This window comes from Agrobacterium sp. 22-3639C2, from assembly GCF_053522105.1.
The window spans coordinates 903611-958321 of record NZ_JBNWDB010000001.1 but is presented as its reverse complement, the minus strand read 5'-3'; the positions used below and the strand labels follow the sequence as shown (position 1 = coordinate 958321).

At 58.6% G+C, this 54711-nt stretch carries 58 protein-coding genes and 4 tRNA genes (2 of these 62 only partly in view); 34 read left to right on the top strand and 28 right to left on the bottom strand.

The features are described from left to right. Positions 1-167: the final stretch of an SDR family oxidoreductase gene (locus tag ACQZ6D_RS04805; protein ID WP_065702368.1), read on the top strand. It extends 583 nt beyond the left edge of the window; only the last 167 of its 750 coding nucleotides appear in the window; its start codon lies off the left edge, out of view; the stop codon is at positions 165-167. Between the two features lie 24 nt (positions 168-191). Here the strand turns inward: ACQZ6D_RS04805 and ACQZ6D_RS04800 are convergent, their stop codons facing one another. Next, positions 192-764 (bottom strand): GNAT family N-acetyltransferase, encoded by a 573-nt coding sequence (locus tag ACQZ6D_RS04800; protein ID WP_065702369.1) that lies wholly within the window; start codon positions 762-764, stop codon positions 192-194. Then, positions 761-1651, bottom strand: a complete 891-nt coding sequence (serB, locus tag ACQZ6D_RS04795; RefSeq protein ID WP_003513107.1) for a phosphoserine phosphatase SerB — start codon at positions 1649-1651, stop codon at positions 761-763. Before serB ends, ACQZ6D_RS04800 begins: the two co-directional genes overlap by 4 nt. Here serB and miaA point away from each other — a divergent pair. Continuing rightward, positions 1650-2546, top strand: coding sequence for a tRNA (adenosine(37)-N6)-dimethylallyltransferase MiaA (gene miaA, locus ACQZ6D_RS04790; protein WP_065702370.1), 897 nt, complete (start codon positions 1650-1652; stop codon positions 2544-2546). The genes serB and miaA overlap by 2 nt on opposite strands. Positions 2547-2555: 9 nt before the next feature. Here miaA and ACQZ6D_RS04785 read toward each other — a convergent pair whose 3' ends face one another. Next, complete coding sequence (locus ACQZ6D_RS04785; RefSeq protein ID WP_083211491.1) at positions 2556-4562, bottom strand: ATP-binding protein; 2007 nt, start codon at positions 4560-4562, stop codon at positions 2556-2558. A gap of 381 nt (positions 4563-4943) precedes the next feature. Between ACQZ6D_RS04785 and ACQZ6D_RS04780 the strand changes: the two genes are divergently transcribed. From ACQZ6D_RS04780 to ACQZ6D_RS04765, 4 genes are all read left to right on the top strand, one after another. Beyond that, the gene (locus ACQZ6D_RS04780) at positions 4944-6737 is read left to right on the top strand and encodes an acetolactate synthase 3 large subunit (RefSeq protein WP_013636474.1); all 1794 of its coding nucleotides are present in this window, start codon (positions 4944-4946) and stop codon (positions 6735-6737) included. Positions 6738-6756: 19 nt separating this feature from the next. Then, positions 6757-7329, top strand: a complete 573-nt coding sequence (gene ilvN / locus ACQZ6D_RS04775) for an acetolactate synthase small subunit (RefSeq protein ID WP_003513099.1) — start codon at positions 6757-6759, stop codon at positions 7327-7329. Positions 7330-7462: 133 nt separating this feature from the next. Then, positions 7463-7831: an ArsR/SmtB family transcription factor gene (locus ACQZ6D_RS04770; RefSeq protein WP_003513097.1), complete on the top strand. Its 369-nt coding sequence runs from the start codon at positions 7463-7465 to the stop codon at positions 7829-7831. Next, complete coding sequence (locus ACQZ6D_RS04765) at positions 7824-8354, top strand: SRPBCC family protein (protein ID WP_003513094.1); 531 nt, start codon at positions 7824-7826, stop codon at positions 8352-8354. The genes ACQZ6D_RS04770 and ACQZ6D_RS04765 overlap by 8 nt, the downstream gene beginning before the upstream one ends. 154 nt (positions 8355-8508) lie before the next feature. Here ACQZ6D_RS04765 and ACQZ6D_RS04760 read toward each other — a convergent pair whose 3' ends face one another. Continuing rightward, positions 8509-9354: an aldo/keto reductase gene (locus ACQZ6D_RS04760; RefSeq protein ID WP_065702372.1), complete on the bottom strand. Its 846-nt coding sequence runs from the start codon at positions 9352-9354 to the stop codon at positions 8509-8511. Between the two features lie 162 nt (positions 9355-9516). Here ACQZ6D_RS04760 and ACQZ6D_RS04755 point away from each other — a divergent pair, with 162 nt between their 5' ends. Then, positions 9517-10110 carry a LysE family translocator gene (locus ACQZ6D_RS04755; protein WP_065702373.1) on the top strand — a complete coding sequence of 198 codons (594 nt, stop codon included), beginning with the start codon at positions 9517-9519 and terminating at the stop codon, positions 10108-10110. 62 nt (positions 10111-10172) lie between these two features. Here the strand turns inward: ACQZ6D_RS04755 and ACQZ6D_RS04750 are convergent, their stop codons facing one another. The 3 genes from ACQZ6D_RS04750 to ACQZ6D_RS04740 are packed head-to-tail and all read right to left on the bottom strand — an operon-like array spanning position 10173 to position 11879. Next, complete coding sequence (locus ACQZ6D_RS04750; protein ID WP_065702374.1) at positions 10173-10961, bottom strand: anti-sigma factor family protein; 789 nt, start codon at positions 10959-10961, stop codon at positions 10173-10175. Further along, positions 10958-11515: an RNA polymerase sigma factor gene (locus tag ACQZ6D_RS04745; protein ID WP_003513086.1), complete on the bottom strand. Its 558-nt coding sequence runs from the start codon at positions 11513-11515 to the stop codon at positions 10958-10960. Before ACQZ6D_RS04745 ends, ACQZ6D_RS04750 begins: the two co-directional genes overlap by 4 nt. After that, positions 11499-11879 (bottom strand): COG4315 family predicted lipoprotein, encoded by a 381-nt coding sequence (locus tag ACQZ6D_RS04740; RefSeq protein ID WP_075807749.1) that lies wholly within the window; start codon positions 11877-11879, stop codon positions 11499-11501. Before ACQZ6D_RS04740 ends, ACQZ6D_RS04745 begins: the two co-directional genes overlap by 17 nt. A gap of 133 nt (positions 11880-12012) precedes the next feature. Here ACQZ6D_RS04740 and ACQZ6D_RS04735 point away from each other — a divergent pair, with 133 nt between their 5' ends. Continuing rightward, on the top strand, positions 12013-12372 hold the full coding sequence (locus ACQZ6D_RS04735; RefSeq protein WP_025593992.1) for an ArsR/SmtB family transcription factor: 360 nt from the start codon (positions 12013-12015) through the stop codon (positions 12370-12372). Then, entirely contained in the window at positions 12369-12851 is a 483-nt protein-coding gene (locus tag ACQZ6D_RS04730) for an SRPBCC family protein (protein WP_065702376.1), read from the top strand. The genes ACQZ6D_RS04735 and ACQZ6D_RS04730 overlap by 4 nt, the downstream gene beginning before the upstream one ends. Before the next feature lie 6 nt (positions 12852-12857). Here ACQZ6D_RS04730 and ACQZ6D_RS04725 read toward each other — a convergent pair whose 3' ends face one another. Beyond that, entirely contained in the window at positions 12858-13340 is a 483-nt protein-coding gene (locus tag ACQZ6D_RS04725; RefSeq protein WP_065702377.1) for a DUF2269 family protein, read from the bottom strand. Beyond that, the gene (locus ACQZ6D_RS04720) at positions 13340-14626 is read right to left on the bottom strand and encodes an SDR family oxidoreductase (RefSeq protein ID WP_065702535.1); all 1287 of its coding nucleotides are present in this window, start codon (positions 14624-14626) and stop codon (positions 13340-13342) included. Before ACQZ6D_RS04720 ends, ACQZ6D_RS04725 begins: the two co-directional genes overlap by 1 nt. Before the next feature lie 124 nt (positions 14627-14750). Between ACQZ6D_RS04720 and ACQZ6D_RS04715 the strand changes: the two genes are divergently transcribed. Continuing rightward, positions 14751-15878, top strand: a complete 1128-nt coding sequence (locus tag ACQZ6D_RS04715) for an ATP-dependent DNA helicase (RefSeq protein WP_003513075.1) — start codon at positions 14751-14753, stop codon at positions 15876-15878. 107 nt (positions 15879-15985) lie between these two features. On the opposite strand, the gene ACQZ6D_RS04710 is transcribed toward ACQZ6D_RS04715, so the two are convergent. Next, positions 15986-16681, bottom strand: coding sequence for a MerR family transcriptional regulator (locus ACQZ6D_RS04710; RefSeq protein WP_448729629.1), 696 nt, complete (start codon positions 16679-16681; stop codon positions 15986-15988). A 233-nt stretch (positions 16682-16914) separates the two neighbouring features. On the opposite strand from ACQZ6D_RS04710, the gene ACQZ6D_RS04705 reads away from it, so the two are divergent. Then, entirely contained in the window at positions 16915-17670 is a 756-nt protein-coding gene (locus ACQZ6D_RS04705) for a pyridoxine 5'-phosphate synthase (RefSeq protein ID WP_065702536.1), read from the top strand. A gap of 71 nt (positions 17671-17741) precedes the next feature. Next, positions 17742-19007, top strand: a complete 1266-nt coding sequence (locus ACQZ6D_RS04700; RefSeq protein ID WP_065702378.1) for an NAD(P)/FAD-dependent oxidoreductase — start codon at positions 17742-17744, stop codon at positions 19005-19007. A 144-nt stretch (positions 19008-19151) separates the two neighbouring features. Here the strand turns inward: ACQZ6D_RS04700 and ACQZ6D_RS04695 are convergent, their stop codons facing one another. After that, positions 19152-20198, bottom strand: coding sequence for an NAD(P)-dependent alcohol dehydrogenase (locus tag ACQZ6D_RS04695; RefSeq protein WP_003513067.1), 1047 nt, complete (start codon positions 20196-20198; stop codon positions 19152-19154). 187 nt (positions 20199-20385) lie between these two features. Here ACQZ6D_RS04695 and ACQZ6D_RS04690 point away from each other — a divergent pair, with 187 nt between their 5' ends. From ACQZ6D_RS04690 to ilvC, 3 genes are all read left to right on the top strand, one after another. After that, on the top strand, positions 20386-21294 hold the full coding sequence (locus tag ACQZ6D_RS04690; RefSeq protein WP_019565330.1) for an AraC family transcriptional regulator: 909 nt from the start codon (positions 20386-20388) through the stop codon (positions 21292-21294). 152 nt (positions 21295-21446) lie between these two features. Then, on the top strand, positions 21447-22100 hold the full coding sequence (locus tag ACQZ6D_RS04685; RefSeq protein ID WP_003513063.1) for a TetR/AcrR family transcriptional regulator: 654 nt from the start codon (positions 21447-21449) through the stop codon (positions 22098-22100). Between the two features lie 44 nt (positions 22101-22144). Then, on the top strand, positions 22145-23164 hold the full coding sequence (ilvC, locus tag ACQZ6D_RS04680) for a ketol-acid reductoisomerase (protein ID WP_003507583.1): 1020 nt from the start codon (positions 22145-22147) through the stop codon (positions 23162-23164). 73 nt (positions 23165-23237) lie between these two features. On the opposite strand, the gene ACQZ6D_RS04675 is transcribed toward ilvC, so the two are convergent. Together ACQZ6D_RS04675 and ACQZ6D_RS04670 are read right to left on the bottom strand one after the other, a co-directional pair. Next, on the bottom strand, positions 23238-24269 hold the full coding sequence (locus ACQZ6D_RS04675) for an endonuclease/exonuclease/phosphatase family protein (protein WP_019565331.1): 1032 nt from the start codon (positions 24267-24269) through the stop codon (positions 23238-23240). Between the two features lie 109 nt (positions 24270-24378). Further along, positions 24379-24831: an RbsD/FucU family protein gene (locus ACQZ6D_RS04670; RefSeq protein WP_065702379.1), complete on the bottom strand. Its 453-nt coding sequence runs from the start codon at positions 24829-24831 to the stop codon at positions 24379-24381. A gap of 265 nt (positions 24832-25096) precedes the next feature. Here ACQZ6D_RS04670 and ACQZ6D_RS04665 point away from each other — a divergent pair, with 265 nt between their 5' ends. The 5 genes from ACQZ6D_RS04665 (at position 25097) to ACQZ6D_RS04645 (ending at position 31629) form a co-directional block, all read left to right on the top strand. Beyond that, positions 25097-26341, top strand: coding sequence for an aminotransferase-like domain-containing protein (locus ACQZ6D_RS04665; RefSeq protein ID WP_025593984.1), 1245 nt, complete (start codon positions 25097-25099; stop codon positions 26339-26341). A 308-nt stretch (positions 26342-26649) separates the two neighbouring features. Next, on the top strand, positions 26650-27633 hold the full coding sequence (locus ACQZ6D_RS04660) for an ABC transporter substrate-binding protein (RefSeq protein WP_448729628.1): 984 nt from the start codon (positions 26650-26652) through the stop codon (positions 27631-27633). 9 nt (positions 27634-27642) lie between these two features. Then, on the top strand, positions 27643-29337 hold the full coding sequence (locus ACQZ6D_RS04655; protein ID WP_025593981.1) for an ABC transporter permease: 1695 nt from the start codon (positions 27643-27645) through the stop codon (positions 29335-29337). Then, a complete protein-coding gene (locus ACQZ6D_RS04650) occupies positions 29325-30353 on the top strand; it encodes an ABC transporter ATP-binding protein (protein ID WP_065702382.1) in 1029 nt (342 codons plus the stop codon). Before ACQZ6D_RS04655 ends, ACQZ6D_RS04650 begins: the two co-directional genes overlap by 13 nt. A 166-nt stretch (positions 30354-30519) precedes the next feature. Then, entirely contained in the window at positions 30520-31629 is a 1110-nt protein-coding gene (locus tag ACQZ6D_RS04645; RefSeq protein WP_003513055.1) for an endonuclease/exonuclease/phosphatase family protein, read from the top strand. A gap of 18 nt (positions 31630-31647) precedes the next feature. Here the strand turns inward: ACQZ6D_RS04645 and ACQZ6D_RS04640 are convergent, their stop codons facing one another. Further along, entirely contained in the window at positions 31648-33387 is a 1740-nt protein-coding gene (locus ACQZ6D_RS04640) for a GGDEF domain-containing protein (RefSeq protein WP_065702383.1), read from the bottom strand. Positions 33388-33594: 207 nt separating this feature from the next. On the opposite strand from ACQZ6D_RS04640, the gene ACQZ6D_RS04635 reads away from it, so the two are divergent. Further along, positions 33595-33670 (top strand) — tRNA-Thr (locus ACQZ6D_RS04635). A 55-nt stretch (positions 33671-33725) separates the two neighbouring features. On the opposite strand, the gene ACQZ6D_RS04630 is transcribed toward ACQZ6D_RS04635, so the two are convergent. Beyond that, positions 33726-34079, bottom strand: a complete 354-nt coding sequence (locus ACQZ6D_RS04630) for a nuclear transport factor 2 family protein (RefSeq protein ID WP_003513050.1) — start codon at positions 34077-34079, stop codon at positions 33726-33728. 317 nt (positions 34080-34396) lie between these two features. On the opposite strand from ACQZ6D_RS04630, the gene ACQZ6D_RS04625 reads away from it, so the two are divergent. Then, positions 34397-34999, top strand: a complete 603-nt coding sequence (locus tag ACQZ6D_RS04625; protein WP_013636453.1) for a J domain-containing protein — start codon at positions 34397-34399, stop codon at positions 34997-34999. Positions 35000-35018: 19 nt separating this feature from the next. On the opposite strand, the gene ACQZ6D_RS04620 is transcribed toward ACQZ6D_RS04625, so the two are convergent. Together ACQZ6D_RS04620 and ACQZ6D_RS04615 are read right to left on the bottom strand one after the other, a co-directional pair. Then, positions 35019-35630 carry a DUF922 domain-containing Zn-dependent protease gene (locus ACQZ6D_RS04620; RefSeq protein ID WP_065702384.1) on the bottom strand — a complete coding sequence of 204 codons (612 nt, stop codon included), beginning with the start codon at positions 35628-35630 and terminating at the stop codon, positions 35019-35021. A 157-nt stretch (positions 35631-35787) separates the two neighbouring features. Further along, positions 35788-36243, bottom strand: a complete 456-nt coding sequence (locus tag ACQZ6D_RS04615; protein ID WP_003513045.1) for a PRC-barrel domain-containing protein — start codon at positions 36241-36243, stop codon at positions 35788-35790. A 140-nt stretch (positions 36244-36383) separates the two neighbouring features. Here ACQZ6D_RS04615 and ACQZ6D_RS04610 point away from each other — a divergent pair, with 140 nt between their 5' ends. Next, the gene (locus tag ACQZ6D_RS04610; protein ID WP_065702385.1) at positions 36384-36818 is read left to right on the top strand and encodes a DUF1801 domain-containing protein; all 435 of its coding nucleotides are present in this window, start codon (positions 36384-36386) and stop codon (positions 36816-36818) included. Between the two features lie 12 nt (positions 36819-36830). Here the strand turns inward: ACQZ6D_RS04610 and ACQZ6D_RS04605 are convergent, their stop codons facing one another. After that, entirely contained in the window at positions 36831-37799 is a 969-nt protein-coding gene (locus ACQZ6D_RS04605) for an alpha/beta hydrolase (RefSeq protein ID WP_065660775.1), read from the bottom strand. A 31-nt stretch (positions 37800-37830) separates the two neighbouring features. Continuing rightward, complete coding sequence (gene uvrB / locus ACQZ6D_RS04600; protein ID WP_065661532.1) at positions 37831-40812, bottom strand: excinuclease ABC subunit UvrB; 2982 nt, start codon at positions 40810-40812, stop codon at positions 37831-37833. A 241-nt stretch (positions 40813-41053) separates the two neighbouring features. Here uvrB and ACQZ6D_RS04595 point away from each other — a divergent pair, with 241 nt between their 5' ends. Beyond that, on the top strand, positions 41054-41407 hold the full coding sequence (locus ACQZ6D_RS04595; RefSeq protein WP_003513041.1) for a DMT family protein: 354 nt from the start codon (positions 41054-41056) through the stop codon (positions 41405-41407). Positions 41408-41468: 61 nt separating this feature from the next. Here the strand turns inward: ACQZ6D_RS04595 and ACQZ6D_RS04590 are convergent, their stop codons facing one another. Then, positions 41469-41852 carry a winged helix-turn-helix transcriptional regulator gene (locus ACQZ6D_RS04590; RefSeq protein ID WP_003513040.1) on the bottom strand — a complete coding sequence of 128 codons (384 nt, stop codon included), beginning with the start codon at positions 41850-41852 and terminating at the stop codon, positions 41469-41471. Positions 41853-42006: 154 nt separating this feature from the next. Here ACQZ6D_RS04590 and ACQZ6D_RS04585 point away from each other — a divergent pair, with 154 nt between their 5' ends. Both ACQZ6D_RS04585 and ACQZ6D_RS04580 read left to right on the top strand, forming a co-directional pair. Beyond that, entirely contained in the window at positions 42007-42618 is a 612-nt protein-coding gene (locus ACQZ6D_RS04585; RefSeq protein ID WP_065702386.1) for an NAD(P)-dependent oxidoreductase, read from the top strand. A 12-nt stretch (positions 42619-42630) separates the two neighbouring features. Next, positions 42631-43107, top strand: a complete 477-nt coding sequence (locus ACQZ6D_RS04580) for a nuclear transport factor 2 family protein (RefSeq protein WP_065659230.1) — start codon at positions 42631-42633, stop codon at positions 43105-43107. Positions 43108-43283: 176 nt separating this feature from the next. On the opposite strand, the gene ACQZ6D_RS04575 is transcribed toward ACQZ6D_RS04580, so the two are convergent. The 5 genes from ACQZ6D_RS04575 to rlmB all read right to left on the bottom strand — a co-directional run bounded on the left by ACQZ6D_RS04575 (position 43284) and on the right by rlmB (position 47169). Continuing rightward, positions 43284-44648, bottom strand: a complete 1365-nt coding sequence (locus ACQZ6D_RS04575; RefSeq protein WP_065702387.1) for a PepSY-associated TM helix domain-containing protein — start codon at positions 44646-44648, stop codon at positions 43284-43286. Between the two features lie 48 nt (positions 44649-44696). After that, entirely contained in the window at positions 44697-45113 is a 417-nt protein-coding gene (locus tag ACQZ6D_RS04570; protein WP_448729627.1) for a DUF2946 family protein, read from the bottom strand. Positions 45114-45212: 99 nt separating this feature from the next. Further along, the gene (locus tag ACQZ6D_RS04565; RefSeq protein WP_448729626.1) at positions 45213-45806 is read right to left on the bottom strand and encodes a hypothetical protein; all 594 of its coding nucleotides are present in this window, start codon (positions 45804-45806) and stop codon (positions 45213-45215) included. A gap of 6 nt (positions 45807-45812) precedes the next feature. Next, the gene (locus ACQZ6D_RS04560; protein ID WP_003513034.1) at positions 45813-46205 is read right to left on the bottom strand and encodes an acyl-CoA thioesterase; all 393 of its coding nucleotides are present in this window, start codon (positions 46203-46205) and stop codon (positions 45813-45815) included. A 76-nt stretch (positions 46206-46281) separates the two neighbouring features. Further along, positions 46282-47169: a 23S rRNA (guanosine(2251)-2'-O)-methyltransferase RlmB gene (gene rlmB, locus ACQZ6D_RS04555; RefSeq protein ID WP_003513033.1), complete on the bottom strand. Its 888-nt coding sequence runs from the start codon at positions 47167-47169 to the stop codon at positions 46282-46284. 209 nt (positions 47170-47378) lie between these two features. Here rlmB and ACQZ6D_RS04550 point away from each other — a divergent pair. Both ACQZ6D_RS04550 and ACQZ6D_RS04545 read left to right on the top strand, forming a co-directional pair. Continuing rightward, positions 47379-47463 (top strand) — tRNA-Tyr (locus ACQZ6D_RS04550). A gap of 26 nt (positions 47464-47489) precedes the next feature. Then, a tRNA-Gly gene (locus ACQZ6D_RS04545) sits at positions 47490-47563 on the top strand. A gap of 69 nt (positions 47564-47632) precedes the next feature. Here the strand turns inward: ACQZ6D_RS04545 and ACQZ6D_RS04540 are convergent. Together ACQZ6D_RS04540 and ACQZ6D_RS04535 are read right to left on the bottom strand one after the other, a co-directional pair. After that, positions 47633-47827, bottom strand: coding sequence for a hypothetical protein (locus ACQZ6D_RS04540; protein WP_013636443.1), 195 nt, complete (start codon positions 47825-47827; stop codon positions 47633-47635). Between the two features lie 119 nt (positions 47828-47946). Continuing rightward, positions 47947-48273, bottom strand: a complete 327-nt coding sequence (locus ACQZ6D_RS04535; RefSeq protein ID WP_448729625.1) for a BA14K family protein — start codon at positions 48271-48273, stop codon at positions 47947-47949. A 323-nt stretch (positions 48274-48596) separates the two neighbouring features. Between ACQZ6D_RS04535 and ACQZ6D_RS04530 the strand changes: the two genes are divergently transcribed. Beyond that, complete coding sequence (locus tag ACQZ6D_RS04530; RefSeq protein WP_003513030.1) at positions 48597-49046, top strand: hypothetical protein; 450 nt, start codon at positions 48597-48599, stop codon at positions 49044-49046. A 1055-nt stretch (positions 49047-50101) separates the two neighbouring features. On the opposite strand, the gene ACQZ6D_RS04525 is transcribed toward ACQZ6D_RS04530, so the two are convergent. Then, entirely contained in the window at positions 50102-50734 is a 633-nt protein-coding gene (locus ACQZ6D_RS04525) for a TerC family protein (RefSeq protein ID WP_448729624.1), read from the bottom strand. A 432-nt stretch (positions 50735-51166) separates the two neighbouring features. Between ACQZ6D_RS04525 and tuf the strand changes: the two genes are divergently transcribed. The 5 genes from tuf to nusG form a co-directional block, all read left to right on the top strand. Beyond that, complete coding sequence (gene tuf / locus ACQZ6D_RS04520) at positions 51167-52342, top strand: elongation factor Tu (RefSeq protein WP_013636434.1); 1176 nt, start codon at positions 51167-51169, stop codon at positions 52340-52342. Between the two features lie 356 nt (positions 52343-52698). Then, complete coding sequence (locus ACQZ6D_RS04515) at positions 52699-53505, top strand: glycosyltransferase family 2 protein (protein WP_065702390.1); 807 nt, start codon at positions 52699-52701, stop codon at positions 53503-53505. Between the two features lie 240 nt (positions 53506-53745). Then, positions 53746-53821: transfer RNA gene (locus ACQZ6D_RS04510), tRNA-Trp, on the top strand. Positions 53822-54005: 184 nt separating this feature from the next. Beyond that, complete coding sequence (gene secE, locus ACQZ6D_RS04505) at positions 54006-54206, top strand: preprotein translocase subunit SecE (protein WP_003507689.1); 201 nt, start codon at positions 54006-54008, stop codon at positions 54204-54206. A 21-nt stretch (positions 54207-54227) separates the two neighbouring features. After that, on the top strand, positions 54228-54711 hold the 5' portion of the coding sequence (gene nusG / locus ACQZ6D_RS04500; protein WP_003519353.1) for a transcription termination/antitermination protein NusG. 47 nt of this gene lie beyond the right edge of the window; the window shows 484 of its 531 coding nt (coding positions 1-484); the start codon lies at positions 54228-54230; its stop codon lies beyond the right edge, outside the window.

Below are 54711 nucleotides of genomic sequence, written 5' to 3'. Positions count from 1 at the left end.
CGGGAGATGCGGCCCAGAAGGAGTGGGCTGCAGGGCTGCATGCGATGAAGCGCATTGCGGAACCGGAGGAACTGGCGCAGGCCGCCCTTTTCCTCTCCAGCCCGATGTCGAGCTTTGTTGCCGGATCGGCCCTGTTTGCCGACGGCGGAAATGCGGCTGTGAAATAATTGCCGAACTGGCGGGCGAGGGCGCTACTGCGCCCGTCGTTCCCGCCACTCCGCGAGCGTCAGCGCATAGGTCACATGCGGGCGCAGATCCGGATGGGTGTCTTCCGGGACGCGCGGGTGGTCGAAGTCTCGTGACGGGTCACGCTTGAGGCCGATACGTTCCATCACCCGCGTCGAACGCTGGTTGTCATGGACGGCAAAGGAGACGATTTCCGGCGTTTCCTTTTCGTCAAAAGCCATGACGAGCAGCGATTGCGCGGCCTCGGTGACATAGCCGTGACCCCAGAAACGGGTGGCGAGCCGCCAGCCGATTTCCATGGTTCCGAGCGGGAAGGGCGGATCGAGGTTCATGACCGGCGATATGCCGCAAAATCCCATAACCTCGCCGGTTTCGCGCAGTTCCATGGCGTAGAAGCCGTAACCGCTGCCGCGGATCATGCCATTGATGGTTTCGAGAACCGCATCCGCTTCCGCATGGCTGCGGCGGAAGGGAAAAAATTCCATGACCTTTTCGTCGGCGTTGATTTCGCGGAACAGATTGCGGTCGCTCTCCTTCCACTCGCGCAGAATGAGCCTTGATGTTTCACGGATGATCATGGAACGACAAAATCCGTCTTGCGGTAACCCTGAATGTAAAGGAGTGCGGTCAGGTCGCCATGGTCGATGCGCATCTGCGCCTCGGCGGCGACGGCGGGCTTGGCGTGCAGGGCAACGCCCGCGCCGGCCAGATGCAGCATGCCGAGATCGTTGGCGCCATCGCCGACCGCCATTGCCTCGTCCGGCGAGATGCCGAGCTTTGCGGCGATATCGTTCAGCGCATCCACCTTGGCCTGTTTGCCGAGGATCGGTTCGGCAACGGTGCCATCCAACTGGCCATCGGCCTCGCCGAGAAGATTGGCGCGGTTCTCGTCAAACCCCAGCATCGCCGCCACCCGGCCGGTGAAGACCGTGAAACCGCCAGAAACGAGGGCGGTATAGTAGCCTTTCGCCTTCATGGTGGCGATCAGCTCCTTGCCGCCTGATGTCAGCGTGATGCGCTTTTCGATAACGTCATCGATGACGGAGACTGGCAGGCCCTTCAGCAGCGCCACGCGCTCGCGGAGCGCCGGCTCAAAAGCGATTTCGCCATTCATGGCGCGAGCGGTAATCGTGGAAACCTTGTCCTTCAATCCCACTTCGGCGGCCAGCTCGTCGATGCATTCCTGACCGATCATGGTCGAATCCATATCGGCGATCAGAAGCTTCTTGCGGCGCTTGTCCTGTTCCTGAACGACGATATCGATCGGCTGGCCCGAAAGCACGTCGGCAATCGCGTCACGTGCCTGTTCGGCATCGGTGCCAGAGGGCAGGGCAATATCGCAGGCGATGCCATCGGCCAGCCAGTAGAGACCGGATGCGTTTACGGCATTGGCGGCCGCTTCGCCGAGGGCCGGTGTCAGAACAGGATTTGACGGATTGGCGATAAGCGTGGCAACGAAAGCCATGATGAAAAACCTTGATGAGAATTTTGATGCGATCCTGATAACCGGCCCGACGGCAAGCGGCAAGTCCGCGCTTGCGCTTCGAATGGCGCGGGAGCGGAACGGTGTCGTGATCAATGCCGACAGCATGCAGGTTTATGACACGCTGCGGGTGCTGACCGCTCGGCCATCCGAGGAAGAAATGGCAGGCGTGCCACATCTGCTATACGGCCATGTGCCGGCAAGCAGTTCCTATTCAACGGGTGAATGGCTGCGGGACATTTCCGCCCTGCTTGGGGATTTGCGCAGGCAGCAGCGTTTTCCGGTCATCGTTGGCGGTACGGGGCTTTATTTCAAGGCACTGACGGGCGGCTTGTCCGATATGCCAGCCATTCCTGACGACATACGCGAGAGGCTGCGCGCCCGGCTGATCGAAGAGGGGTCAACGGTCCTGCACGCGGAACTGTCGCGGTGCGATCCCTTGATGGCACAGGGGCTTCAGCCGGGAGACGGCCAGCGGATCGTTCGGGCGCTGGAAGTCATGGAGGCGACCGGAAAGTCGATCATGGAGTTCCAAAAAGCCAGTGGTCCGATGATAGTTGATCCGGACCGAGCGGAGAAATTCGTGGTCCTGCCGGAACGGCCCGTGCTGCACGACCGCATCAATCGGCGGTTCGAAACCATGATGGAGAGTGGTGCTGTGGAAGAGGTGAGGGCTCTTCTCGCCCTGAACCTTGCGCCTGATGCCACAGCGATGAAGGCGATCGGCGTTTCCCAGATCGCCGATATGCTGGCTGGCGGTATGAGTGAGGCAGAGGTCATCGAAAAATCGGCGGCCGCGACCCGCCAATATGCCAAGCGGCAGATGACCTGGTTCCGCAACCAGATGGGGCCGGACTGGGCACGTATCCAGCCGTAGGGGCCGCGCTCAGTCCTTGCGGTAAAGGCTGCCTAGCGGCTTTTTCATCAGGCTCTCCCGCAGCGAAGGACGTGTCTCTGATGGAGGCGGGCCACTTTGTGCCTGCATCTGGAAGCCGACTTTGCGCAATTCGTTGACAGCGCTGGTATCCGTTGCCGTTGCGGGCGACAGTTGCGTTAGGGTTGTGCGTCCGGGCAGCATGTCGGGGCGGTAAGGTTCGTATCCCTCTATCGCCGCCGTCCCCAGTTCGCGTTTCCAGCGATCGACGTCGTCCGCTTCTCTAGGGGCTGACATCGGTTCCTGCATATCGGAGAAGGCCGCTTCGACGCTTTGCTGGAAGCCGGTGATGACCGGTTTGGCTACCGCGCGCATGCGGCTGACGATGGTGTTCAGATCGACTGTATCGGGCGTTTCGTGGGGCGTATGGCTGACTGCGCCGTTCGCCTTCGGCAATTTTGCCGTGGAGACGCGGTCGAAGCGCATGCGCATCGGTACGCCCACCGCCTCGCCAAAGGCGATTGCCTCGCCATTGCCGATGGACGAGAGGAAACTGGTGGTCGAGGTTGAGGCGTTCGGTACGGCGGACAGAATGATCTTCTGGTCGATCTCGTTCGTCAGCCGCATGGCAAAAACGGTCGAGCATTGTGACAGGATGGTCTGGTCCAGCTCACTCGGACGCTGGCTGATGACGCCAAGCGAAATACCGTATTTGCGGCCTTCCTTGGCGATCTGCGCGATCGCCTGCCGGGTCGGGAAAAATCCGCGCTCAGGGTCTGCCGGAACATAACGGTGCGCTTCTTCGCAGACGACAAGCATATGCAGCGAGCCGCGCGCCAGCACCGCGAGTTCGAAGGACATGCGGCAAAGGACGGAGACGACCGAGTTCACTACTTCCGAGGGGATACCGGACAGCTGGAAAACCGAAATCGGCTTGCCTTCTCCTGGAATACGGAAGATATGCGCCACCGTTTCCAGAATGGTGTCGCTGATCGTATTGCTGGAGAACATGAAGTTATAGCGCGTATCGTTGATGGCCGAGAGGATGCGGCCCTTGAGGGATCGCAGGGTCGGCTTTTCGCCGCGCCCTTCCAGCCGCCCGATGCGCTCGTCGATGAGGGCGAGAATATCGGCCATGCGGTAAGGCACCGGCGTATCGGGCGTGATCGCGCTCTTGTCGGACGTGCGGCGAACGGCGGAGCCATCTGTGCCGCGAAATGCCTTTTTCGCCTCCGGAATGATGTCGCGAAGGACATCCATCTCTTCCGGTACGGGCTTGCGTCCGCGGAAAATCACTTCCGCGAATTCTTCAAGGCGCATCAGCCAGAAGGGAAGGTCGAGCGTGTCGGTGTCGATGACGACAGAATGATCGGGAAAGGCGGCCGCAAATTCATTGTGCGGATCGAGAATGAGGACACGCAGCTTCGGGTCCGTCTCGATCGCCTTGTTCAGAAGAAGGGAGACGGCGGTGGTTTTGCCCACGCCCGTCGAGCCGACGACGGCGAAATGTTTCGCCAGCATCTGCTGGATGTTGATGGCCGCGCCAATCGTGTCGTCCTGCGTCAGCTTACCAATGACGCATGTGTCTCGCTTGCCGCTGTCATAGATCTTGGAAAGGTCTCCCGTGCGGATGCGATGCGCGACCGCGCCCAGGTAGGGGTAACGGGAAATGCCGGTGGAAAAACGTTCGCTGCCATCTTCGGTGCGGTAGACTTCGCCAACGAGTTCCACGTCGATCAGCAGCCGGTTCGGCTTGTCCGACGACCAGTGTTCTTCGCCCGTGCGCATGGCATATACCAGTGCGGCGACACGGCTCGTTCCCATTTCGATCGAGATCAGGCGTCCGACGGACCAGAGCTGCGCGACATCGGTTGAGCCGATTTCCGTTTCTGCGGCGATTGTCGCATGGGCGCCATCACAGGCGATGACGCGGCCGAGCATGCGGTTAGCCGGCTGCTGGCCGGATCGCCGTTCGTTTTCGTCCATGCGGGACGCTCTATGAAACTCGTCACTATTCACGTCTTATCCCGGTACATGCGGATGATCGCGGTGGTTCGGGCATTATCTGCATCTTTGATTGTAAAAGATTATATTTAACAACCTGTGTATCTGTTGCGTTCGAAAATTTCGTCCATGGTGCCTTACGGGTAATAAAAGAAGCCGACGCCGATTTTTTCCGCAATATGCGTTGACGACTGGCGCTTTTCTGGCTAACACTCCGGCCCATGAAAAATCTTAACGTACTTATCGTGGTGGGACGGCGCATGGGCAGGATGGTGTAACCATCCGGCGAAAGCACCCATGCGCTGAACGAGGCTCCTCTAGGGGCCTTTTTTTATGTCTTCAAACAGGCCCTCGGGCTCCTCGATATCCAAAGCCAAAGCGGGATGGAAACAGGCAATGACGGATAAGGATAATACGGAAAACAGCAATAGCATGACAGGTGCGGAGATTGTTCTGAAGGCGCTGAAGGACAACGGCGTCGAGCACATCTTCGGTTATCCTGGTGGTGCCGTGCTTCCGATCTACGACGAGATTTTCCAGCAGGAAGACATTCAGCATATTCTCGTACGTCACGAGCAGGGTGCCGGCCATGCTGCCGAAGGTTATGCCCGCTCCACCGGCAAGGTCGGTGTCATGCTCGTTACCTCCGGTCCCGGCGCCACCAATGCGGTCACCCCGCTGCAGGATGCGCTGATGGATTCCATTCCGCTCGTCTGCCTCTCCGGCCAGGTTCCGACATCGCTGATCGGCTCCGACGCATTTCAGGAATGCGATACCGTCGGCATTACGCGCCCCTGCACCAAGCACAACTGGCTGGTAAAGGACGTCAACGAACTGGCGGGCATCATCCATGAGGCCTTCCGCATCGCACAGACTGGTCGTCCCGGCCCCGTCGTTGTCGATATTCCGAAGGACATCCAGTTCGCCACCGGCACCTATACGCCGCCTTCCGCCGCCATTCAGCAGAAGAGCTACAAGCCGAAGGTTCAGGGCGATCTCAACGCCATTCACGCGGCCATCGAATTGATGTCTAAGGCAAAGAAGCCGGTTTTCTACACCGGTGGTGGCGTCATCAACTCCGGCCCGGAAGCGACACGGCTGCTGCGCGAACTGGTAGAGCTGACCGGTTTCCCGATCACCTCGACGCTGATGGGTCTCGGCGCCTATCCGGCTTCCGGCAAGAACTGGCTCGGCATGCTGGGCATGCACGGTTCGTACGAAGCCAATATGACAATGCATGATTGCGACGTGCTGGTCTGCATCGGCGCACGTTTCGACGACCGTATTACCGGGCGCCTGAATGCGTTTTCGCCGAATTCCAAGAAGATTCACGTCGATATCGATCCGTCTTCGATCAACAAGACCGTGCGCGTCGACGTTCCGATCATTGGCGACGTCAGCCATGTTCTGGAAGATATGGTTCGCCTGTGGCGCGCTTTGCCGAAGAAGCCGGAAAAAGCGCAGACCGCGGACTGGTGGCTGCAGATCGAGCGCTGGCGCGCCCGCAACTCCTTCGCCTACAAGAATTCCAACGATGTCATCATGCCGCAATATGCATTGCAGCGTCTTTACGAGGCATCGAAGGGGCGCGAGACTTTCATCACCACCGAAGTTGGCCAGCACCAGATGTGGGCGGCGCAGTTCTTCGGCTTCGAGGAGCCGAACCACTGGATGACCTCGGGCGGTCTCGGTACCATGGGATACGGCCTGCCGGCAGCTATCGGCGTGCAGGTCGCGCATCCGGAAGCGCTGGTTATCGACATTGCCGGTGATGCCTCGATCCAGATGTGCATTCAGGAAATGTCCTGCGCCATCCAGTACGGTCTGCCGGTGAAGATTTTCATCCTCAACAACCAGTATATGGGCATGGTGCGGCAGTGGCAGCAGTTGCTGCACGGCAACCGCCTGTCCAACTCCTATACCGAAGCCATGCCTGACTTCGTCAAACTGGCGGAAGCCTATGGCGCGGTTGGCATGTATTGCGACGATCCGAAGGAACTGGACGACAAGATCGCCGAGATGATTGCGGTCAACAGGCCGGTCATCTTCGATTGCCGCGTTGCCAATCTCGCCAATTGCTTCCCGATGATCCCATCTGGTAAAGCCCATAACGAGATGCTGTTGCCGGATGAGGCGACGGATGAAGCTGTTGCCAACGCCATCGATGCCAAGGGCCGTCAGCTAGTCTGAGCCGGGAGAGGAAAAGGATATGAACGCACACCTACAACCCACCGGCTCCGCCTATTTCATCCAGAAGGAAACGGCTGCCGTCGAAAATCACACGCTGTCGGTTCTCGTCAGCAACGAGCCGGGCGTTCTCGCCCGGGTCATCGGCCTGTTTTCCGGCCGGGGTTACAACATCGAAAGCCTGACGGTTTCGGAAACCGAGCATGAGGCGCATCTGTCGCGCATCACGATCGTAACGCGCGGCACGCCGATCGTGCTGGAGCAGATCAAGGCGCAGCTGGAACGCATCGTTCCTGTGCACCGGGTGCTCGATCTCACCGTTCGCGCCCGCGAACTCGGGCAGGAACGGCCGATCGAGCGTGAAGTAGCGCTGATCAAGGTCGCCGGTTCGGGTGAAGCCCGCGCCGAGACGCTTCGTCTTGCGGATGCGTTTCAGGCCAAGGTGGTGGACGCGACAGTCGAGCATTTCATCTTCGAAATCACCGGCAAGTCGTCCAAGATCGACCAGTTCGTGGCCATCATCAAACCGCTCGGCCTGATCGAGATCTGCCGCACGGGTATCGCAGCCATGAACCGCGGTTCGCAGGGGATGTGATCCTCCGCCTTTCGAATATCCTTGTAATACCAAGCCCGCGGTTCGCCGCGGGTTTTTTTATGGGCTGCGCTCCGGCGAATTGATATTCAACCATATGGTTGACTTTTTAATCTGGTGGCCTATATTCAACAACATGGTTGAATTATCTGTTCCACATCTCGACACTGTCTTTCATGCCCTTGGCGATGCGACGCGGCGCACGATGCTGCGCGATCTATCCCGTGGCGAGCGAACGGTGAGCCAGCTGGCCGAGCCGTTCGACATATCGCTGGCTGCGGCATCCAAGCACATCAAGGCGCTGGAAAACGCCGGGCTTATCCGCCGTGAGGTAAGGGGGCGTACCCATGTCTGCCGCCTTGCGCCGGAACGGTTGGCAGAGGCGCATGAATGGCTGGATTTCTACCGGCAGTTCTGGAACAGCCGCCTCGATATTCTTGAGCAGATGCTCAGGGAGGATGATCAGGGAAAATCCCCTGCAGATGGAGGAAATGACAATGGCTGATATTGCAATGCCTGACGCCTATGGCCGGCTCGTCGAGCCGACAACACTGAAGATAGAACGGCTCCTGCCGGGACCAATCGAGCGGGTCTGGGCCTATCTGACACAGAGCGAACTTCGCCGCCGGTGGCTGGCGTCCGGCGAGATGCGGCTCGCGCCCGACGCACCATTTGAACTCGTCTGGCGCAACGACGAGCTTTCCGACCCGCCGGGCAGCCGCCCGGAAGGTTTTTCCGAAGAGAACAGGATGACCTCACGCATCATCACCGTCGTTGCGCCGCACCGCCTTGTCTTCACCTGGGGTGAGAGCGCAGAGGTGTCGATCGAGCTTCAGGCTCTGGGGAAGGATGTGCTTCTGACACTCGTTCACCGCCGGCTTGCGGATCGCACGACCAAGCTCAATGTCAGCGCCGGCTGGCATGCGCATCTCGACATTCTCGCCGCCCGTCTTCAGGAAAAGGAACCGGGGCCTTTCTGGGATAGCTGGCTGGGGCTGAAAGAGGAATATGAGCGCCGCATACCGTAACTGGGTGCAGCATGTCTGGGAGACTGACGGCGCGGTTCGCTGCGCCGTTATTGAATTGAAATGGTGCAGCCCAAAGCATCAGTTCGCAGGGCTCACACTTCGATTCAATTGCTTGAGTGCCTGATTCCGAAAAACATTTTAATGCTTTGTTAAATCACAGCATTTCCAGCGCCGTCTTGCGTGTCGGTGGTGGGAAGGCGGCATCCAGTGCGGCCCAGTCCTCATCGGTGATTTCGAGATCGGTGGCACCTCGGTTCTCCTCCACCCGTGCGGCGCTGGCGGATTTTGGAATGGCGATGACGCCTTCTCTTTCCAGAAGAAAGGCCAGTGCCAGTTGCGCAGGCGTAGCCTGATAGGCCTTGGCGATGCGGATGAGTTCGTGGTTGTTGAGGATGCGCCCCTGTTCGATTGGCGAATAGGCCATCAGCGGCACGCTGTGCCACTGACACCAGGGCAGAAGCGAAAATTCCGGTCCACGCCGGGAGAGATTGTAGAGCACCTGATTGACGGCGCAATTCTTACCGTCGGGAACAGCGAAAAGCTCCTCCATGTCGTCGGTGTCGAAATTCGAGACGCCCCAGTCGCCGATCTTGCCGGCTTTTTTCAGCTTTTCGAAAGCGGCCACCGTTTCTTCCAGCGGGTGATCACCACGCCAATGCAGCAGATAGAGATCGAGCCGGTCGGTGCCGAGCCTTGCGAGGCTGCGCTCGCAGGCCTCAATCGTGCCTCGGGCGCTGGCGTTCCAGGGATAGACCTTGCTGACCAGAAACACCTCGTCGCGCCGGCCGGCAATCGCCGTGCCCACCACCTCTTCGGATCGGCCGTCTGCATACATTTCGGCCGTGTCGATCAGCGTCATGCCGAGATCGATCGCCTTGCGAATGCTCTCGACTTCCTGCGGAGCCGATGATCTCATCTCGCCCATGTTCCAGGTGCCGAGGCCAAGGGCTGGTATCTCTTTTCCGGATGGCAGGGTGACGGAAGGAATGTCGTCATACATCGGTTCGCTCCAGCGGTTGTTGACGGAGAATAGCCCTTTGTTCCGACTTCTCAAACCCGGCATGGAAAGGATCGATCCATCAAAAAATTTGACTACGCCTATCGGTTGATCGGACTGGTTTGATGGTGGTTCGGCGGATAGTGTCTTTTCACAGGAGAGATCATGACTGTCGAAACCCTCGTTGCGCTGGTGCTGTTTGCCTTCACAACCTCCATTACGCCCGGCCCGAACAATATGATGCTTTTTGCCTCCGGCGTGAATTTCGGTTTCCGCCGCACGATCCCGCATATGCTGGGCATCGGGGCGGGGTTCCTGTCATTGCTGATCGGCGTCGGATTTGGGCTTGGCGCGCTGCTACACTCCGTGCCCTTGCTCTATACCGCGCTGAAATTCGCGGGCGGACTTTATCTCGTCTGGATCGCGTGGAAGATCGGCACGTCCCGCAGCCTGAACGAGGGTGCTGCCGCATCGGTGCCGATGAGCTTTCTTGCCGCCGCAGCCTTTCAGTGGGTCAATCCCAAGGCTTGGGTAATGGCCGTGACCGCGATGGCGACCTATACGGATGAGGGGCAATATCTCGTCACCGTTTTGATCGTCGGCGTGGTTTTCGCCGCCGTCAATCTTCCCAGCGTTTCGACCTGGGCGGGCTTCGGTTCGGCCCTGCGTGACTGGCTTTCCGTTCCTGTGCGGCTCAAATGGTTCAACATCACCATGGCCGTCCTTCTCGTCGTCAGCCTCTGGCCGATGTTGAAATAGGTGTTCTCCCTTCGTCATCCCTGTGCCTGTCGCATGGATGTGGGGTGGGGGTATGGGTTATTCTACGCAGGGAACTGGCGGTAACATTCCTCCGCGATCTTCTGCACCTCGGCGCGCGTCAGCTCGGCAGAAACCGCATAGCCCAGTTCGTTGTCGATCCAGTAAAAGGTCTCGACGCCATCGGCGCTCGCCATGCGGAAGCTGGTGGTGCGGTTTTCCTCGTTGTGGCCGACCAGCACCGTTACCCGGCGGCCGGTCTTGTCCTGATACATCAGCATCGCCCCTGGCTTGCCGCTGACGGGGATCAGGCGCCCGCCGACGAGATCATATCCGATCTTGGAAAGATCGGGGATGGCGAAGGGATAACCGAGCCTTTTGCCGAGCCATGTTGCAAGGTGCTGCTGCTGTTCGGCTCCAACTTCAACGGGGTGGCGCACCTCGCTTGCATAGATGAGATAGGCCGATTTCGCCTGCGCGGGAATGTCAGTCGTCAACGACGCCAGAACCACGTCCTGCGGCGTGGCGAGCGGCGGCGGCACAAGCCTTCCGGCTGCCGCACCCGCCGCGAAGATCAGCAACACAGCTGCCGTTCGCAGAAGAACCGGTTTCAGCCGCCACGCGGGCGCGTGTTTTCTTTCGGCAAGCATCGCGGTGTCGTGCGGATGTTCGGCGGCATAGGCGGCGAATGCGGCTCGCAGGGTTTCAGCCTGTTTTTTCCAGTCTTCCACACGCTCCCGCTCCTGCGGCCTTTCGGTCAGCCAGGCCTCGACAGCCGCGCGGTCGTCGTCGGACAAAAGCCCGTCGACATAAGCGTGCAGATCGTCTTCGGTAATGGCATCGGGCCTTTTCATCGTGGTCTCCGCAGGGGAATGATATTGTCCGCCGCCAGGTGCTGGCGCAGGGTTTCGCGGGCGCGGGAAAGTCTGGACATGACGGTACCCACCGGGATCGACAATGTCTCGGCTGCCTCCTGATAGCTATAGCCTTCCACCGTCACCAGCATCAGCACCGCCCGCATCTCTGGCGAAAGCAGCCCGAGCGCGACGTGCAGCCTATCGTTTTCCAGCGTGTCGCCGAGTGTGTCGGCAACGGCCAGGCTCTCATGGCCGTCGAGACTTTCGGACGGGTGACGTTTCGCGGCGCGGTGGCGGTTGCGATAAAGATTCGTCATTATCGCATAAGCCCATGATTTCAAAGCCGTTCCGTGCCATTGCCTCTTGTTGGTCAGCGCCTTTTCCACGCAGTCCTGCAAAAGGTCCTCGCCATCGGCGTCGGAGCGGGAAAGGCTGCGGGAATAACGCCGCAGCATGGGTATCAGCGCCAGCATCTCCGCCTCGAAGGAGCCGGCTGCGGGGGAGAGGCTCCCCCGCGTCTTGCCATTCATGCCATCATGGTTTTGCGGCATCCCATACACCGTTCATACCGTCGCCGGTTGCATCGCCTTTTTTCATGTCCTTGGCCCAGTAGTAGAGCGGCATGCCGTCCTTTGCCCACTGCATCTTGCCGTCCTTGCGCGTCACAAGAGAATAGGCGCCTTCGGCCTTGTCGCCAGTGGCCGCGAAGAACGGCGGCCAGTTGGTGGCGCACTTGTCATAACAATTGGATACGCCCTTCTTGTCGTTCTTGAAAGTGTAGAGCGTCATGCCTTTTTCGCCCGCGAGCACATTGCCTTTGGCGGTCTTGACCGTCTCGACCGCGGGTGCCGCATAGGCCGTTCCGGCAAAAGCCAGAACGAGGGCGGGAACGATAAAGCGGATTTTCATGGACATATCCTCCTTGGTTCGGGCGGCTTCTGCCGCCAGCACATCAAAAGACACCGCAGGTCACTGCTTTATTCCCTCCGCCGGTGCGATTTTTAAACTTATCCGTTGAGCTAAGTTTTTCGCTGTGATAGTTAGTCTTATGGATAACTATTCAGTGCCACTTGACGATATCTTCCAGTCCCTTGCCGATCCGACACGACGGGCCGTGCTTTTGCGGTTGGGCAGCGGGGATGCGAGCGTCGGCACGCTTGCCGAACCTTTCGCCATGGCCCTGCCGTCGTTCATGAAACATATCCGCCAGCTGGAAGGAGCGGGGTTGATCGTGACGCGCAAGCAGGGCCGGGTGCGGTTCTGCTCGCTGGAGAAACAACGGTTTTCAATGATCGAGGGCTGGCTTTCGCAACAGCATGCCATCTGGGAAGGCCGGACGGACCGGCTTGAACAGTTCGTCATGGCGCAACAGGACAGAACCTCCGATAAAGGGGAGAATGACAAATGACCGACACTTTCAATCCCGATCTCGATCTGAAGATTTCAAGGATCATCAGGGCGCCGCGCCATCTGGTCTGGAACGCCTGGGTCGACAAAAACAGCCTCGAACAGTGGTGGGTGCCGCATCCCGGCAAATGCCGTGTCGAGAAAATGGAGCTTTTCCCCGGCGGCGCTTTCGAGACCCGCTACAGCGAAGACGGGAAGGCATTTGGCGATCACATAAGCGGTTGTTTCCTGGCGGTGGATCATGAGGAGCGTCTGGTCTTCACCGACGCGTTGACGGCAGGCTTTCGCCCGTCCGCGCGCCCATTCCTCACCGCGGTGATGAGTTTTCGCGATCATCCTGAAGGCATGGAGTATGTGGCCTATGCCATGCATAGAAACCCTGGGGATCGCGACAAGCACGCGGAGATGGGATTTTTCGACGGCTGGAACACGGTTGCCGAGCAACTGGCGCAGCTTGTCGAAAGACAGGCGGTCAATTGAGGCGCATCAACCGAACAGGGCAATATCCGGCTTGGTCAACATCAGCCAGATGATGCCGAGCACTGCGAAGAAAGCCGGAAAACCGCAGGCAAACCAGATGCGGTAGAGACGGAACCATTGCTGCGGCAGGGCCTCTCCGGTTGCGGCGCAATCGCGGGCGATATCGCGTAGCTTGATCTGGATCCACACCACCGGCAGCCAGAAAATGCCGGTGAAGACATAAAGGCAGAGCGAAAGGGCGATCCAGCCTTCGCTCAGCGGCCAGCCGATGATGCGCGCCAGAAAATAACCGGTGACCGGCTGGATGATCGCCGCCGTGGCGGTAAAGATGGTGTCGGCGATGACGACCGTGCCCGAAACATGGGCGATCAGCGCCGGGTTTGCCGTCCGCCGCGCCATCACCATAAAAAACGCTATGCCAGCCCCGGTGCCGAACAACACGGTTGCGCCGATGACATGGGCGAGCCGCAGAAGGTCTTCAGGTGTCATCAGCGTTCATCCAGTGTGGCAAGGGTGACAAGTGTCAGGGCGATGGAGGGCAGGACCTTGACGAGGGGGCCGAGCGGATCGAGCCACAGACCCGGCTCCAGCAGACTGCCACCAGTCAGATAGGCGGCGGTGACCAGGAGCATGGCGATGAGCGCTTTTCTGGCAAGTGGTCTTATCACGACGGTGATGCCCAGGGCGATATCGATGAGGCAGGATGCGAGTGTGAGGGTGACGGCCGGCACTTGCGGCATGAAGGGCAGGAAATGCGCCGCCGAGCTGTTGATATCAAGCAGCGGGACGAGGCCGGACAATAGCCAGAACAGCGACAGGCAGAGAATGAGGACGGGTTTGAGCAGATATGATCTGGCAAACCACAGGTCCTGCACGCCGGAAGGGTAAGCTGCCAGCGTGTCCCTCAAGCTCTTGAGCGATGTCGTCGCTTTTGGCGCGCTGTTCTCCGTCACGATACCTTCCGACATCACTGTCATGGCGGTTGAGCGCAACGGCGACCGCCAGCCGAGCTTTCCCGCAATATCCGCCGTGAGGGCGACGGGGCGCATGAAGGCAGCCGGAAGATTTAGCGCGGGAGCAGGGGCGAGGCCGAGCCATTGCCGGTGCGCAGCGACCACGCCTTGCAATGTCAGCGTTTCGTTTGCTGCCAGCTCGATATCGCTACCTGACGGGATTTCGCCATCTATTGCTGCGCTGACTGCCAACGCGACATCTTCGACTGCGACGGTCTGTACTGGCATATTGCCGTTTACGAGCGGTACAGCGAAGGGGAAGCTTGCAAGCGCGCGCACGAGTGCTGTGCCGCCATGGGCGTTGCGCCCGACAACCAGTGCGGGGCGGAGAATGACAAAGCGCAGACCGCTTGCGGCAAGTGCTATATCGGCTCGGCGTTTGGTGGCGAGGAAGGGCAGTTGGGAAGCGGCTCCGGAAGTGCGGGCCGATATCTGGATCACAAGCTTGCCGCCCGCATTTACCGCTGCCCGGTAGAGCGCCAGCATCGCTTTTTCCTGCGTCGCGGCAAGATCATCCGACAGGCCGTCCTGAAGCGCACCTGCGCAATTGACGATGGCGTCATGGTCGCTAACGAGTGCCGCCCAGTCGGCAGCGCTGGTCATACGCGAGAGATCGGCGGGAACCCAGCTGGCGAAAGGCCATTTATCTTTAGCTCGCGCAATGATGCGAGCCAGCCCAGTAACGGTATGACCTTTGCCGTGAAGGCTGCGGATCACTTCGGAACCGATGAAACCCGTTGCGCCCAGAATCAATATCTTCATGCGCCGCATGATACCCGCCATGGTTTAAAAACCAGCCGTGTTTTATTGCCGCATTCTGATGGTGTGATTCATCTTTCGTTCTTTTTCTGTTGCGCACGGTGCTCGAATCCTGCGATGAGGGCGCATGTTATTTTCACCGCAACAGGACGAAGCGCTCAAGGCTGTTTCCCGCTGGCTGAAGGAAGGCCGGACGCCGGTTTTTCGGTTGTTCGGTTATGCCGGAACCGGAAAGACAACGCTTGCCAAACATTTCGCGGAAAATGTCGATGGCGAAGTGCTGTTTGCGGCCTTCACCGGCAAGGCGGCGCAGGTGCTGCGCTCGCGCGGGGCGACCAATGCCCGCACCATCCATTCGCTGATCTACCGCCCGCGCGGCGAAGAGACCGTGGAAGACGAGGAGACCGGCAAGACCTCGGTCGCGCCAATGTTTTCCATCAACCGCCAGAGCCCGCTCGCCAAGGCGGCACTCATCATCATCGATGAATGTTCGATGGTGGATGAGCAGCTCGGCAAGGATCTGATGAGCTTCGGCACGCCTATCCTGGTGCTCGGCGATCCCGGGCAGTTGCCGCCGGTTTCAGGCGGTGGCTTCTTCACGGAGCAGGAGCCGGATTACCTGCTCTCCGAAATTCATCGGCAGGCCAAGGACAATCCCATCATCCATCTTGCCATGGATGTGCGGGAAGGCCGCGAGATCATGCGTGGCGATTACGGTGCCGCGCAGGTGATTTCCAAGTCCGAGGTGACACAGTCGCTCGTGCTCGATGCCGATCAGGTGCTCGTCGGCACAAATCGCACGCGCCGCCGCTATAACCAGCGGCTTCGCGAGCTGAAGGGATTTACGGCCGATTATCCGCAATCCGGCGACAAGCTGGTTTGCTTGAGGAACGATCCCGCCAAGGGCCTGCTGAACGGCTCTCTCTGGCAGGTCATGAGTTCGTCGCGCGAGACGGTGAAACCCGGCATCAACCTGATGATCCGGCCTGAAGACGACGATATGGATCGCGGCGCGGCCAAGATCAAATTGCTGAAGGCGGCTTTCGAGGATGTGGAAACGGAAATTCCGTGGACCACTCGCAAGCGTTATGACGAGTTCGATTTCGGCTATGCGCTGACCGTGCACAAGGCGCAGGGTTCGCAGTGGAACAATGTGGTTCTCTTTGACGAGAGCTATGCCTTCCGCGATTCGCGCGAGCGGTGGCTTTACACCGCCATCACCCGCGCCGCAGAAACACTCACAATCGTTCGCTGAGATAGAGCATTTCCGGTGAATAGCGGGACACCTTCAATGCTCCAATTCTTTTGTCTGTGCATTGTCCGGACGGAAAACCGCTGTGCAGTTTTCGTGGAAATGCTTTGTCAGGCGCGGATGACGCCCAGCAGAACCGCTTTGGCAACCGCCTGAAAGCGGTTGCTGGCACTGAACTTGCCGATGATCTTCGCCTCCAGTTCGTTGAGGTCGTTACCTGAAAGGCCGAGAGCGCGCGCGAGCCTTACCGGTGAGTACCCCTCCGCCATCAGTTCCAGGCATTTTCGCTCGTTGTCTGTCAGCGCGATATCCTTGCCCGGTCCCCGCTCAGCGGCGTCGAGGCCATCAGTATCGTTATCGGTGGCGAGCAGTTCCTCGATCTGCTGGGCCTGGCGCTGAAGCGTGGAGCGTTCTGCGGTCAGTTCTCTTTTTCGCTGCCGCAGCGCGGAGTGGAATATCTCGTCCGCTTCTTCCTGCGAGAGAGAGCGGGCAAGTTTTTCCATGATGTCTGTAATGGCTGCGACGGAAATGCCGACTTCGCGACAGACATTTATCACCGCCATGCGTTGCACGTTGCGGTGGGAATAAACCCGCATCTGGCCGATGCGTTTTGAGGTCAGCAGCGCCTTTTCTTCGTAAAAATGCAGGGTCCGGTGCGTTACGCCGAAAATGTTGGCCATGTCGGCGATGGGAACCGGTTCGGCGGGCAGGGAGGAGGGCAGGCTTATATCCGGTAAAAAGCTGCTGATCCTTAGATTGGGTTTGTCCTCGTCGCCGTGTTCAAACGGCATCCTGCCATTCTGCATCGTTTCCCCCTTCGCGCGTTTTGACAGTGTGCCTGCTTTTTATGGCATTCGTTACTTGTTCCCCACCGCAGACCTGTCTTCTGATCAAGACATTTTGCCGATGCTGCATGAGAACCGTAACCTGTATTGCCTGCTTTCGTTCCCGTATCCTTAAAAAATTTTATCGGCCTCCTTGCGGTCGGCGTCAACCTGCGTGAAACAGGATGTCAATTCCGAACCGGAGCCTCGATGTCATGCCCGCAAAACTTTCCGTCAATCTGAACGCAATTGCCATGCTGCGCAACCGTCGCGATCTCCCATGGCCGGATGTCGCGCATTTCGGGCATATTGCACTCGCTGCGGGTGCTAGCGGGCTGACTGTACACCCTCGACCGGACCAGCGCCATATCCGCTTTTCGGACCTGCCGGTGCTGCGTGCGCTCATCGATGACAGTTTCCCAAGTGCGGAATTCAACATCGAAGGTTATCCGACGGAGGATTTTCTAGTTCTGTGCGAACAGACCCAGCCTGAGCAGGTGACGCTGGTGCCCGACGATCCGTCGCAGGCGACATCAGACCATGGCTGGGATTTCCGCAAGCACGCGGTTTTCCTGAGAGAAGCCGTTGGGCGCCTGAAGGCTGGCGGTATGCGGGTTTCGCTTTTTGCCGATGGTGACGGCGAGCGCGAAGCGGTGGAGCTGGCGGCTGAGACGGGTGCTACCCGCATCGAGCTCTATACCGGTCCCTATGGCGGCTGTTTTGACGATCCGCAAAAGGGTGACGCGCTTCTGGAAAAACTCGGACAGACGGCGGACTACGCCGCAGCGCTCGGGCTTGCCGTCAATGCCGGGCACGACCTGACTGTAGCAAACCTGCCCAAGCTTATGAAACGTATACCTTATCTTGCAGAGGTCTCCATCGGTCACGGGTTGACGGCGGATGCGCTGGAATATGGCATGGCTGAAACAGTCCGGCGTTTTTGTCGCGCCTGCGGTCAGGCTATTTCATAACCAAAGTCAATTTTTTTGCCTATAATCTGCTTGCGCATGCTCCGTGCGCGAGCTTTTAAAGGCAGAGACACATGCAAGAACATCACGTTGTCGTCGTGGGTGGAGGCTTCGGCGGCTTACAAATGGTACACGGGCTGGAGGGGGCCCCTGTCCGCATCACATTGATTGACCGCCGCAACCATCATCTATTTCAGCCATTGCTTTATCAGGTTGCGACGACGGCTCTTGCGACATCCGAAATCGCCTGGCCGATCCGCCATCTTTACCGCGACCGCAAGGAAGTGACGACGCTGCTTGCGGAAGTGAACGGCGTAGACCGTGACGCCCGCACCGTGCATCTGAGTTCCGGTCAGGTCATCGGCTTCGATACGCTGGTGCTGGCCACCGGCGCCCGTCATGCCTATTTCGGCCGTGACGAATGGGAGCGTGCCGCTCCCGGCCTCAAGACGCTCGAGGATGCAACGACGATCCGCCGCCGCCTGCTTCTGGCTTTCGAGCGTGCGGAACTTGCCAGCAGCGAAGACGAACGGCAGGCGCAACTGACCTTCGTCATCATCGGGGCAGGCCCGACGGGCGTGGAAATGGCGGGCATGATCGCCGAGCTTGCCCACAAGGCGCTGCCGCCGGAATTCCGCAATGTGGATACCAGAAAGAGCCGCGTGCTGCTTGTCGAGGCAGGTCCGCGCGTTCTGCCGGTTTTCACGGACGATCTTTCGGCCTATGCCAAGCAGGCGCTTGAAAAGCTCGGCGTCGAGGTTCTGCTCGGCACACCGGTGACGGCCTGCACCGATGAGGGCGTGACGGTGGGTGAGACCTTTTATCCGTGCCGCACGGTGGTCTGGGCTGCTGGCGTGCAGGCGTCTCCCGCTGCAAAGTGGCTGAATGCTGCTGCCGACAGGGCGGGACGCGCTATCGTCGGGCCGCATCTGAATCTGGAAGACGACCCCAATATCTTCGTCATCGGCGATACGGCCGCCGTCAATCAGGAAAACGGCAAACCGGTGCCGGGCATTGCGCCTGCAGCCAAGCAGCAGGGCGCCCATGTGGCAAAGGTCATCAATGCGCGGCTATCCGGAGAGCCGGAGCCCGCGCCGTTCCGCTACAGCCATCAGGGTAATCTGGCGACAATCGGCAAACGCGCGGCGGTGATCGATTTCGGCAGGTTCAAGCTCAAGGGCGTGCTTGCATGGTGGATCTGGGGGCTTGCCCATATCTATTTCCTGATCGGAACGCGCTCGCGGCTGGCCGTGGCGTGGAGCTGGCTGTGGATTTACCTCAGCGGCCAGCACAGCGCGCGGCTGATCACCCAGAAAGAGACGTTGAAGGACGAGGCCTGAGGGCAGGGCGGGTAAAGGAAAGCGCGGGAAGCATTGGCTTCCCGCGCTTGCTTATGGTCAGTGCGCCAAACCATTCCTCCGTCACGCCGTATTAAGTGCGGGGTTACGGAGTGCGGATGTGGCGAGCTTGTGCCAATCCAAGGCTCAAGCGTCGAGCGATGCCATGTCGATGACGAAGCGGTAGCGAACGTCGCTCTTCAGCACCCGCTCATAGGCTTCGTTGACATCCTGGATGTTGATCGTTTCGATCTCCGAGACGATGTCATGCTCACCGCAGAAATCCAGCATTTCCTGGGTTTCCTTGATCGAGCCGATCATCGAGCCGGAGAGGCTCTTCGCACCGATGATGAGCGAGAAGGCGTGGACCGGGATCGCATGTTCCGGTGCACCGACCACGACCATGCTGCCCTTGGGCTTCAGGAGGCCGAGATAGGCGTTCCAGTCGATTGCGACACCTGCCGTGCAGATGATCAGGTCGAAGGTGCCGGCCAGCTTTTCGAAGGTCGAGGCGTCGCTGGTGGCGTAATATTCCTTCGCGCCGAGCTTCAGTCCGTCTTCCTTCTTCGACAGGGTCTGGGAAAGAACTGTGACATCCGCGCCCATGGCAGCGCCGAGCTTGACGCCCATGTGGCCAAGACCACCCATGCCGACGATTGCGACCTTCTGACCGGGACCGGCGTTCCAGCGGCGCAGCGGCGAGTAGAGCGTGATGCCTGCGCATAGAAGCGGCGCGGAAGCGTCGAGCGGCAGGTTGTCCGGGATCGACAGGACATAACCTTCCTTGACGACGATCGAGTCGGAATAACCGCCATGGGTGGCTGTCTTCGTATTTGGATCGACATCGTTGTAGGTCTGGACGAGGCCGGGCATGTAGTGTTCGTTGTCGAGGTCGCGGGTGGCGCAGCCGACGCAGGAATCGACGAAACAGCCAACGCCGACATGATCGCCGACCTTGAATTTCGTGACCTTGGAGCCGACGGCCTTCACGACACCGGCAATCTCATGGCCGGGAACGATCGGGAAGACGGCATTCTTCCATTCGTTGCGGACGGTGTGGATGTCCGAGTGGCAGATGCCGGCATATTTGATATCGATGACAACGTCGTCATCGTTAGGCTCGCGGCGTTCGAAGGTGAACGGGGTAAGCGGCTTCGACGCATCGGTCGCAGCATAACCTCTTGCAATGGCCATCTGAATATCCTTTCGGGAGTTGGGGACGGCGGAATATGCAATGGAAGGGTGCCGGGGCGTTAGAGCGATCCTCCGAGCTTCTTGCACGATCCTGCAAAAAATTGCGGTGGGCTATTTGCGGAAACTGGCCCGGCTTTCTAGATAATGCAAACAGACACGCTGCTTCCTTCCCTAAAGGGTTTCCCAGATGACCATGCCGTTCAATCTCTATCAGGAGATCGCCTCCATCGCCGCACGGCATGCCACCCGGGATGGCGAGGTCCAGACGGCAATCGAAACCCTCGGCATCAGCCGCCGGTCCACACCCAGCGCGCCGTGCCACGGCAGCTATCGTCCCTGCTTGGCAATGGTGATCCAGGGGTCGAAAAGCGTTCAGCTGGGAACGGACACCATCAATTACGGGGCCGGCGACTATCTTCTGACCTCGCTCGACCTGCCGGTTGCCTGGCGTGTGGTGGAAGCGAGCGAGGAAGTACCGCATTTTTGCATCGGGCTTGCGATCGATAGCGAAAAGCTGCTCGACCTTATGAGCCGCATGCCGATCGAGCGGCCTCAGGAGCCGGTGAGCGGCCAGCGCGGCATCGTGGTGAACGCCGCCACACCGGAGCTGCTTGATGCGGCCATCCGGCTGATGCGCCTGCTTGACCGCCCGGCGGACATTGCGGCCATGGCGCCGCTGATCGAGCAGGAAATCCTCTATCGAATCCTGACCGGACCAGCGGGTGGGCAGCTGATGAACATCGTCGCTGCCGGAAGCCACGGCAATCGGATTGCCCGCGCCATCGCCTGGCTGCGCGAGAATTTCGCGCGCCAGCTGCGTATCGAGGAACTTGCGGAGCATATCGGCATGAGCGTGTCGTCTTTCCATCACCATTTCAAGACGATCACGGCCATGACCCCCATTCAGTACCAGAAGCAGTTGCGGCTGCATGAGGCGCGCCGGCTGATGCTGCTGGAGCGCCTGGATGCAGGCACGGCCGGCCATCGTGTCGGTTACCAGAGCCCTTCGCAGTTCAGCCGGGAATACAGCCGCTTTTACGGGATGTCGCCCTCACGCGACGTCGACGCCTCGCGTGAGATAAGCGCGGCCGGATAAAGCGGCATTATGGTGCGGCGCATTCTGCTTCCGCATCGCGTCAATTCGTACATCACTGCGAAGAAAGCGCTTGACGGGCAAGCTGCCTCCGCTTAAATGGCGCTCGAACCGTACCGTACGGTACATTAATCGAGCCTCTGGAGTGGAAATAAGTGGCCTCCGACCCGATCACAGCGCAGGAATTTTCGCCGCGCCAGAACGCCGTTCTGGATCAGGCATTGCGTCTTCTGGTCGAGGGTGGCGAGAAAGCGCTGACGACCTCTGGTCTTGCGCGTGCGGCCAACTGTTCCAAGGAAAGCCTCTACAAATGGTTTGGCGACCGGGACGGCCTGCTGGCTGCGATGATCACCTTCCAGCAAAGCAAGGTTCGCACCTTCGAGAAGGCGGGCGACCGCGTGTCTGCGCCGCAGCTTGCCGATCATCTCGAGGTTTTCGCACATGATCTGCTTGATGTGCTGGCGGGCGATGTGTCGCTGGCGCTCAACCGTCTGGCGATAGGGCAGGCGAGCCGTGATGGTTCCAAGCTTGGCGATCTTCTTCTGGAACGTGGCCGTCGCCAGATCGACCGCCGCGCCCGCGGGTTGATCGAGGCGGGTCGCCGTTCGGGTTACCTGCGTTTCGATGACGCCGAAGAGGCGTATCGCAGTTTTTACGGCCTCATCGTTTCGGATCTGCATGTGCGCATGCTGCTGGGCGAGGCGCCTGACAAGGATTTTTCCGCTCGGGCAAAGAAGGCGGTGGTCGCCTTTCTAACACTCTACGGCACGGAAAAGGTACATTCGGAACTGGGCGGCAAGGTCGCCTGAGGTTCCGGTTCACACAGAGACAAGCATTAGGGAAGGACCATAAAATGCGCGTTTATTATGATCGTGATGCGGATCTCAATCTCATCAAGTCCAAGAATGTCGTCATCGTCGGCTACGGTTCCCAGGGCCGCGCCCATGCGCTGAACCTCAAGGATTCCGGCGCCAAGAACGTCGTCATTGCTCTGAAGGCCGGTTCGCCGACCGTCAAGAAGGCGGAAGCCGACGGCTTCAAGGTCATGACCGTTGCCGAAGCCGCCAAGTGGGGCGACCTTTTGATGATGGCGACGCCTGACGAATTGCAGGCCGACATCTACAAGGCTGACATTGCCGGCAACATCCGTGACGGTGCGGCGATTGCTTTCGCACACGGCCTCAACGTTCACTTCGGCCTCATCGAGCCGAAGGCTTCGCTCGACGTCGTCATGATCGCACCGAAGGGCCCCGGCCACACGGTTCGCGGCGAATACCAGAAGGGCGGCGGCGTTCCCTGCCTCGTTGCCGTTCACCAGAACGCTTCCGGCAACGCACTTGAACTCGCTCTCTCCTACGCCTGCGGCGTTGGCGGCGGCCGTTCTGGCATCATCGAAACCAACTTCAAGGAAGAGTGCGAAACCGACCTCTTCGGCGAACAGGTCGTTCTGTGCGGCGGTCTCGTAGAACTCATCCGCGCCGGTTTCGAAACCCTGGTCGAAGCCGGTTACGCACCGGAAATGGCCTATTTCGAATGCCTGCACGAAGTGAAGCTGATCGTTGACCTGATCTATGAAGGCGGCATCGCCAACATGAACTACTCGATCTCCAACACGGCCGAGTGGGGCGAATACGTCACCGGTCCTCGCATCATCACCGCTGACACCAAGGCTGAAATGAAGCGCGTTCTTCACGACATCCAGACCGGCAAGTTCACGACCGAGTGGATGCAGGAATGGAAGGCTGGCGGCGCACGCTTCAAGGGCATCCGTCGCAACAACGACGCCCACCAGATCGAAGAAGTCGGCGCAAAGCTGCGCGGCATGATGCCCTGGATCGGCAAGAACAAGCTGGTCGACAAGGCTGTCAACTAAGCTTCATTGCTTTACAGAATATTGGAAGGCCGGGGCGAGAGCTCCGGCCTTTCTGCATTGGGCTTGGCTAGGATCACACGATGGCGTCGGCTTCCTCGATAATGACCGATACGGGAAAGTGATCGGAGAAACCACCGAGATTGACGTTTTTGACTGCATCGCCTTTCGACAGGCCGAAGCGGATCGGCCCCTCATTCTTGCTGTGGCTGACCATGGCGGCAATGGCTTCAATTTTCGCGGTTTCCTCGCGCACCGCGAAGCCGCTGCTCCCGGTCAGAAGCGATCTTGAGACGAGGATCTGGTCGAAGATATTGGCGTCGCCGTTGAAATAGAGCGTGCCATAGATCGTTCTTGCCGTACCGACTGAATCCACTACCTGCTGGCGCAGGTAGTTCCAGGTGAGATTGTAGAACATTGCCGATTGCGAGCTTTCGACATCGTCGCGCTCGCGGGTGGAATTGGCGTGATAGCGCAGCGATGCATCGGAAGGGTCGTCGTTGAAATCGCCGAAGGCGACGACGGCGATGTCGTTACCTTTCTCTTCCCTGATCCGCTGGTGCCAGTAGCCAAGCGTCTCACCGGCGGTCATGCGAAAACCGGCGCTTTCCACCGCGCCGCCGGAGCGCGACGGCCAGTGATTGGAAAGGGCGATAAGCTGGCGTCCGCCCTTGGTGATGAAGGTGCATTGGGTAATGTCGCGCGTACCGGTGCGGCGCATCACGAAATGGCTGAAAATCTCGGTTTCGTTGATCAGTAGCTTCTTGCTGTCATAGATGAAGGCCGTATCGATGCCGCGCTGGTCCTTGCTGGAATCTGCATGCACCACACGGTAGGCGCGCTCGGGCATGAGGTCGTTCAGATGTTCCGCAAGCGTCTCCAGAACGAAACGGTTCTCGACTTCGCACACGCCGAGCAGATCCGGCCCGGCGCCGCCGATCTGTCTTATGATCAAACCGAGTTGCCTGAGCTTGGTCTTGAACAGATCTTCGGTCCAGCCTTTGAGATCGTTCTTCAGCCGCTCGGCAATCCAAGGTTCGCGCGCTGGATAACCCTCCGGCGCAAACAGGTTTTCGACATTCCAGAACGCCAGGACATATTGGGTCATGATACCTCACACCTCCGGTTGGTTTTACAAAACCTAGTGGAAGTTTTTGCCACAACAACTTGAAATTGTTATGACGGGTTTAGCACACGACCCAGTCTGCCGTTGGATCTTATTTGCCCGGAGGGATGACGCCCTTCGTCAGCAGGAAGCAGCCGTAAAAACGGGTCTCGCCTGTTGTGATGACGCAATATGCGTTTTTAGCCTGTTCATAGAAGGCGAAGCGTTCGATACCGTACATGGGGGCGGATTTTCCCTCCGCCGCGTCTATTTCCTTCTGCACTTCGACCTGTACGGGTTCCAGCTGGTCCGGCGCGCCCATCACTTCCATGCGTCCGACCGAAGGCTGCAGCGGCGTGTCGAGTGGCAGCACCGAGAGGATCGCCTGCATGGCGCGGGCGGCGGAAATGTTGTCCATGCGCAGCACCTTGCCGACCGTTGTCTGGCGAGCCACCGAATCGGAAGGGAAGTTGGTGTCGGAAATCACCAGCGTATCGCCGTGACCCATGGCGCGTAGGGCGTGAAGAACATCGGCATTCAGCGCCGGGTCGATATTTTTCAGCATGTCGTCAAACTCCCATGATGCTTTCGCCGTGTCGCGGCGCGTGGCCGCAATCCAGCCGGAAAACCTTGCCGCGTCAATCGCAAACGGAAGATTGTGAAGCTTTGCGCAAGGGTGTATTTGGCTTTGTCCGCCAAAGGCGGGCCCAAATGCGGGTAACGTGCAGGGAGGCAGAAATAATTCGAAAAACTGATAAGTCAGTATTGCTGACGTATCGACATTTCTGTAAAGATGCACGCATAAAAACGACACAAGAGGAAACGTACCCATGCTTGATTGGGAACAAATTTTCGCCACGCGCTCGTCGCGCATGAAAGCGTCTGAAATCCGCGAGCTGCTGAAGCTGCTCGAGCAGCCCGATATCATTTCCTTTGCCGGCGGTATTCCGGACCCGGCTCTTTTCCCCGCAGAGGAGTTCCAGCAGGCTTATGCGGAAATTTTTTCGGGTTCGCAGGTCAACTCGGCGCTGCAATATTCGGTGAGCGAAGGTTACAAGCCGCTGCGCGAATGGCTGGCGGGCGAAATGGCCGAGATCGGCATTGAATGCACTGCCGACAACGTCTTCATCGTTTCGGGTTCGCAGCAGGGTCTCGACTACCTCGGCAAGCTGTTCCTGTCGCCGAAGGATACCGCGCTGGTAACCTGGCCGACCTATCTCGGCGCACTTTCCGCCTTCAACGCCTATGAGCCGAATTACGACCAGCTCAATCCCGGCGGCAACCGCACGCCCGAAGCTTACCGCGAAACCGCGGCCAAGCTCGGCGGCGCGGTGAAGTTCGCTTATCTCTCTGCCGATTTCTCCAATCCGACCGGGGAAACCGTTGATCTTGCCGGCCGCGAAAAGGTTCTGGCGCTGGCTGACGAGCTGGATATCGCCGTCATCGAAGACGCCGCCTATCAGTCGCTGCGTTATGATGGTGAAGCGGTTCCGCCGATCATGGCGCTGGACATTGCCCGCTCGGGCGGCATCGAGAACACCCGCACCATCTATTGCGGCAGCTTTTCCAAGACGCTCGCACCCGGCCTTCGCGTCGGTTACATCGTCGCGTCTGCGCCAGTTATCCGCAAGCTGGTGCTGATGAAGCAGGCCGCAGACCTGCATTCCTCGACGATCAACCAGATCGCCATCGAACGTGTCGCTTCGCGCGGCTTCGACAAGCAGGTCGCCAAGATCAAGGCTGCCTACAGCGCCCGCCGCGATGCGATGCTGGCTGCGCTCGACAGATACATGCCGAAGGGCACGCGCTGGACCAAGCCGGAAGGCGGCATGTTCATCTGGGTCACCCTGCCGGAAGGCATGGATGGCGCCGCATTGCTGGCAAAATCCATCGCAACGGAAAAGGTCGCCTTCGTTCCGGGTCGCGCCTTCTTTGCGGATGGCTCGGGTACGAACACGCTGCGCATCAGCTTCTCCTGCGCCAATGAGGCGATGATCGAGGAAGGCATGAAGCGGCTTGGCCGGTTGATCGCGACGGCGCAGGCGGAGACGACCGAAGTGGTTCCGGCGATTTGAGGGTTGCCAGGTTTTCGGCAGCGACGGGGAGGCGGCTTACCCCCCCTCTGTCCTGCCGGACATCTCCCCCACAGGTGGGGAGATCGACCCGTGGTGAGGTTTCGCCCATCTCAACGTTCGAAAATTAAGTGACGAAAGAGCGTCTTGCCGATCTCCCTCCTTGTGGGGGAGATGCCCGGCAGGGCAGAGGGGGGTAGGCCCCGGTCTCCACCTTGGCTACCGAGATCACACCCCTAAAATCCTGCCTGTCACATACATGTTATGCAATCATGTTTTAGCGGTCCCACGAAACAACAGGGACTGGACCTATGAAAACGCTGCTTTCCGCTTTTACCGCCATCGTATCGCTCGGCTTCATCGCCACCGCTGCCAATGCTGCCGATCTGGTGCTTTATACCAGCCAGCCGAACGAGGACGCGCAGGCGACCGTTGATGGTTTCAAGGCCGCCAATCCCGGTATCGAAGTCGAATGGGTGCGTGACGGAACGCCGAAGATCATGGCCAAGCTGATGGCTGAGATCAGCGCCGGCAATCCGGTTGCCGATGTGCTCTTGATCGCCGACACCGTCACACTCGAACGCATGAAGCAGGCTGGCCAGCTTATGGCCCACAAGTCGCCGGAAGCGAAGAACATCGACGCCTCGCTCTACGATGCGGACGGCTATTATTATTCCACCAAGCTCATCACCACCGGCATCATGTATAACACTGCCGCTGCGATGAAGCCGACGAGCTGGAAGGATCTTGCCAAGGCGGAAGCCAAGGGTCTGGTGACCATGCCGAGCCCGCTGACCTCTGGTGCAGCGTTGATCCACGCGCAGACGCTGGCCGCTGCCAACGGCCTCGGCTGGGACTATTACAAGCAGCTGAAGGCCAATGAAGCCATTTCCGGCGGCGGTAACGGCGCGGTGCTGAAGTCGGTTGCATCAGGTGAGAAGGCTTACGGCGTTGTCGTCGACTACATGCCGATCCGCGAAAAGGCCAAGGGCGCACCGGTGGAGTTCGTCTTCCCGGAAGAGGGCGTTTCGGCCGTGACCGAACCGGTCGCGATCCTCAAGGGTACCAAGCATGAGGAAGCCGCTAAGAAGTTCGTCGACTACGTGCTTTCGGAAAAGGGCCAGCAGGGCTTCGTCAAGCTCGGCTACATCCCCGCGCGCGCTGACGCTGGCATGCCGGAAGGTTTCCCCGCCCGCGACAAGCTCAAGGTCCTGCCGCTCAACGCCGCGGACGCGCTGAAGAATTCCGAGCAGGATCTGAAGATCTTCTCCGATATTTTCGGCTCCAAGGGCTGATATAGCGGCATGTCCCGATCAAGTGCCTATGGAAACAGCCAGCCGCGCTGGCTGTTTCCTTTTGTGGTGAGCGTCGTTTTTGCGCTCAGCGCCCTACCGCTCGGGCGGCTCGCCTATACCGGCATTGTTTCGTCACTCAACGGTGACATATGGCGATTGCTGGCTGATCCCGCCCTTTGGGATGCGGCGCTGAACACGCTCTCGACCTCGTTTTTCGGCATGCTGATTTCACTCATGATCGGCGGGGGCTTCGCGCTAGCGCTGACGCTCTGCGACATACGCGGCAAGTCGATCTTAAGCTTCCTCTTCATGCTGCCTATGATGATCCCGCCGCAGGTGACGGCGCTGTCGTGGATCGGCATGACCGGCCCGTCGAGCACGCTTTTAAAGGCCATCGGCCTTGCGCCGCCCATGGGGTCGCCACAGCCGCTCTATTCCATTGCCGGTATCGCGCTTTTGCTCGGCGTGCAGCATGCGCCGCTCGTCTATCTGTCGCTGCGCGCTGGTTTGCTGGCCTTGCCGCAAGATGGCATCGAGGCGGCCAAGCTTTCCGGTGCTTCGCCTCGCCGCGTGCTGTTCGATATCATCCTGCCGCTTTCGACGCCGGGATTGATCGCCGGGGCGGCGATCTCGTTTGTGTCCAATGTCGGCAATTTCGGTATTCCGGCGATCCTCGGTATTCCGGCCTCGATCTTCACCCTGCCGACGCTGATCTACAGCCGCTTCGCCAGTTTTGGCGCGAGCACCTTCGGCGATATCGCCATTCTCTCGACCATGATCGCCATCATCTCCGTGGCCGGTCTTGCGCTGCAAGAGCGGGCAATGAAGGGCAGGGACTATCGCATCATCGGTCTTTCCGGCAAGGCCGCGACTTTCAAGCTGTCGCGCTGGCGTGTAGTTGCTGAGCTTGTCCTTTGGCTCGTGCTGTTCTTCATGCTGGTTGCACCACTTGCTGCGCTGGTGGCAAGCTCGCTTGCCCCCGCCTATGGCGTGCCGCTCAGTCTCAAGACCGTGACGATGCACGCCTATGAGGAGCTGCTCTACCGGCAGAGCGTGACCCGCACAGCCTTCCGCAACTCGCTGTTTCTGGCGACGGTCACATCCCTTTGCCTGCTTGCGGTGACGGTGTTGACCGCCTATTTCCTGGTGCGCGGCAAAAGCCGCTTCATGTTCCTGCTGTCGGCGCTGGTGGATATTCCCTATGCGCTGCCGGGTGTGGTGATTTCCGTATCCTTCGTCCTGTTGTTCGCGGCCCCCATTCCGCTGCTCGGTATCACGCTTTACGGCACGATCTGGATCATTCTGCTCGCCTATTTTTCCTCCTTTTTCGCCGTCAGCCTCAAACCGATGGTCAGCGCCTTCCTGCAATTCGATCCGTCGCTGGAAGAGGCGGCAAGGCTTTCGGGCGCCGGTTTCTGGCGGCGATTGAAGGACATCATCCTGCCGCTGGTCGGGCCTGCGGCTGGCGCTTCCGTCATCCTCGTTTTCCTGATCGCCTGCAATGAACTGACGGTTTCGGCGCTCCTTTGGTCCGCCGGCACGCAGACGCTCGGTGTGCTCATCTATAACCTCGATGACAGCGGCAGCTTCGATCTTGCCTCCGCACTTTCGGTGCTTGTCGTCATCATGGTGATTTTCCTCATGCTGCTGCTCGAAATTCTGGGGCGCTATCTGCCGAAAGGAGTCGTCCCTTGGCGAAACTGATCCTCAATCGTCTGACGAAAAGCTTTGGAGCCGGGTCGAAACCCGCCGTTGACGACGTCTCGCTCACGGTGCGTGAGGGAGGTTTCCTCGCGTTGCTCGGGCCGTCCGGCTGCGGCAAGACGACGGTGCTGCGCATGATCGCCGGTTTCGAGCAACCGACTGATGGCTCCATCCTGCTCGGCGAGCGGGTGCTGGCCGATGCAGGCAGCATGGTGCCGCCGGAACGGCGCAACATGGCGATGGTGTTCCAGTCCTATGCGCTCTGGCCGCACATGTCGGTTGCCGACAATGCCGGCTATCCCCTGAAAGTTCGCGGCATTTCCGGAGAGAAATATCGCGAGAAGGTGGCCCAAGCGCTGGCAGCCGTACGCCTTGAAGGCTTTGCGGACCGCCGTCCCGCCGAGCTTTCCGGTGGCCAGCGGCAGCGCGTGGCGCTGGCTCGCTGCCTCGTCACCGAACCTGATGTGGTGCTGCTCGACGAGCCGCTCGCCAATCTCGACCGGCATTTGCGGCAGGAGATGGAGGAGACCTTTCGCGAGTTCCACATCCGCTCCGGCGCGACGATGATCTATGTTACCCACGATCAGGCGGAAGCCATGGCGCTGGCAACCGATGTCGCCGTGATGTCTCAGGGCAAGCTGCTTCAGGTCGCGCCGCCCGCCGAGCTTTATGCACGACCCGAGGGGCGTCTTGTCGGCTCGCTGGTGGGGCAGGGCGCCATTCTCTCCGTGCCGGTGCCGGAAGGTTCTTCGCGGGATATTGACTGGGACGCGCTCCGCACAGCGATGGATAACGGTGGGCAATTACCACGGGCGGATATTCTCGTGCGGCCGCAGGACGTGGTGCGGGATGCGGATGGAATCACCTGCACCGTGACCTCGGTTCTCTACGAGGGCGAGCGTTATGCCTTGCGTCTCGACCTGCCGGACGGGCAGGCGCTTCGGGCTTATTCTCGAGAATCGGTTGCGGTCGGTGACCGGTTGCCGGTTGCGATTCGTGCGGCGTGGCGTCTTTAGCATTTGCTTGCTCCCTCATCCCTGGGCTCGTCACAGGAATGAGGGTGGGGAATATCCCGGCACATAAAATCCGACATCGTGAATAGGGAATCTGATCGACGCGACTGGCCACTGGCGAGACCGAACGGGAGCGGCTAAGCTTCCATTCCAGCAACAGGAATGAAACATGTCGCTTCGGCTCGCCACCTTCAATATCGAAAATCTTCTCACTCGTTTCGACTTTACCGGTTTTCGCAACCAGACGCGGCGCGACAGGGCGATCCAGCTTTTCGATATCAGGGACGAGGCGACCTATCAGGCGCTGGAAAGTGCGCGGGCAGTCTCTTCCACAGACGATACGCGGCAACTTTCAGCGCTGGCCATTGCGGATGCGGATGCCGATATTCTCTGCCTGCAGGAAGTCGACAACATGGCGGCCCTGCAGGCTTTCGAATATGGCTATCTCTACCGCATGGTCGGCAACGGCTATCTGCAGAAATATCTGGTCGAGGGCAATGACAGCCGCGGCATCGATGTCGCGGTCGTCATGCGCGAGCAGACCCGAGACGGCGACAAGATCGAGGTCATCGACATCAAGAGCCACGCTGCGCTAACCTACCGCAATCTCGATCTCTTCAATCCCGCACTTGCCGCGACCAACCAGATAGACGACAAGATTTTCAAACGCGATTGTCTGGAAATCGATCTGAGGATCGGCGGCAAACCGCTGACGCTTTACGTCACGCATTTCAAATCCATGACCAATGCCCGTGACGCCATAGATGCCCGGCTCGCCACCATGCCGATTCGCGAGGCGGAAGCCATGGCCGTTCGCCGCATCATCGAAAACCGCTGGGGCGCAAACAATACCCGCAACAAGAATTTTGCCATCTGCGGCGACATGAATGATTATCAGGAACGCATTTCGATTTCCGGCGACCGGCGCAGCGGCTACAGCTTTACGCCGGTGGAAGAGGAGCGGAGCGCGCTCGATATCTTCACGGCGGATGATTTTGTGACCAATCCGATGTCGCGCCGTGACGTCATGGATCGCTGGACGCTCTATCATTCGCGCGGGCCACAGGAACAGCATCTCTGCCAGCTCGATTATATCTGGCTTTCCCCACATCTTGCGCAGATCAATGCGACAAGGGTTCCCGAAATCATCCGCGCTGGCCAGCCTTACAGGACGGTCTTTCCGCCGGGGCAGGAGGTGGATCGTTATCCGCGCACCGGCTGGGACCGCCCCAAGGCTTCCGACCATTGCCCTGTCGTTATGACGCTCGATCTGATCTGACCTGCCGCTCCGGGCCGCCTAGCCGTTGGCTACCTTGGGGAAATAGGTCGCCCACACCCGGTTGCGGCCCGCACGCTTGGCCTCATAAAGCCGGTCGTCGGCAATTGCGATCAGTTCGTCCCAGCTGTTGATCGCCCGTGCCTCCTGCCAGACCACGCCGAAACTTGCCGTCAGTGACAGCCCGCTTTGTTCATCAATGACCTGGGCTTCAATCAGCCGGCGCAGGCGGTCGGCGGTGGCGGTCGCCGTCGCGTGGCTGACATCCTGCAACACGACCACGAATTCCTCGCCGCCATAGCGCGCCAGAATATCGTTTTTACGGAGGGCGCCTCTTAAAAGAGTCGCTGTCTTCTGTAGCGCGAGGTCGCCCATGGCATGGCCATAGCGGTCGTTGATGGATTTGAAGTGGTCGATGTCGACAATCATCACGCCAAGCGTCTGCAACTGCTCCTCGCCACTCAATATGGCACGAACGGTCTTTTCCAGCGCACGGCGATTGGACACACCGGTCAAGGCATCTGTTTCTGAAAGCGTGCGTAATTGTTCGGCCAGCGCAGACTGCTGCTTTTCCATTTCTTCCTTCTGGCGAAGCTGCTCGCGCAGGAAATCCAGTTCCTTGAACATTTTCTTCACTTCCGGAGCAGCCTTGTCCTGATACAGGGCTCCTGAAAGATCACCAGCAGCGATTGCGGCGATCTGCGTCTGGACGGATTGCATGGGGCGGAACAGTGCCGTTCTGTAAACCGATGCAAGCCGCAGCAATACCAGAACCGCGATGAGAGCGAGGAGGAGAGACGTTCCACCATAGATCAACGCCTGTTCCTTGTTTCTTTCTATCCTTGCCCGTGTTTCGGCGAGAATAAGGTCGCGCAACGTGCTCGAGGACCGCATGCCCTTGATGTAGTTTTCGGAGAATTCGCGAATGCTTGGCTGCGCGGACGGCACCACCATCGCAATCGTATTCTGCGCATAGGGAAGCGCCTGGCCGAAATAGAAGATTTCAATATCGCGAAACGCTGCATCGACGCGTGGTGTGGACAGGTAAGCGGCGGTGTAGTTCGTCAGCGACGATTTCAGCAGTGTGAGGCTCTGTATTTCCGTGTCGAATTTGGCGCGGAGGCTCAGCCTGTCCTGCCTGTTCGCCCGCAGGCTCATGACCACGTAGGAACCGAGGCGACCGATCCGGTCCCGCATCACTCCGGCCGTGCCGGTCATGGCGATGTCGATCGCTACATTGGGCGTTACCTTGATAATCGCGCGAGCGGTCTTGCCACGCAGCATGTTGACGCTGTCCGCCGCCTTGAACATCGCAAAAATTGCGTTGGACATCGCCGTGTAGCTGCGCGCGGATTCCGGAAGTGCAGCAACCTGATCGACCGCTTCTCGGGATTGCGCCAGTTTTCGGCGTGTATCGACCAGCGATTTTGCCAATTCTGGCTGCGCCCTGATTTCCGCGGCAAAAGAGTTTTCGAGTTCCACCAGCTTGTCGTCCGTCGCCTTGCGCGCTGCGGCCAGCTCCTGGACCAGTTTTGCATCGGGGGAAGACGCGCCCATCAAATTATTGGCAGGACCACGCTCGGCCGATACCAGCCATGCGGACTGGAGGGCTGTTTCGAAGCGGCTGAGTTGCTGCGCATTGGTCCGGTAGCGTAAGTAACTGGAAACGCTCGGCAGGGCGGCAAGGGTTGCCAACAAGATGGAACTTACCGCTATGACGATCGTACCGGTTAGTTGGATTTTCTGTATGCTTGCGCGCATGCGATGCGTTATTCCCGGTGGGATGGTTATGAATTATCGCCATTTTAGCTACATCGCGTAAATACTTCGCTTATTTTGCAGGCCTTTTGCCGCGACCTGGTGATTGAAACCCACAGGTACGGTGTGGAAAAGAGGTCTCCCAACGGCGCGCAATCAATTTTTGCTTTACACGAAGTGAGAATCTGATAGTTGGCAAGGCACTGGATTGCCCTTGTAGCTCAGTTGGTAGAGCACCTGATTTGTAATCAGGGGGTCACGAGTTCGAACCTTGTCGGGGGCACCAGTATTTTCAATGGCTTGGCCATTTCCCCGCTATTATTCCTGCATTCGCACAACGCCTATGGCTTGATGTGATATAGCTTGTGCACGATTGCCCAGTTGCCGTCGCGCTCCAGCAAGGACAAGTATTCGCTAAAATCCATGCCGTCGAAACTCGTCGTCAGCTTCACGGACGCGCTGTCGCCTTCCTTGTCGATGCCGAGGATTTCGAAGACGGGGTCGTGATCGGGCAGGCCGCGTTCGCTTTTCCGTATCTGCTCGGCGAAGTCCTCCAGTGAAAGCCATTCCGTTTCACCCTGGAACGTCCCGACGATGCTGGCGCGCGGATCGAAAACATCACGCATCAGGCCCTCATCCGCATAGGCCATGGCGTGCACATAATCCGTCACTGTCTGGGTAATGGTTTGCGGCATCGGATCGTCCCTCCCTTCAGATCCAAAAGCCAAGCTTACACCCGTTGGAGCCGTTCCACCATAAGCACCGTAAAACCTGCGGGTTGCACGGTTTTCCGCATGGGTAGGCAGCTTGGCCCGGCGTGTTTTGCCATGACTTTCCACAATTTTGTCCCGCCCGTGATTATAGTCGCCATGGGTCCGACAAATTTGAGGATCAAGGGCTTTTGCGCCGGCGCGGGGGTGCCGCGCGGGCGGAATTCGCTTATGATCTGTGCGCGAGCCGCACGGGGGTGGCGTATGGCATGCGGTAACAGTTTGCGTTTGAAGGTGTTTTAGTGATCGATCCCTATGTTTTGCTTGGCGTGGAGCGTGATGCCGACGAGGCGGCGATCAAGTCCGCTTACCGGAAGGTGGCGAAAGCCGCCCATCCCGACAGCGGGGGCGATACCGACCAATTCGCACGCCTGCAAACCGCTTACGAGCTTTTGAAGGATCCGGTGCGCCGCAAGGTGTTCGACGATACCGGTTACGATCCGCAGCTTGCCGATGCCAAGGACCTCAAAGGCCTGCTGATGCTGGAAACTCTGGTCAACGAATTCATTCTGGACGAGCGCGAGCCCGGCAGCTTCGACCCAGTGGCCGCCATGCGCCGCAAGCTGACCGACGATATCCTGAAAAGCCGCTTTCACATTCTGGAACTGGAGCGTCACCGCACGCGGGTGCGCAAACATATGGACCGGCTGGGCAGAAAGCCGGAGACCGATGTTTTGAGTTCCATGTTGCGTGCGCGCAGCCAGTCCATCGCCGAAGCCATCCGCAATGCGGAAGCGCAGATAGAGGCGATCGAGCAGGCCTATACGATGCTGGAAGGCTATTCCTACGAGCTGGAGAGCATACCGCTCTCCGAACCGCTGCTGAAAGGCGAGGCGGCGGAATAGCCGTTTCTCCCTGGAGTTCTCAGGGACCGTTGACGAGCGCCAGAATGAGCTGATGCACGCGGCCACCGGGCGAAAGCTCGTCCCGGTCGAAATCGCGTCCGCGTTGGCGCTGCTCGTTGGATAGCTCACCAAGCCGTTGTTGAAGGACAACGCGCACTTTCTGGCATTTCGGATCGTTTTCCGCTCTCAGACCGGTGCTGAATGCCTCGATCTTCTGCACCATGTCGAGAATGTGCTCGCCGTGAACGCGCTCATGGGTTTCCACACCGGAAATGAAGGTTTTCCAGCTGGCGGCGACCGCGGGAGGCAATCTGGCCGGCGCTTTCGGCCAGGTATAGATGATTGTGAGATTGGGCTTGGCGGTGGCCAGTACGCAGGCACCGTCCGGTTGCGGACGATAATCGCGCCGCCATGTCAGCTTGAAGGTGGTGTGGGCGATGGCCTGCACACCGGCGGTCGGGCCGCGCTCGCCTATGGACTGGTAAAGCGCTCCGCCCGTATCACCGCTGATCGCATAGGTTTTTATCTGCTCGGCTGGTTTCCAGCCGGCTGACTGTGCTGACAGCGGAAGGGTGCTCAGCAATATCGTCACAGCGCTTATGGTGAGGGAAGAGAGAGTTTTGGTGGGCACGCATCGATCCTTGGTGTCTTGCGCGCCGAAGATAGGCGAGAGCCGGGCTGCTAGGCAAGCGCCGTGAGAGAGGGATTGTCGGATACTGCGCCGAAATTCCACACACGAAAAACCCCCGCGACAGATCGCGGGGGTCAAGCTTGCGACTGCAGGGGAATCAGTCGTCCAGCTTGTCGTAGTCGAGCTTCGGTGCGTTCTGCAGCGCTTCCTTGGTGGTATCGACATAGGCCTTCCAGGTGCCGTTGTCGTTGTGGACTGCAACCGAGGCCGGGTCGAGCACCACATAGCTCTTGTCGATGCCGAGGAAACCGCCGACGCTGGCAACGAGGCCGATCACCGATTTGCCATCGCCGATGACGACATCCTCGATTTCGCCGATGTTTTCGTTCTGGGCGTTATAGATATCCAGACCGTCGAGCTGGGAGGCGGTGAGGTCGGTTTTCTGGACATTGACGAACTTCAGCGGGCCGTTAGCCTTGGTGCCCATGGTGATGCCGGGACCGGACAAAGTCGCATCGGCGCCAACAGCAGGCGCAGTCGCAGCCGTCTGGGCAAAAGCCACGGAAGAGGAGAGGGCTGCTGCGGCAGCGAGAGCGATGACGTTGATTTTCATGATGTTTCTTCCCTTTGTATGCTGAACGTTTCGTTCGGGGAAGAAACGGTGAAGGCCGGATTTGGTTCCGCGTGGGAGCGCAGGAAATTTTGGTTTATGCTGGTAGCGGGAGCACTGGCACGCAAAATCGGGAGGACATTATGGCAAGAAACACTGACAGCAAGGAAGCGGAGGAGAATGCACCGTCGGCTCTCATCGATCAAAAGATCGCGGAGCTTGGCGACTGGCGTGGCGAGACGCTTGCGCGCATCCGGGCGCTGATAAGGAAGGCCGATCCGGATGTGAAGGAGGAGGTTAAATGGCGCGGCGTGCCCGTCTGGGAACATGCCGGTATCATCTGCACGGGCGAAACCTACAAGACAGCCGTGAAGATGACGTTTGCGAAGGGCGCATCGCTTGAAGGCCCGGCCGGCCTGTTCAATTCGAGCCTTGAGGGCAATACGCGGCGCGCCATCGACTTTCACGAGGGAGATGAGATCGACGAGGAGGCACTGGTAGCGCTGATCCGCGCGGCGGTGGCGTTAAATGTGGCGGGGAAGGCTGGAAAGAAACGCACGGGGAATAAGGCTGGGTAATCGAGTAGGCAGTCAATCTTTCCCAACGTCCGTTGCCTTGTCCCATTCCCCATCGATGAACTTCAGCGCGTCGATAATTGACACTTTCCACACTGACCAGACGTGATCGCCATCGGTGATCCGCAATTCGGATTTACGATTGTCGGCCTGAAGCGTTTCGTGCAGGGCGATCGCGCCGCGCCAAAGGAAGAAGCCGTCGTCGTCGCCAACTGTCAGATAGGTGGCGGGCAATTCTTGGCTTTCGGCGACGTGCTGTGCAACAAGGGTGAAGACGTTCTTCTCATTGAAAAGTCTGGCATCGAAGGGCGTGCCGAAGGCGCCGGAGAAGTGATCGCCGGTGGAGGGCAGCACGATGCCGCTGGTGACGGTAGTGCGGTCGACGCGGTGGAAGAAGGCGCTGTCCTGAATGAGCTTGAGTTCCGCGGGCGTTTTGTCGAGATCGGAGGCGGGCACGTTCTGCCAGATCGCGCCGGACAGGCTGGCGACTGCGCCATAGAGGTCTTCGTGGCCATAAGCCAGATGCAATGCGCCGAAACCGCCCATGGACAGCCCGGCGATGGCACGCCCTTCGCGATCTTTTCGCACCGGCAGCGTTTTTTCCACTTGATGGCGCAGATCGCCCGTCAGGGCCGTCTCGTAATCGCCGGGACCACCGACAGCGGCCGAATCCACATACCAACTGTTTTTAACGCCTGGCATGACGACAACCAGCGGGCGGATGGCGCCAGCCGCAATCAGCGTGTCCAGCGTCTTTTCGATATTGCCGAGATCCCGCCAGCTGTTCTGGTCACCATCATGGCCGTGCAGGAGATAAAGCACCGGCCAGCCGTTTTCCGGCGGCGTGCCATCCGGTCGGTAGATGTTGACGGGCAGCGGTGCGTTCAGTGCGGCGCTGTGGAAGGTGGCGTCCTCAATCTGCCCGGCAAGGACTGGGCTTGAGAAAAAGACGAGGCATAAGGCCGCCAGATTTTTTCGATGCATGCGGTGTCTATCCAGATTGCGCCGTTGCGCGTCAGCGACCGGGACGGCCGGTCTTCCCCTTCGTCCGGCTTTTGCGCTTCTGTTCGCCGGCATCCTCATAGGAACCCGCTCCGATCTTGCCGCGCACGAGGGGGCGGGGATCGTCCTTGGTTCGCTCAGGCTGGCCTTCCATGAGCGGTGAGAAACGTTTGCCGGTTTCCGTCTCGGGTTTGCCGGGAACTTCGCCACGCACCGGCTTCTCGGTGCGGCCAACGGTCATCTCGTCCAGCGTGTTCCTGCGGAACAGCGGCTTGCCCGTGTCCGAGCCGGGACCCATTTCGTCCAGCGAAGGTTTGGCGAAGAGAGATTTTCCACTTTCGTTTGCGGAAGCGGCACCGTCCTCTGTCCCGCCGGATATATCTTCCGCAAGAGGGGAGATCGACCCGTTGCGGGCGCTCGTTTCTTTTTTCTTGCTTCTGCCGCCACCCTCAAGCGATTTCGCCTCTTCCTTCGCCATAGGGTCGTCCATGACGGCGAGTTCGGTGGCCTTGAGGCGCTTGATTTCGTCTCGCAGGCGGGCGGCTTTTTCGAAGTCCAGATCGGCTGCGGCATCGCGCATGGATTTTTCCAGCGCGTTGAGATGGGACTGCAGATTGTTGCCGACCAGATGGCCGCCATCGGCGAAGCCTTTGCCGGAAACGCCTGAAATATCGGCCCTTACGTGATCACGCTCATAAACTGAATCAAGAATATCGGAGATCTTCGCCTTGACCGATTCCGGCGTGATGCCGTGTTCGGCGTTATAGGCCATCTGCTTTTCGCGGCGGCGGGAGGTTTCCTCCATCGCCCGCTTCATCGAGCCGGTGATGTTGTCGGCATATAGGATGACCTTGCCGTCGACGTTACGGGCGGCGCGGCCGATGGTCTGGATCAGCGAAGTTTCCGAACGCAGGAAGCCTTCCTTGTCGGCATCGAGGATCGCGACGAACCCGCATTCTGGAATATCGAGGCCTTCGCGCAGAAGGTTGATACCGACAAGCACGTCGAAGGCACCAAGGCGCAGGTCGCGGATGATCTCGATGCGTTCCAGCGTGTCGATATCCGAGTGCATGTAACGCACGCGAACGCCCTGTTCGTGCAAATATTCGGTCAGGTCTTCAGCCATGCGCTTGGTCAGCACGGTGCAGAGCGTGCGGTAACCCTTAGCGGCGGTCTCGCGAATTTCGCCGAGGACATCGTCCACCTGGCTGCGGGCGGAGCGCACCTCGACCGGTGGATCGATGAGTCCTGTCGGGCGGATGACCTGTTCGGCGAAGACGCCGCCGGCCTGTTCCATTTCCCACGAGCCGGGGGTGGCCGAAACCGCGACCGTCAGCGGCCGCATCGCATCCCATTCCTCAAAGCGCAACGGGCGGTTATCCATGCAGGAGGGAAGGCGGAAGCCATATTCGGCCAGCGTCGCCTTGCGCCTGAAGTCGCCGCGATACATGCCACCGATCTGGCTAACCGAGACGTGGCTTTCGTCAATAAAAAGCAGCGCATTATCAGGGATATATTCAAACAGCGTCGGCGGCGGCTCACCGGGATTGCGGCCGGTTAGATAACGCGAATAGTTTTCGATACCGGCGCAGGAGCCGGTCGCCTCCAGCATTTCGATGTCGTAACGCGTGCGCTGTTCCAGCCGCTGGGCTTCCAGCAGACGTCCCGCCTTTTCCAGCTCGGCGAGGCGGACCCTCAGCTCTTCCTTGATCGACTTGATCGCGCCGTTCAGCGTCGGGCGCGGGGTGACATAGTGCGAATTGGCGTAGATCTTGACGGATTGCAGATCGCCGGTTTTCTGGCCGGTCAGCGGGTCGAATTCGGTAATGGAATCGATTTCGTCGCCGAACATCGAGATGCGCCAGGCGGCATCCTCAAGGTGGGCAGGGAAGATTTCGATGGTATCGCCGCGCACGCGGAAGGAGCCGCGCTGGAAATCCATGTCGCGGCGCTTGTATTGCTGGGCCACAAGGTCGGCCAGAAGCTGGCGCTGGTCCAGCCGGTCGCCCACCTGCATCTGGAAGGTCATGGCGGTATAGGTTTCCACCGAGCCGATACCATAGATGCAGGAAACCGAAGCGACGATGATGCAGTCGTCGCGTTCCAGCAGCGAGCGGGTGGCGGAGTGGCGCATCCGGTCGATCTGTTCGTTGATCGAGGATTCCTTCTCGATGAAGGTGTCGGAGCGCGGCACATAGGCTTCCGGCTGATAATAATCGTAATAAGAGACGAAGTACTCTACCGCATTGTCGGGGAAGAAGTTCTTGAACTCGGAATAGAGCTGCGCGGCCAGCGTCTTGTTGGGCGCAAGGATGACGGCCGGGCGCTGGGTTGCCTCGATCACCTTGGCCATGGTGAAGGTTTTGCCGGAGCCGGTGACGCCGAGCAGGACTTGGCTGCGCTCGCCGGAATTGATGCCTTCCACGAGATCGGCAATCGCCGTCGGCTGGTCGCCTGCCGGTTGATACTCCGAGTCCATGCGGATTGTAACGCCGCCTTCGGATTTCGGCGGACGCGCCGGCCGGTGCGGCGTCCACATCTTGCCGTCCTTGAACAGCGGATTGCCGCTCTCGATAAGCGCCGATAGTGCCTCAACGGTGGCGGTGACGGCACCCGGTGCAAGATTGGCCGCCTCCTCCAGGGAAACGTCCATGCCAGCCACGGGATTGAGACCGGCGGCGGCGCGGGTTTTTGGATCGCTCGACGCGCCGATGGAAACGCCGCGCGCTGTCTTGGAAGCCGTGGTGTTTTTAGCCGTTTTGTTGGCCGCTTTTTCCGCTTCCTTGCGCGCTTCGATCTCGATCTTCTTGCGGTGCTTGCCAGCTTTCGAGGCGACTTCGCGCTGGGTCTCCACCGAGCCGGCTTCGGCTTCCGCCTCGAGCTGCTTTACCCAATCGGCAACGCTGCCGCTGAGCGGCGCGCCTTCGAACGACGATTGCGGAGCTTCCTCGAAGCCGGAATTCGAGGGTTTGGAATTTTTGGGTGATCTGGCCATGCGCGAAATATGGAGGGAGTCACGCGCAAAGGGAAGGGGAGGCCAAGAAAAAATGAGTACAAAAAGGAAACGAAGCGCGGGGAACAAAATTTGGCCGGATACGTTGCATAGCGGCCGAATACGCTTTGATAGAAACCGGTTCCGTTTCATACGGCGGTAAGTTAAAGCAAAGACAAAAATTACGGTTGCGTTTTCAAACTGCCTTTCGTGACATCCCTCCCTTCTTCATTCAGGAACAATCATGCCGTTCTCGATCAGCCCTGCCCACATCTGGCCTGTCCTGATGCTCATCGTCTCCAATGTTTTCATGACTTTCGCCTGGTATGGGCATCTCAAGCATAAGGGCAGCGCACTATTCCTTGCGATTGTCGCAAGCTGGGGCATCGCTTTCTTCGAATACATGCTCGCAGTCCCCGCGAACCGCATGGGATCGGAGGTCTATTCGACCGCGCAGCTCAAGACCATTCAGGAAGTTATCACGCTTGCGGTCTTTGCGCTGTTCTCGGTCTTCTGGCTGAAGGAAAGCATCACGATCAACCACGTGATCGGTTTTGCGCTCATCGCTTTCGGCGCTTCCTTCATCTTCCGCTCCTGATCGCCACAGGGCCTTTCTATTGCCGTGGCGGACAGGTTTCGCCACGGCACGAGGAACGGTGTTACGATCCCGTTCCACCATTGGCATAGTCCAACCGCGCCGTACAAATGCGGACGTGGTTCTCGTCCGCCCACTGCACCAGCAATTGCATCGGCACCAGAAACGAACGGCCGAGATTGGTCAGTTCGTATTCCACGCGCGGCGGCACCTGCGCATAGAGCGTGCGGCGAATGAAACCGTCTTCCTCAAGCCGTTTCAGCGTGCGTGACAACATCTGCTTGGAAATATCGTCGATCTTGCGGTTCAGTTCGTTGAAACGCAGCACCCCGCCCTGAAGCGCTTCCAGAACCAGCAGGCTCCATTGATCACCGATGCGATCCAGCACGTCGCGGATGGGGCAGGGCTGGTCGAAGGCGAAGATTTCCTTGGTTTGCGTATCCGGCATTTTCCCTGCTCTTTCCATTTTCGTACCCTTTCAGGTCATCGCCGCGTGACCTGATCAGCGTCGGCTGACTTCTTGCAGCCGGGGCTGCGATACCATAGCTTCCCCTGGCGGTCTATTATCTAGACCTATAACGATGCCTATAAAGGAAAAAGCCATGGCTAAAATCGCGCTCATCGGAGCCTCCGGCAATGCCGGATCCCGTATTCTGAAGGAACTTTCCGACCGGGGGCACCAGGTGACGGCGATCGCCCGCAACCCTGAAAAGATCGCCAGCCTGCCGAACGTAGTGGCAAAAAAGGGCGATGTCTTCGATCAGGCAGGGCTTTCGGAACTGCTTAAGGGTCACGATGCCGTGATCAGCGCCGTGCACTTCACTGCGAGCGATCCGGTGACGCTGATCGAGGCCGTCCGTGCCTCGGGCGTTTCCCGTTATCTCGTCGTGGGTGGCGCCGGCAGCCTTGAAATTGCGCCGGGCCAGCGCGTGGTTGACCTGCCGGACTTCCCGGCCGCCTACAAGGCCGAGGCGACCAAGGGAGCGGAGTTTCTGGACCGTCTGAAAGGGGAAAGGCAGCTCGACTGGACCTTCCTGTCGCCATCGGCCGAATTCGTGCCGGGGGAAAGAACGGGCAAATTCCGTATCGGCAAGGACAGCCTTTTGAGCAACGAAGCTGGCAGCCGCATTTCCTTTGAAGACTACGCCATCGCGCTTGTCGATGAAATCGAAAAGCCGCAGCATTCCCGCCAGCGTTTCACCGTCGGTTACTGAGAGGTCTCATCCATGAATTTCATGACACGTCGTCTTGCCATCGCTGCTCTTGCCCTCGCGCCCGCGCTGATGGCCGCGCCCGTTCTGGCGGAAACCGCCAAGCGCGATCTGGTTCAGGAAGAAGCCAACCGCAAGCTGGTGATCGATTTTTACGACACCGTCTTCAACAAGCACGAGGTGGCGAAGGGCGCTGCCGTCATCGTTGACAGCTACAAGCAGCACAATCCGATGGTGCCTGATGGCAAGAAGCCATTCGTCGACTATTTCACCGGCTTCTTCAAGGAAAACCCGCAGGCGAAATCCCGGATCGTGCGCAGCGCCACGGATGGAGATCTGGTTTATCTGCACATCCATTCCACGGATAAAGAGGGTGCTCGCGGAGCCGCCATCGTCGATATTTTCAGGGTCACCGACGGCAAGATTACCGAACATTGGGACGTGATCCAGCCGGTTCCGGAAAAGGCTGCAAACAATAATACGATGTTCTAGAGCATTTCCAGTAAAAGTGCGTAGCGGTTTTACGTCCGGAAAATTCGTAGAAACAAACAGTTAGAGCACGTCAAACGATTCTGTTTAAACAGGACGTGCTCTAAGGCCAAGCTTCTGCCAACCGCCCGGAATTCAGAAGGGCACGGCCGGGGGATATCTCCCGGCCGTGTTTTTTGTCAGGCAGCGCGTTGCTTTTCGCGGGACTGCACGATCAGATCCAGAACAAGCATCACCAGCAGGCTTGCGCCGACCAGCGGGAACAGGATGCCACCGATGGCGAGCAGCGCCAGCAGGCCGCGCAAGACGCGTTTATCCTGCGGCAATGGTGGCACGCCGAGTGAACCTCTGGGGCGTCGTTTCCACCACATGATGCCGGCGGAGACGGCAAGCAGGACGATGCCGACACAGGCTGCCAGCAACACGATCTGGTTGGCGAGGCCGAATTGTTGGCCCATATGCACGTTGATCCCCCATTCCAGCGCCTTTCCAAGCGGACCGTAGTCGGAATAGCTCATGTCGATCAGCGGTTTGCCGCTATATTGATCGAGATGGACGACGCGCTGCTTTGAAAGGTCGTCGGGATAGACGGAGCCGCTATAGACGCCTGTCGATTTGGTCGGCAGCACGACGGTATAACCAGGGGCAAGACCGAGCCCGTCGAAACGCGCGATGGCCGCATCTATTCCGATTGGTTGCCCGGTGGCGGATGCGGAGGATTCCGGGATTTTCGCCTGCTCCAGTGACCAGCTGGTCTTGGCCATGTGATCGAGATGTTCGCCGGACATTGGAACATCGGTCCGCACGCCTGCCGGATATCCGAAATTGCTGCCATTTGCCCATTCGTTGACCTTGGCGCCCCACACGCCCGACCAGGGCATTCCGGTGACTGCTAGAAATACGATGAAAAAGCCGACGAAAATGCCGGTGACGGCATGGGTATCGCGCCAGAAAACGCGTTTTTTCGGCGTGCCGCGCACGGTCAAGACACCGCCGCTCTGCTTCCTAGGCCACCACAGATAGATGCCGGTGGCGACGAGCAGGATGGACCAGCCGGCGGCGATCTCGATCAGATAGCGGGTATAGGCGCCGAAATATTTCAGGCTGTGGATGTAGCGGATCGTCCACATGATGGTGCCACGATCCGGCAGCGAACCGGCAACCTGCCCGGTATAGGTGTTGACGTAGACGGCGCGTTTCCCTTCGGCCGTACTGACGGTAATTTCCGTCGAGGCACCCGGATCGCCTGGCGTGGTGTATTTCACAGCAGTGCCGGGAACGGCCGCAACGGCTGCGGCGAGAATATCGGAGGGGGGTGCTTTCGGCACGTTCTGCGCCACTTCGATGCGCTTCAGGTCCGAATGAATGAAATTGTCGAATTCGTCCCGGAACAGATAGAGCGCACCGGTGACGGCCAGCGATATCAGAAAGGGCAGTACAAAAAGGCCAGCGTAGAAGTGCCAGCGCCATACGGCGCGGTACAGGTTGACGGACGAGGATTGCGCAGGCGCGCGCTCGCCCTCGAAAGAGGTCGTAACGGACATGGATGTCTCCGCAGAAAAGTTGATTTTCCGGCAGGGCCGGATCGCTCTTCACATTTGCAGAGAGGGAGGCGGTGCGCGTGGGCGCGATTCCAGATTGGGTGGTGGCGGCGGCAATGCCGTGTCGCGGTCGAGAAAGTCGACTTCGACGGCCCGGACGATCCCGTCCGCACGCTCCACGGGAGTAACGGGAAGAGCGGCGATGGTAACGGAGGCCAGACGGCAGAGCGTGCCGCAGCAATTGTCGGCGAGCTTGCCCGCAGGGTTGGAGGCCGGGTTCGGTTTGCCCGAACCGCCTTCGGGCATGTGGCTGGAACAGATGATCTCACCGGTCGCCAGCGCGGCTGAGGCCATATTGCCGCTGGTCAGGCCATTCACGAGCCCTTGCAGGAGAAAAAGCAGGACCGCCAGCGTGGCGATGGCGCCAGCCGAACTTCTGTCCTGCATTATCCTGCGAATGGATCCCATTGCAGCGAAATGCCATATTTATCGGGCCGTGTCACCGCGACACGATGGCGAAAGACGAGGCCTGTTTTCAATTATCACCCGACCTCGGGATGGGAATGTTCAGGCCAGCAGGTCGTAGGTCCGGAATATCCAGACTGCCTGATAAATCAGGGCGAAAATGACGAGAAACCTGTGAAAGCGTCGGTTGCCGATGAAAGCCGCCAGTGTGAACAGAACGACGTAAATAGCGGTGCGGATGAGATATTCAGCGCCCAGCGAGGAGAGGTAGTCCTGTCCCTTCAGCAGCGTATCGCCGATATCCGTGACGAAAAGTGCGGCTAGAAACGCAAAGAACCAGCTTTTACGGGAAAAGAAATAGTCCTCGTATCCCTTGTATTCCTTCATGTCTGAGGGGAACAGCAACACGCACAGGAAATAGAACAGCGAGCAGAACAGGATGAGGAACAGGAACGCGCCGAAGCCGAGGACGTGGCTGGTGGCGGAAAGCCGGTGTTCCCACCACCAGAAATGCACGAGCATCAGAAACAGGAACGCCACCCAGCCGATATGCAGGGGATAGATGCGCTCCTTCTTGGGATGCTGCACGAAACCGGCAAGGCCGGTCAGCAAGCGGGCGAGGCTGAGGCCGACCACCATGCCCATGACGGCGCGGATATGCGCATAGGCTTCCGCGACGTTGACGGCGGCCTCCATCGCACCCTACTCCGTCGGAGGGATGGGCGTCGGCTGCCCGTTTTCGTCCATCGCCACCATGATGAAGGTTCCGGCAGTGACTTTTTCCAGCTTGTCGTAACGGGAGCGCTGCGCCCAGGCCTCGACCGTCAGCGTGATGGAGGTGCGGCCGAGCCGGGCGATATCGGTGTAGATGGACAGCGTGTCGCCGATCTTCACCGGCAACTCGAAAGCCATTTCCTTGACCGCCGCAGTGACCACGCGACAGCGAGACCGCTCCGCGGCGCGGATGCCGCTGGCCAAGTCCATCTGGGACATGACCCAGCCGCCGAAAATATCACCGGCCGGATTGGCGTCGGCCGGCATTGCGAGCGTCCGCAGTGTCAGCTCGCCGGTCGGTTTGATGGGCAGGTCGGTCATGTCGAGATTTGCTCCTTGCGAATGTCAAAGGCGCAGCATGCGTTGCGCTTTGTGATTTCGCAAGGAAGGGTAAGCGTCAGGACGACGCTTTGCCCAGAAATTGCTGCGTTGCATAAAGGGCGATGGCTGCCGCATTCGATACGTTGAGCGATTTGATCTCGCCCGGCATATCGAGACGGGCGAGCGCCGAAACGGTTTCGCGGGTCTTCTGGCGTAGCCCCTTGCCTTCGGCTCCCAGCACCAGGGCGATCTTTGCGCCGGTGAAGGTTTGCTCGATGGGGGCGGGGCCTTCCGAATCCAGACCGACCGAGAAGAAGCCAAGCTTGTGCAGCTCGCCCAATGTATCGGCAAGGTTGGTGATCTGGATATAGGGAATGAGTTCCAGTGCGCCGGACGCAGACTTCGCAAGCACGCCTGACTCCGTCGGGCTATGGCGAATGGTGGTGATGACGGCGCCGGCGTTGAAGGCGACCGCCGAGCGCATGATGGCGCCGACATTGTGCGGGTCGGTAACCTGATCGAGCACGAGGATCAACGGGCTTTTCTTCAGCGCGTCGAGTTTCTTGACCGGAAGCGGCCTAGTTTCCAGCATCACGCCTTGATGGATCGCCTCGGGGCCAAGCACCTTGTCGATATCCTGCGGCGAGACAATCTCTACCGGGAAGGGCTGCGCATCCGCTTCGCCGATATCCAGACGCGCAAAGGCATTCAGGGTAACCGACAGCTTGATGAGTTGCCGTTCGGGATTGGAAAGCGCCGCACGCACGGTATGCAGGCCGTAAAGATGGACCTGATCCGGCGCAAGCTGCGGCGGCTTCCAGTCTTCCGCGCCACGATTCCGGCGCTTCGGCTGCTGCGGGGTCGGAATTTCGCCCCTCTCGCGTTTGGCATCGCGCACGGCACGGCGCAGGGTGGCGTAGTGCGTGTCGCGGGTGGATTTGTCGTTTGGATCGTCTTTGCTCATGGCGCCTTATATCTCCGGGACGCGACGCACACCAGCCCCCGCGATAATCCACAGGCCTGCAAAGAGGTTTGAATTTTTTCCCGAAAATTCGTGAAACGGCGTGTTGACAGAAGCGAACGAGGCCGTCATATACGCGCCACAGACGACGCAACGGCGCTTCGCCGGAGAGAAATCTGAAGAGCTTGGTTGCTCGATCCTAGCAGATAGCTGGAGGGATGCCCGAGTGGTTAAAGGGGACGGACTGTAAATCCGTTGGCTACGCCTACGTTGGTTCAAATCCAACTCCCTCCACCATTCTGCGCAGGATCAAAATCACCACCGCGGGTATAGCTCAATGGTAGAGCAGCAGCCTTCCAAGCTGAATACGCGGGTTCGATTCCCGCTACCCGCTCCAAAATTTCTCAAAAAGATCGATAATTTTGCCTCGCGCCGATGTGCAGCCTCCAATCAGCGTTGGCTGTTTTCAGCTCGCCTCCAAGGCCGACTGAATCCGCATTTTCTCTGCGTCGAGCTCGCTTAACCTCACCATATGCGCCGTAATTTTCTCAAAGATCGAGGTGCGATCCGCCGTCGACAGGCGTTCAGTGTGGCGCAGGGCAGTAATGACCTCGATCAGATCAAGTCGCTCTTGCTCAAGTTTTTCAAGATTCCACATCATCGCGTTTCCTCGCTGGCACGCGCTTCAAACGGCCAACCCGGATAAAGGTTCAGGTCAATAGAATTTAAAGTAAATTTTATCTTATTGGCTGGGACGCGGTGCGCTGCGGCACGGCTGAATCATTCCGGAGAACGACACTGCGTCCGGATGCCGGCGGCTGCCATATAGCTGTTGTCGGTTGGATGGTATGATGCGTAACGCGCTGCACACCATTTTACGTGGTTTATTTCCGACTGTGAGAGGGCGTAACCGTTGGATGACGCCTCTTCACCCTTGCCCGCGGCAAAGGCGGATGCGGGATAGCCGCGACCGTCGGAACTCTGCGCCTGTTCCTGTTGTTCGTAGGCCGGCTGTATGAGGCTCAGCGCACTGGCGGGCAAGGTAGAAGCGGTAGATATTGCGACGCCAAGAGCGAGCGCGGAGATAGTCTTCGGCATCCTCAACATCGATAAATCCTCGTTATTCGTTCGAGATGCTAACGAAAATTAAGGAATTTCGTTCCGATGCAGGGTTGACGTCACACGAATACGTGATTCGTTGTGCGGTGCTTGCCTCGTTCGCGTGGCAAGGCGGAGATGCCCCCGGCGGCGGGCTGATTGTGGATATCCATGGTCACTGTGTGATGCCGTCCTCACCGCGAAAACGCCACGCCCGATGAGCACATTTTGCTCCCCGCCAATTCGACTTTCAGTGCTTGTTGCACTGCTCGTTGACAAGCGGAAAGTCCGGTCGGATAGTCTGCCGGCAATCATGCACACGGGAGTCTTCGATGATCAACAGGGTTGTAATTCTCTCATCCTTAGCGCTGCTCGCATCGGCGGCGTTCGTCTCCCCCGCAGCGGCGCTCACCATGAAAGAGTGCAGCGTGAAATACCAGGCGGCGAAAGCCGACGGGTCCGCGAAGGACGTCAAGTGGAACGACTATCGCGCCAAGTTCTGCGGTAGCGACGCTGCTGCCGAAAGCGCGGCCGACGACAAGCAAGTTGCGGCTACCACCGACAAAGAACCCGAAAAGGCGACGATAAAGGCTCCGAAGAGCGTCGTATTTCCGAGTGCTGTCGATAAGAAATATTCAAGCGAGACTCCTGGCAAGGCCCGCCTGAAGACCTGCGTCGATTCTTATCGTAAGAACAAGGATGACGGCACGCTCGGCGATCTCAAGTGGATTCAGAAGGGTGGCGGTTACTGGAGCCTGTGCAATACGGCTTTGAAGAGCTGACTCGCTTTTTTGGGGCGGCGGCTGATCGCCGTTGCCCCAGCAATGACGCGTCATCAGACATCATACCGAAGGACTTAATTTGTCGATTCGGTTGACCGGAGCGTGTCTGAGCCACGTCCAGAACGACATGCGGTTTTTCCTGTGCCCTGCAAATCCTGCGGCAAGCGTGGCCCAGCGTTTTCAAGCTTACCGGCGGGTTGATATTCACATGGTCAGGCAACCCCGGTTTCGGGCGGGTAAAATCTGCGAATGGTTTGCGATTCAGCATCTTGATAGAAAGAGTTGATCTTGCGGCTTGATCCGCATCCAGCAATCAAACGGTTACGGCTGTCCCTTGGCGGCTGGCCGGCAATGTGGGCGGATGACCAGACGATTTCGAAACTACCTCGCCGTACTCGCCATATCACTACTGATGTGGACGTTGGTGCTTGGCGTCATTTATTGGCTGTTTCAATAGGTCTTGCCGCAGCTTCAGAGCCGAAATGAACCCGCTTGAATGCATATGTTTGACGGCGTATCCACGACATGTCTTCGCGGCTGATATTCGGCAAATATTGCCAAAAAAGAATGGACATTGCCCCCGAAGGAGCGGCGGCAGGGCGGTTTTGGGAAACCTTGCCATGCCGCCGGTCAGCGTTGAATTGCGCGCAGCGCGTTCAGCCTAGAACGAGCGCTGTTAAGAGCGCCAGCAGGATTAGTGAGCTTGCAACAGCGCCCAGCTTCATCCTGCGAAGGCGGCGGGTGCGACCGCCGGTCCAGTCATAAGCCATTGGCAGCTTTACCTTTCTTTTTATTTTTATGACTTATTAACTAGCTCACTAGGCTTGCCCGTGGCTGACCTCAATTGCCAAAATCCATAGGCAAAAAATTACGATTTCCCTGTCTTATCCGAATGTTGCAGCGGACGCGGAGACCGATTCCCCTGTGCGCCGATTTCACCTGCGCGTGCGCTTGCAATGCTGTGCAGGCAAGGGTGCATTTGTGTGGGTATGAAAAGAAAAGGCCCGGAAACTCTCGTTTTCAGGCCTTTCGGGACGAATATGTGACTGCCAGTCTCAGCCGAAATAAGGCTTGATGTAGGGCAGGACTTCGATCACGCCGTGATACAGCATGTTGAGCGCCACATAGATGATGACCATCAGGCCAAGATACGAAATCCAGCGGTAGCGGTGCAGCAACTTGGCGACGAAATTGGCGGCCAGTCCCATGAGGGCGATCGAGACGACGAGACCGATAATCAGCACCGTGACATGGTCCTGCGCGGCACCGGCGACGGCAAGCACGTTGTCCAGCGACATGGACACATCGGCGATGACGATCTGGGTTGCGGCCTGAAAGAAGGTCTTGTGACCTTTGGTCAGGTCAGCCTCTTCGTCCGTCACCTCGTCTTCGATGGAGCCTGCGGCTTCGCGCAGTTCGGACCACATCTTCCAGCACACCCAGACAAGCAGGAGCCCGCCGAAGAGTTGTAGCCCGACAATGGAGAGAAGCTGCACGGTGACGGCGGCAAAGCCGATGCGCAATACGGTGGCGGCGATGATGCCGACCAGGATCGCCTTGCGGCGAAGGTGGGCGGGAAGACCGGCGGCGGCAAGGCCGATGACGATTGCATTGTCGCCTGCGAGAACGAGATCGATCGCAATGACTTGCATGAATGCCGTGAAGCCGGCGGCTGTGAAGATTTCCATTGAGCGGTCCTGAAACGGATATAATTTCGCGCCGGAGAGCGCGGCTGATCAATATGTGGCATAGAGGTTTTGCGCCTGGGCGCATCGTCCCGCTCGCCCGTCTCCCCCCGGAGATGAAATTTCCTTAAGCCATGATGAGGGTCCAGGTAAAGAAGTTGTGATAAAGAAAAAGCTTATTTAACGATCCGATTGTGCGAAGAGGGGTACAGGCAGGGTCCCGTCCGTGCGTCCCGTCTGCCCGTCGCGTGGGAAGGCTGAGCCAGCTTTGAATATCGCGCGGAACGCACCATATATGCACCTTGAGGCGCGCCTTAGGCGTGCGCGACCGTGCTTTGACAATTAAGTCTTGCGCATTCGCTTACAAAGCCTTAAACGGCGACACCAAACCGGTTCGCCGGGAAAACTACTTCACGTTCACAGGAAGCAATTCACATGGCAAAGAGCAAGTTTGAGCGCAATAAGCCGCACGTCAACATTGGCACGATCGGTCACGTCGACCACGGCAAGACGTCGTTGACTGCTGCGATCACGAAGTATTTCGGCGAGTTCAAGGCGTACGACCAGATCGACGCTGCTCCTGAAGAAAAGGCTCGCGGCATCACGATCTCGACGGCGCACGTCGAATACGAAACGCCGAACCGTCACTACGCACACGTCGACTGCCCCGGCCACGCCGACTACGTGAAGAACATGATCACCGGTGCTGCCCAGATGGACGGCGCGATCCTGGTTTGCTCTGCAGCTGACGGCCCGATGCCGCAGACGCGCGAGCACATCCTGCTTGCTCGCCAGGTTGGCGTTCCGGCGATCGTCGTGTTCCTCAACAAGGTTGACCAGGTTGACGACGCCGAGCTTCTCGAGCTCGTCGAACTGGAAGTTCGCGAACTTCTGTCGTCCTACGACTTCCCGGGCGACGATATCCCGATCGTCAAGGGTTCGGCACTTGCTGCTCTTGAAGATTCCGACAAGAAGATCGGTGAAGACGCAATCCGCGAGCTGATGGCTGCTGTTGACGCCTACATCCCGACGCCTGAGCGTCCGATCGACCAGCCGTTCCTGATGCCGATCGAAGACGTGTTCTCGATCTCTGGCCGTGGTACGGTTGTGACGGGTCGCGTTGAGCGCGGTATCGTCAAGGTTGGTGAAGAAGTCGAAATCGTCGGCATTCGTCCGACGTCGAAGACGACGGTTACCGGCGTTGAAATGTTCCGCAAGCTGCTCGACCAGGGCCAGGCTGGCGACAACATCGGTGCTCTCGTTCGCGGCGTTACCCGTGACGGCGTTGAGCGTGGTCAGATCCTGTGCAAGCCGGGTTCGGTCAAGCCGCACAAGAAGTTCATGGCAGAAGCCTACATCCTGACGAAGGAAGAAGGCGGCCGTCATACGCCGTTCTTCACGAACTACCGTCCGCAGTTCTACTTCCGTACGACTGACGTTACCGGTATCGTTTCGCTTCCAGAAGGCACGGAAATGGTTATGCCTGGCGACAACGTCACTGTTGAAGTCGAGCTGATCGTTCCGATCGCGATGGAAGAAAAGCTGCGCTTCGCTATCCGCGAAGGCGGCCGTACCGTCGGCGCCGGCATCGTCGCTTCTATCGTCGAGTAATTTTCGACAGACGGCGGTTTCGCCGGATTTAAAAATCTAGTTCTAAAACGGCGGTGTCTCCGGCACCGCCGTTTTTTTTATGTAAAAATCGAATTCTGTAAATTTATATAGTTGAAAGATTCATATATTTTTATTATGTGAGTATAAATTCTGATATTTTACTTATTTTATGCGTATATTATGCGTATATTATGCGTTATATTTAAGATAATTGTAATTTATGATTTATTATTATGTAATTTTATTTGTATTTAGCGACGTAATTCGCCTGTAACTCGTTTGACGTAGATGAAACTATATTAATTAGCGCTTGGCTGGCTTGTTTTCATCGGCCAGTTTTCTTCCGAGACGACTTCATGTCCGATTTAACTGTTGTGCTCACCAGCTGCCGCCGTCCTGATCTTCTCATCGGAACTCTCGATAGCTTCTTCTCTACTAATGATTACCCGCTACGGGAATTTATCATTATCGAGGACTCTGACGACGAATCGGTGTGGGCGATTCCGGCGCGGTATCCAGAGCAACCGATCCGCGTCATTTTGAACGGCGTCAACATTGGGCAGCACCGCTCTATCGACCGGGCATATTCGGAAGTGCAAACCCCTTACATCCTGCATCTCGAAGACGACTGGGCATTTCCTGTTTCTAAGGTTGTGGGCAGGGGCATCGAAATACTGAAGCGGGACCCGCAGGTGGCGCTCGTTCAACTCAGAACCGATGACGACATGCCCCGTGACATTCGACGCAAGGCGCAGTCAGTTGAAGATTTAGGGTATTGGCGAATACCGCCGACCGCGCATCGTGTCTGGCATAGCTTCACCTTCAATCCGACCGTCAAGCGGTTGTCCTGCTATAAAAAACTACCGCAAGGTTATGCCGGCTTCCGGACAGAGGCGGAAATTAGTATCTTTTATAAGGATCAGGGCGCGATCATGGCGTGGTTGGCCGAAACCGGCGTTAGCCATTCGGGATTTGGCCGCAGCAATTATGGTCTTAAGAAACGCCGTGGTTGGCGCGGTGTGGCGCAAGAGCTCGACAGATTCTTTTCGCTGGCGACAGTCCGTAAATGGCGGCGTTCGGTGACGCGCAACGTCGCACACTTCAAGCGCAAGTATCGGGAGCGTCAGTTGATCAGGTCCGATCGCAGTGCGCTTGAGCCGTAAAAGATTAAAGGTCGGTTGCGAAAGTATCAAACCAGCGCATTTGGATGCCGCAAAGGGGTTCGTTGAGGTGACGGGCTTGGGGGTAACCGGTTAAGCGGCCGAGGAAAAAACGTGGCGGGGAGGGCGTCAACAGTTTCTTCCGAAAGCGAATAAAAAGCGCTTGCCATTCTTTTCCGTGCGCCTTAAAGGGAACGCATACCGAAGCGGCCAAGTGATTTTCGTGGTCGGCTAAGGTGTTAAAGGGGTATAGCTCAGTTGGTAGAGCGGCGGTCTCCAAAACCGCAGGTCGTAAGTTCGAGCCTTACTGCCCCTGCCACTTTCCATCCGCAAGCGCGGTCTTCGCTGCATGGCAGATGGGTGCCGGTTTTCCGGCGAATTTCGCCGAATGTCGATTTCCTCTTGTTAAAACTGGAATCGGTGTTTATGTAAGGTCAAAACAGACACGCGGTGCGTGGGGCTGATTAGTTCGGCTTTACGCGCCGTAATTGCGTGGGCAGTCAATGGCATCCAAAACCAATCCGTTTACGTTTCTGCAGCAGGTTCGCGCCGAAGCGTCTAAAATCACTTGGCCGTCGCGCCGCGAGACCATGATTTCGACGGCTATGGTGCTTGTGATGGTCATTTTTGCGGCTCTGTTCTTTTTTGCTGCTGACCAGCTCATCGGCTGGGTGCTTAGCCTCGTGCTGAACGTCGGCCGGTAACGGATTGAACGGAGAATAAAAATGGCAGCGCGCTGGTATATCGTTCACGCATATTCGAATTTCGAAAAGAAGGTCGCTGAGTCGATCGAAGAGAAGGCTCGTCAGAAGGGTCTTGATCATCTTTTTGAGAAAATCCTCGTTCCGACCGAAAAGGTTGTCGAGGTGCGTCGTGGCCGCAAGGTCGACAGCGAGCGCAAGTTCTTTCCAGGTTACGTGCTTGTGCGCGCCAACCTGACGGATGAGGCCTATCACCTCATCAAGAACACGCCGAAGGTGACCGGTTTCCTCGGTTCGGACAATAAGCCTGTTCCGATTCCGGATTATGAAGCCGATCGTATCCTCGGTCAGGTTCAGGAAGGTGTTGAGCGTCCGAAGTCTTCGGTTTCGTTCGAGGTCGGCGAGCAGGTTCGCGTTTCCGATGGTCCGTTCGCGTCGTTCAACGGCGTTGTTCAGGATGTCGACGAAGAGCGTTCGCGCCTGAAGGTGGAAGTTTCGATTTTCGGCC

Coding starts and splice junctions, on each gene's coding strand:
- ACQZ6D_RS04580 (WP_065659230.1), top strand. CDS start 42,631: ATGAATTTCATGACACGTCGTCTTGCCATCGCTGCTCTTGCCCTCGCG.
- ACQZ6D_RS04655 (WP_025593981.1), top strand. CDS start 27,643: ATGTCCCGATCAAGTGCCTATGGAAACAGCCAGCCGCGCTGGCTGTTT.
- ACQZ6D_RS04800 (WP_065702369.1), bottom strand. CDS start 764: ATGATCATCCGTGAAACATCAAGGCTCATTCTGCGCGAGTGGAAGGAG.
- ACQZ6D_RS04530 (WP_003513030.1), top strand. CDS start 48,597: ATGATCAACAGGGTTGTAATTCTCTCATCCTTAGCGCTGCTCGCATCG.
- ACQZ6D_RS04710 (WP_448729629.1), bottom strand. CDS start 16,681: ATGCAGAATGGCAGGATGCCGTTTGAACACGGCGACGAGGACAAACCC.
- ilvN (WP_003513099.1), top strand. CDS start 6,757: ATGAACGCACACCTACAACCCACCGGCTCCGCCTATTTCATCCAGAAG.
- ACQZ6D_RS04705 (WP_065702536.1), top strand. CDS start 16,915: ATGCCCGCAAAACTTTCCGTCAATCTGAACGCAATTGCCATGCTGCGC.
- tuf (WP_013636434.1), top strand. CDS start 51,167: ATGGCAAAGAGCAAGTTTGAGCGCAATAAGCCGCACGTCAACATTGGC.
- miaA (WP_065702370.1), top strand. CDS start 1,650: ATGATGAAAAACCTTGATGAGAATTTTGATGCGATCCTGATAACCGGC.
- ACQZ6D_RS04720 (WP_065702535.1), bottom strand. CDS start 14,626: ATGAAGATATTGATTCTGGGCGCAACGGGTTTCATCGGTTCCGAAGTG.
- ACQZ6D_RS04645 (WP_003513055.1), top strand. CDS start 30,520: ATGTCGCTTCGGCTCGCCACCTTCAATATCGAAAATCTTCTCACTCGT.
- ACQZ6D_RS04665 (WP_025593984.1), top strand. CDS start 25,097: ATGCTTGATTGGGAACAAATTTTCGCCACGCGCTCGTCGCGCATGAAA.
- ACQZ6D_RS04575 (WP_065702387.1), bottom strand. CDS start 44,648: ATGTCCGTTACGACCTCTTTCGAGGGCGAGCGCGCGCCTGCGCAATCC.
- ACQZ6D_RS04615 (WP_003513045.1), bottom strand. CDS start 36,243: ATGAAAATCAACGTCATCGCTCTCGCTGCCGCAGCAGCCCTCTCCTCT.
- ACQZ6D_RS04525 (WP_448729624.1), bottom strand. CDS start 50,734: ATGGAAATCTTCACAGCCGCCGGCTTCACGGCATTCATGCAAGTCATT.
- ACQZ6D_RS04630 (WP_003513050.1), bottom strand. CDS start 34,079: ATGCCGCAAACCATTACCCAGACAGTGACGGATTATGTGCACGCCATG.
- ACQZ6D_RS04700 (WP_065702378.1), top strand. CDS start 17,742: ATGCAAGAACATCACGTTGTCGTCGTGGGTGGAGGCTTCGGCGGCTTA.
- ACQZ6D_RS04765 (WP_003513094.1), top strand. CDS start 7,824: ATGGCTGATATTGCAATGCCTGACGCCTATGGCCGGCTCGTCGAGCCG.
- ACQZ6D_RS04740 (WP_075807749.1), bottom strand. CDS start 11,879: ATGTCCATGAAAATCCGCTTTATCGTTCCCGCCCTCGTTCTGGCTTTT.
- ilvC (WP_003507583.1), top strand. CDS start 22,145: ATGCGCGTTTATTATGATCGTGATGCGGATCTCAATCTCATCAAGTCC.
- ACQZ6D_RS04735 (WP_025593992.1), top strand. CDS start 12,013: ATGGATAACTATTCAGTGCCACTTGACGATATCTTCCAGTCCCTTGCC.
- secE (WP_003507689.1), top strand. CDS start 54,006: ATGGCATCCAAAACCAATCCGTTTACGTTTCTGCAGCAGGTTCGCGCC.
- ACQZ6D_RS04515 (WP_065702390.1), top strand. CDS start 52,699: ATGTCCGATTTAACTGTTGTGCTCACCAGCTGCCGCCGTCCTGATCTT.
- ACQZ6D_RS04715 (WP_003513075.1), top strand. CDS start 14,751: ATGTTATTTTCACCGCAACAGGACGAAGCGCTCAAGGCTGTTTCCCGC.
- ACQZ6D_RS04590 (WP_003513040.1), bottom strand. CDS start 41,852: ATGCCGGATACGCAAACCAAGGAAATCTTCGCCTTCGACCAGCCCTGC.
- ACQZ6D_RS04730 (WP_065702376.1), top strand. CDS start 12,369: ATGACCGACACTTTCAATCCCGATCTCGATCTGAAGATTTCAAGGATC.
- ACQZ6D_RS04780 (WP_013636474.1), top strand. CDS start 4,944: ATGACGGATAAGGATAATACGGAAAACAGCAATAGCATGACAGGTGCG.
- ACQZ6D_RS04675 (WP_019565331.1), bottom strand. CDS start 24,269: ATGACCCAATATGTCCTGGCGTTCTGGAATGTCGAAAACCTGTTTGCG.
- serB (WP_003513107.1), bottom strand. CDS start 1,651: ATGGCTTTCGTTGCCACGCTTATCGCCAATCCGTCAAATCCTGTTCTG.
- ACQZ6D_RS04670 (WP_065702379.1), bottom strand. CDS start 24,831: ATGCTGAAAAATATCGACCCGGCGCTGAATGCCGATGTTCTTCACGCC.
- ACQZ6D_RS04725 (WP_065702377.1), bottom strand. CDS start 13,340: ATGACACCTGAAGACCTTCTGCGGCTCGCCCATGTCATCGGCGCAACC.
- ACQZ6D_RS04605 (WP_065660775.1), bottom strand. CDS start 37,799: ATGCATCGAAAAAATCTGGCGGCCTTATGCCTCGTCTTTTTCTCAAGC.
- ACQZ6D_RS04560 (WP_003513034.1), bottom strand. CDS start 46,205: ATGACCGACCTGCCCATCAAACCGACCGGCGAGCTGACACTGCGGACG.
- ACQZ6D_RS04640 (WP_065702383.1), bottom strand. CDS start 33,387: ATGCGCGCAAGCATACAGAAAATCCAACTAACCGGTACGATCGTCATA.
- ACQZ6D_RS04770 (WP_003513097.1), top strand. CDS start 7,463: ATGGTTGAATTATCTGTTCCACATCTCGACACTGTCTTTCATGCCCTT.
- ACQZ6D_RS04660 (WP_448729628.1), top strand. CDS start 26,650: ATGAAAACGCTGCTTTCCGCTTTTACCGCCATCGTATCGCTCGGCTTC.
- ACQZ6D_RS04570 (WP_448729627.1), bottom strand. CDS start 45,113: ATGGGATCCATTCGCAGGATAATGCAGGACAGAAGTTCGGCTGGCGCC.
- ACQZ6D_RS04610 (WP_065702385.1), top strand. CDS start 36,384: ATGGCAAGAAACACTGACAGCAAGGAAGCGGAGGAGAATGCACCGTCG.
- ACQZ6D_RS04585 (WP_065702386.1), top strand. CDS start 42,007: ATGGCTAAAATCGCGCTCATCGGAGCCTCCGGCAATGCCGGATCCCGT.
- ACQZ6D_RS04565 (WP_448729626.1), bottom strand. CDS start 45,806: ATGGAGGCCGCCGTCAACGTCGCGGAAGCCTATGCGCATATCCGCGCC.
- rlmB (WP_003513033.1), bottom strand. CDS start 47,169: ATGAGCAAAGACGATCCAAACGACAAATCCACCCGCGACACGCACTAC.
- ACQZ6D_RS04540 (WP_013636443.1), bottom strand. CDS start 47,827: ATGATGTGGAATCTTGAAAAACTTGAGCAAGAGCGACTTGATCTGATC.
- uvrB (WP_065661532.1), bottom strand. CDS start 40,812: ATGGCCAGATCACCCAAAAATTCCAAACCCTCGAATTCCGGCTTCGAG.
- ACQZ6D_RS04535 (WP_448729625.1), bottom strand. CDS start 48,273: ATGTTGAGGATGCCGAAGACTATCTCCGCGCTCGCTCTTGGCGTCGCA.
- ACQZ6D_RS04755 (WP_065702373.1), top strand. CDS start 9,517: ATGACTGTCGAAACCCTCGTTGCGCTGGTGCTGTTTGCCTTCACAACC.
- ACQZ6D_RS04695 (WP_003513067.1), bottom strand. CDS start 20,198: ATGGCCATTGCAAGAGGTTATGCTGCGACCGATGCGTCGAAGCCGCTT.
- ACQZ6D_RS04690 (WP_019565330.1), top strand. CDS start 20,386: ATGACCATGCCGTTCAATCTCTATCAGGAGATCGCCTCCATCGCCGCA.
- ACQZ6D_RS04595 (WP_003513041.1), top strand. CDS start 41,054: ATGCCGTTCTCGATCAGCCCTGCCCACATCTGGCCTGTCCTGATGCTC.
- ACQZ6D_RS04745 (WP_003513086.1), bottom strand. CDS start 11,515: ATGCCGCAAAACCATGATGGCATGAATGGCAAGACGCGGGGGAGCCTC.
- ACQZ6D_RS04760 (WP_065702372.1), bottom strand. CDS start 9,354: ATGTATGACGACATTCCTTCCGTCACCCTGCCATCCGGAAAAGAGATA.
- ACQZ6D_RS04750 (WP_065702374.1), bottom strand. CDS start 10,961: ATGAAAAGGCCCGATGCCATTACCGAAGACGATCTGCACGCTTATGTC.